Source organism: Candidatus Soleaferrea massiliensis AP7 (assembly GCF_000820765.1).
In the GTDB taxonomy this organism is placed as follows: Bacteria; Bacillota; Clostridia; order Oscillospirales; family Ruminococcaceae; genus Soleaferrea; species Soleaferrea massiliensis.
On record NZ_CCYH01000029.1, the window covers coordinates 230,687 to 288,357 of the forward strand.

Below are 57,671 nucleotides of genomic sequence, written 5' to 3' on the forward strand. Positions count from 1 at the left end.
GGCGGTTATGTGGATCATCCCGCATGGATTGATATAGGTTATCAACATGGTGCGTCACCCACTGAACGAGCTATTCTATAACCAAGCACAAAATGAAAAGGGTCAGATTAATCTGACCCTTTTCCAGTTTAAAATGGAGCATACTCTTCTTGCCCATCATATTTATTAACTCTTACAAATTTGTCTTCGTTCATTCCATACAAATACCCGTTGATCACATCTAAAGTATCACCGCACTTAAGACGAAATGAGATGTTTTCTCCTGTTTCTTGGTCTATATTATAGATAACATCTTCACCTACCCTGCAATAAATGGATTGATCATCATAATTGCACAACTTAACATTACCCGCTTTATTATAATCAATTGTATATATATTTTTTTGATTTTTCCCATTCAGATCAACTCTCCAAATTGCATTCTCAGCCAGATAAAAAATATATTGATCCGTTATCAAATACTGCGGTGCCTTCATAGCGCCCACAACCAGTTTCCGATCATTTGTAAACCGATCAATTTGATATAGTTCCAGCATGTTTGGATTGCCTGTATATGCGCTGGTTTCATAAAAAATCCCTCTTGAGGATGGATAGTTCCAATAATATCCGCTTATCTGTTTTAAATCCAACTGGTCAGCATCCTTGCTGACATTGGCCGAATAATGATACTGTTGGACATCATTTTGGACAATAACATTGCACATTAAATACAGGGTATCCTCTAAACATTTGACACTGTAAAGAATTTGTTCATCTAAACCCGTTGAGATAGAGGTAGGATTTTTTCCATCTTTTTGAATCCTGTACAATTGTTTTCCTTCAATGAAATACAGGTAGGGTCCATGCAGAGCGATAGACCATAGATAAGACCCTTTATCCGATAATTCATAGAGGATATCTGTTTCTCCTCCCTGTAACGGCATTTTACAGATCGCATCGAAAGTACAGTAATAGAGATATTCCCCATCGGTTGCAGTCCTTTCATTGTAAGGATTATAATATGGGTCCACGATATCTGGTATGTCAAAAGAAACGGATTCCGTGGAGCTTTTGTTGTCCTCTAAATTCTGCGAGACAGACGCTTCATCTCCTGTACATCCGGTCATGGTCAGCATACTTAACAGCAGCAGGCAGGATATTGCTTTTTTCATGGTCATCATGCTCCTTTCTATTTATTTCCTGTATTATACTGTATATATTAGCATGAATATGTAAACAGTATATTTCCAAAAGGATGTTCCTGTATATTTTTCATTTATTTTCACCTTGCAGTATTTCTTATCAAAAAAAGAGCACTGATCTTCAGATCAGTGCTCTTTTTTACATATTTTTGTCAATATCAGCTGCGACGCTCTTCTTTCATGCGCTTGCGGTAATCCTTGGTCAGCTTGATCACCACGCCGCTCAGGCCAATCAGTGCAACCAGGTTGGGGATCGCCATCATGCCGTTCAGCGTATCCGCAATATTCCATACCAGATCCAATTTCATTGTGGAACCCACAACGATAAAGAAGATAAAGATGACACGGTAGATGAACAGTACAACCTGATTATCCTTGCTCAGATAGCCGAGACTGCGCTCCCCATAATAGGACCAGCCCAAAATGGTGGACAGCGCGAAGAAGATGATGGCTATGGTGACAATCATGCCGCCGAAACTTCCGAGATGCTGTGTAAATGCCGCCGTGGTCAGCGCGGCGCCGTCCTTGCCGCCGTCCCAAAGGCCGGAAGTCAGAATGACCAGCGCTGTAAAGGTACAGGTGACGATGGTATCGATAAACACCTCGAAAACGCCCCACATGCCCTGTTTGACCGGCTCCCTGGTGTTGGAGGCCGCATGTGCGATCGGCGCGGAGCCAAGACCGGCTTCATTCGAAAAGACGCCGCGCGCAATGCCGTACCGCATGGCGTTCATAATCACGTAACCGCCGACACCGCCTGCGAGTGCCGAAAAGTCAAACGCACCTTCAAAGATCATGCCGAATGCGCTGGGAATATTGCCGATGTTGGTGACGAGCACAATGATACATCCGATCAGATAGAAAATCGCCATAAACGGCACAATGGCAGAGGTCACCTTTCCGATTCTCTTGATGCCGCCGATGATGACCAGGCCTGCGATCACCGCGATCACCACGCCGGTGATATAGGGGGGAATCTGGAAGTTGGACTGCACGGCATCCGCAATGGTGTTCGACTGGGTCATGTTGCCGATACCGAACGAAGCAAGCGTGCACAGAACAGCAAAGATGCAGGCCAGCCATTTCATATGCAGGCCTTTTTCTATGTAATACATCGGACCGCCGATATGCTGGCCCTTCTCATTGGTTTCGCGGAATTTGATGGAAAGCACCACCTCAGCGTACTTGGTCATCATGCCGAAGAATGCGCTGATCCACATCCAGAAGATCGCACCCGGTCCGCCCATGACGATGGCGGTTGCGATACCCGCGATATTTCCGACGCCGATGGTTCCCGCAAGCGCGGTGGAAACCGCCTGGAACGGTGTCAGGTTTTGATCGGACTTGTCTTTTTTCTTTCGTGAGAAAAGCGTTCCAATGGTATTTTTCATAACCGTTCCAAATTTGCTGATCTGGAAGAAGCCCGTGCGGAAGGTCAGATAGACGCCTGTGCCTACCAGCAGCACCAGCATAAACGGACCCCAGATAAAATCATTGAGCACACCGTTCGCCTTTGTTATCATCTCCACAATTTGATTCACGACTTGATTCATGTTCCCTAAATCCTTTCATCTCTTATTGACTGATAGATATACACCGTTTTGCACATGATGTGCAGCCTTTATCAATTATAATAAATTCCTCCAAAAAAAGCAATAAAAAAACACAAAAACGCGCATATTTCTTCTATATAATTCACAAAAAAATGGATAAATCTCGTCCATCCCTTCATACTATGCGGGACAAACGAGATTTATCCATTTTTTCATATCAGAACGACGATCGTCCGTCAGCTGATGTAATCCTCAATCAGGCGGTTGAGCTCCTGGATATCCTTGGCCGCCACGCCCTTCTGGAGGGAATCCTGGTCGTACTGCGGCAGGTTGGAGGTATAGACATTGAATACAATTTCCGGTTTCTGCTGGTTGGATTTGAACACGGCGAGCCGGCCATCGTAATCCTTCAAAACATATTCCACACCGGAAATTTCATTGATATTCTGGCTGTCTGCATGATTTGCGAAATTTAGTCCTATAATGAATGTAACAGAGAGCAGCATGACGGCAAGCAGCACTCCGCAAATCGTAAATTTCATGGTATTGCTTCTCATGTAAAATTCCCCCGTTTTTCAAGGTATAGATAACGTAGGTGGAATATATCCCCTCTTACCTTATATTGCCCCAATCTGTCAGGAGATATACTGTGCTCCCAACGTGAAAATAAATTATATTTAAAAAAAAGCCAATACTTTTGGTACAAACTGTGCTATAATATAATGAATCTTGAAAAGGAGGCGAATTTTTAGTGCGGAAAAAGACAACCTACAGGGATTCCGATTATTCCGACTACGGCGGATTTTCGGGTGGGTCTGACGGTGGCTTTGACGACATCAATTATGGCGGTCCGGATGGTGGTTCCGGCGGCCCCGAGGAGGATCCGCTCCCTGTGAAACCTGCTAAAAAAAGCACTGCTAAGAAAGTTTTCTCCAACATCGGTAAAGGGATTCTGGTCTGTTTTCTGATCGGTATCATCACCGGCTGTATTGTCATATCGGTCTGTTCCATTTATTTGGTCAACTTTATTAAATCAGACGAGCAAATCGATTTGGGAAAGCTCAAGCTTAACTATACAACCATTCTTTACGTAAATAACGCTGAAACCGGGGAACCGCAGGAATACAAGCGGCTCTACAGCTCTGAAAACCGCATTTGGGTGGATATTGACAAAATACCGGAAATCACGCAGAAAGCGGTTATCGCGGCTGAGGATGAGCGCTTTGAACAGCATCACGGCGTCGACTGGAAACGGACGCTCGCCGCCTCTGTGAACCTGATCTTCCCGATCTATGAAACCCAGCAGGGCGGTTCAACCATTACACAGCAGCTGATCAAGAACATCACCGGAGACGACGCAACGAGGCCTGACCGAAAGATCCGGGAGATCTTCCGTGCGCTGGATCTGGAAAAACGCTATTCCAAAGACCAGATCATGGAAGCCTATCTCAACACGATCTTTTTCGCCAACCAGACAAACGGCATTCAGGCCGCGGCAAACCTGTATTTCAATAAAGATGCAAGCGATCTGACGGCCGCGGAAAGCGCCGCTATCATCGCCATCACGCAGGCGCCTACGTACTACAATCCGTTTGAGAATCCGGAGAATAACCGGGAACGTCAGGAATACATTCTGGATAAAATGCATGAGCTGAACTTTTTAGACGATCAGGAGTACAAGGATGCACTTGCCGAAGAAATGGTCTTCAACAAAAAAGGGGCGCAGCAACAGCTGAGCACCACACAAAACTACTTTGTTGACCATGTCATCAACGAGGTCATCAATGACCTTGAAGAAGAGCTTGGCTACAGTGAAAGCTATGCGACCAACCAGGTGTACGGCGGCGGACTGAAGATTTATATGACGATGGACACCCGCGTTCAGGGCATTTTGGAAGAATGCTTTATGGATGAAGATACCTTCCCCGAAATGCGCAACGATGTCCAGCCGCAGGCGGCCATGGCTATCTGTGATCCGAACGGCAAGCTGGTTGCGATTGTCGGCGGCCGGGGTGAGAAGGAAGGCGCAAGGGTGCTGAACCGCGCATCCCAGTCGGTCAGACAGCCCGGATCGGCCATCAAGCCGATTGCAATCTATGACCTTGCCATTGAAAAGAATCTGATCCATTATTCTTCCTTATTGGATGACAATCCGATCATGATGAACGGCCAGCCTTGGCCGGTCAACTACTATGGTAAATACTATGGGCCGATCACCGCTCAGCGCGCACTTGAAATCTCAAACAATACCATCCCCGTCAAACTGGCTCAGCAGCTTGATCCCAGTGTTTGCTTCGACTTCCTGCATGACAAACTCAACATCAAGTCGCTGATTGACAACAAAGTTATAGACGGCTCCGCCTATACCGACAAAACCCTTTCGGGTATGGCATTGGGCGGACTGACTGAAGGACTGACCGTTCTGGAGCTGACAACCGCCTATCAGATATTCTTAAACGGCGGCAACTTCACACCGAGCTATTCCTACACCAAGGTGCTCAACAACGACGGCGACACCCTTTTGGAACCGAACACCGAGCCAACCCGCGTACTGTCCGAAGACACCGCAACGATTATGAACAAATTGCTGCAGAGGGTCACAAATGGCCCGGAAGGAACCGGAGGATACGCGAGCAGACTCAATATGCCGACCGCCGGCAAGACCGGTTCCACCACCGACGACAAAGACCTTTGGTTTGTCGGATTGACGCCTTATTATGTCGGCGCTGTCTGGCTTGGCTATGATAATCCAGAACAAATCTATTATAACACATATCCTACACCAATCATCTGGTACAACGTCATGTCCAGGATTCTGGAGGGGTATGAATACAAGAATTTTGAAGAATTCGGTTCAGTCGCTGTCCGGCAGTATTGTCAGGAAAGCGGCCAGCTGGCTACAGAAAGCTGTCCGGATGTACGAACCGGATATTACCGCTACAGTTATATGCCCGATGAAGAATGTAAAATACATTCCGGAAAGGGTTCTCAAAGCACAAGCGAGTCCAGCAGTTCGGGAACCACCAGCAATTTGGACCCGTCCAGACCGGAACCTCCGGAACCTTCAGATAGCACATCCAGCGAGGAATCTTCATCCTCTGAGACCAGTTCCGACACCTCATCGGATGAAACTTCTTCTTCGGAAAGCTCATCACAGCAGCCCAAGCCGCCAAACGAACATTGATCTGCGGATAATACGACAATTTCATATAAAAAAGCCAGCGTCCTGCCAGACGCTGGCTTTTTATTATGGCTTTAGCGTAACAAAACCACCGGCTATGCCGGTGAGAATGAAAAGCTTTAGTTTTCTAGGATAGAGCGAAGAGAATGACAACAATCATCTCAATCATAGTGAAAAGCTATAGAGATATAACAGCTTTAGCAGTTGCAGTGCGTGTGATGCAAATGACGGTGACTCAGTGCCTCTGAAGAAGCCAGCCGGTATGATGCCCTTCTAGGGCTGGTACATACCACTAGTTCAACTGGTAGTTTTGATTGTAGCTTTAGTGAGAATGAATCCGGCTGTGCCGGTGGAGACACCCTGTCAGCCAAAGCTTCCGGCATGGAGTGAAGCAAATGACAATCACAATGGTTCGCTGGAGTATGAACGGATATCATACATCACTGTTTTAGCAGCCGTGTATGATGAAACAGGCATATTTTCAATATCTTTTAAGAGGTTCGCCGATTTCATATCCCTGTTTAACTTTTAAATTTCAAAAATCACCAGTAAAACCGGCAGTTTTGTTGGTGTAGAAATTCAAACTTTCTGATAGAGGTTATGTCCCGTTACACATTTCGAGTACCATCAACAGCTTGAACGCGCTGTTGCAGCTGGAAATTTTACGAAATCAACTTCTATTGTGCCGCATTGCCATATAAAAACAGCAGCTTTATAAGCTGCTGTTTTTATATGGCATATGCGTATTAAACCAAGCATTTTCCGCCTAATTTTTGTTTACAAGGAATAATCAAAAGAAATGCCATATCGCTTTTTATCCTCTTCTGCGTTTGCGCAGAAGCAAAATTGCAGCTATTACAGCGCACAACGCAAAAATTCCCGCCGCAATCCAAAGGACCCAGATGATAATGGTATTCCTGAGGTTTATCTGGTCAACCGTATCCCTCGCGGCTATGGGAAGCACCTTGCCGTCCGCAAGATTCGCCCGGGTGACCAGCGTGAAATCCGTCTCCTTATCCAAACGGATATCTGTCACAGCGCTGGCAAAGGCATTTTGTGTCTCGACGCTGCCGGATGCTTCCACAACCTCCGAGGCGGGCAGCGTCACTCGCAGGGACGCTTTGCTTGCCTTCATCCCCTGCTGGAAAAACTCCTTCAATACTTTGGGAAATCCTTCTATGTCCGCTGTCTGAAGAAGCCGGTCGGCGTTCAGTTTGGCCTGCATCGCAAAGCCCTGCTCAAATGTTCCATCGGTATGCGTCATGCTGACGCTGGTAAACGGAGTCAGCTTTTCATCGGTCAGCATCGCTTTCAGCTGCTCGAAGGCTTCGGGATAGCTCTGTGTGCCGCGTATCATCTCCATATGGATGACAGCTGTCTTCTTTTTGCTGTCCAAATCTGCCTGTGTCTCATATCCAAGCGTATCCCGGTAATAGTCGACCAGGCTCTGCAGGCTGGCGCGGACAGCGTCGGCGGTCGTGACGTCGGTATCTTCCAGATCCGCTTCCATGTCAATCTTTATGTAGGCGTTGTATGCTTCATCGATACCACAGTCAATCTGCGTCTTCATGCAGCCGGTAAACAGCAGACAGAGCATACCGGCCAATAACATCAATCGGTATTTTTTCATCCTGTTCTCCATTCATCGTTCATCAATCAAAGGTGTAGGTCATCGGATCGGATGCCTGCATCGTCCCATCCGGCAGAATCGCCGTCACGACAAAGGTCCGTGTCCCGTTTGCAAGATTGTCATCCATGCTGGAAACATACATGCCGCTCTGGCTTGAGACACATCCGACATACGCGACGGCACTCGTGCCCGGCAGGACAGTTCTGACAGGGTGCAGCGTGTTGCTGTAATCATCCTCCTGATAGGTGACCAGCGTGTAGGTCGCATCGTCTCCGTAGGCCTTGTTCCAGGTCAGCTCATAATACACGAAGGTGGTATATCCGCTCTCCAGGTCATAGCTTGCCGAACGTCTCTGTATATCGATCTGAATATCCTGCCACTTTGGGAATTGAGGCGGTTCGTCATCCACAAAGCTGTAAAAGTAATCGCTCAGGCCATCCACATCCGACGCCATGGGAATCATGAGATTCTCCTGCACCCGGCTGTTTCGCTTTATGTACTGTTCGGGTGAAGCGCCGTTGAGCTGGTCGCGCACATCGGGATGGTTCCCAACATCGCGGGAATTGGGCGATCCCATCAGCGTCACATAGTCCTCCGCCGCGATTTCCACCAGATACCAATGGTGATTGTCTACATAATACTGGGAATCCGATGTATTGAACTGCACTTTGTCAGGATCCAAACCGCGCAGCTTTGCATACTTCGTTGCCTGAAACTCCTCATCGGTAAAAGCAGCCGGGAACATGTGGTAAAAGGTGAAGTGATGCCCGTATTCGTGGCTCAGGTTGCTTGCCATCGATTTGACCGTGGTGCATCTGTCCCCATCGTACAGCGATATGACGCCCGCTGTGCGGTTCACTTCGACATGAAAATCCTTTGGCAAGGCCGGAAAGTCCAGAGCGTACCGATGGGTCTGATAGGTATTCTGATGCGTCGCAGCGGCGAATTCATCCCGCTGGGGATAAACGATGACCTGGGACAGGGTCATGAACTCTTCGCCGTGCCTGTTCTGCAGCAGCTCATGGTACAGCGCTTCCAGATTCTTTTCATCCCAGGCTTCCGCCTTGCTGATAAAGGCGATGCCTTCCGGCGACCGGTATGTATAGAGCGTATCCTCATCCTGCGCCGCGGTATGATCCCGTTCAAACGCGTCGACCGCCGCTTGATTGACAAACGGTTTATCCCAGGGTTCCCCCACAAAAGCATCCACCGCTTCGATATCTGCAAGCAGCTTTTCTGTCTGCCGCTGCAAAACAGACGGCAGCACGCAGGCACCGGCCAGCGCGAGAACCGCGCAGATTGCTGAAATCAAAGCGGCTGTCAGTATCCGTTTATTATTCTTTCTGCTCAAAAGCGTTCTTCTCCTTTCGGACTTTCTGAAGCCTGCTGAAAAATATGGCTCCGGAAAAACGCCGGCGTCCCGGCATTCCTGATCATGGATTTTATCCATTGAGCGTAAATTTGTCCATATACAGTATTATATACGAAAACATCAGGTCTTTCAATGGATTCGTTCAAACTTTTTTCACAGTCATAAACAATATTGATATAATCATGTTGCATATTGTCGAAAGAAAACAGTCCAACGGCACTTTATTGGAAAACAGCTCCTCCGCACCTGTTCTTAACCGGGGTGAAATTCTGTTTTTTTATACCTTAACAAGCGGTTTTAAAGTCATGCCGTTTCCGAGACAACTGTACTTGATGAGTCTCCATTCATCAGGACGCAAAATTGAAATTTCCAGCAAAACCTTTAAGAATACCCCTTTGGGCTGTAAAGACATGACCGCCGTCCGGTAAACAAAATCTGACCGCCGGTGAGATACCGCGAAGCACAGACACTGTCCAAAATCTTTTGGATACAGCATACATGCCGCGCGCAATACTTCTTTTTGACAAGCAGAAAGTCTGGCGCAGGCCGGGCTCCTCCTATGCCTGCCTGAAAACCGGATGATCATTTCTGCGCCGCGGCATTTTATCTGTTTACTGTTCAGGAACCGCTCAGAACATGCCTTGAACCTATAAAGGCGTTCTCTTTTTATGAGCAAATCATTGATATTTACATCAAGTATCATTTGCTGTAAAAAGAAAGATACAAAAAAAAGAACAAATTACGATCTATACTTGTTGATTTTTTTATGATATAATAGTACACGTCAATCAGGAAAACGGATTTTGAACAATTACCAAACTTCCGCAGGCATAGAAAAAGACAGCTTTGCGGCAGTAACCGAAACCGTTATCATAAAATTTTACAACACGATTGGGAAAATACACTTGGAAAGGAGAAGGCAGGGATTCCGCACACCAGGCTATCTATCGTTACAGATGTTCAAGAGAAAAAAGGAGGATCATGTAAATATGTCCAACAAACATGGTTTACTGAAAAAAGCAGTTTCATTCATCATGGCTGCCGCCATGACGGTTACAAGCTTTGCATCTTTCCCAGCTTCTGTTCTGGCTGTGGGAGGAGACACGTTCGACATCAACCGCGAGGTTTCGCGCCGTTTTACGTCGGAAAGCCTCGTACTGCTCCGGAACAACGAACAGGTTCTTCCGCTGGCTAAGGAGGACAAGGTCGCCGTTTTCGGCTCGACACAGGTCAACACGTTTAAGACCGTTTTTGGATCGGGCAGCACCGAGGGCATCGGCATTGGATTTGTCAACACCTTGGACGCACTGAAGGGCAAGACAACCGTCGACGCCGAACTGGAAAGCATGTACCGTGAATTTGCAAGGACCAATCCGCCGAACTTCGGCATGACCTATATCGACAATGAAATCCTTTCCGAGCGTTCGATCGCGGAAATGACGCTGAACGATGAGGTCGTTTCCGCTGCCGCACAGCGCAACGACAAAGCGGTCATCTTCATCGGACGCACCAACGGCGAGGGTTATGACTGGAAGCTGGAGGACGAGTACCAGCTGCGCGCCGAGGAACAGCTGATGATCGACCTGGTCACCAAGTATTTCGACAAGGTGACCGTGGTGCTGAACACCGCGTCCCCGATCGACATGACCTGGGACAGCGACAAGATCGATTCCATCCTGTGGGTCGGTATCGTCGGCGATCAGGGCGCGAACGCCATCGCCGACGTCATGAGCGGCGAGGTCAACCCGTCGGGCCGCCTGACCCAGACCTGGGCCGCCAAATACACCGACACCCCGACGCATATGAACTATGAGATGACCAACTACCCGGAAGGCCTGCACGGCCCGGAGGTGGAGTATGAGGAAGATATCTACGGCGGATACCACTACTACGATACCTTCAATGTCACACCGAAGTTCCATTTCGGATTCGGCCTGTCCTACACGACCTTTGACACCCAGATCGATTCCGTCACCGCGGACAGCGAAACGGTTACGGTGAAGGCGACGGTTGAGAACACCGGTTCGGTCGCGGGCAAAGAGGTCGTACAGGTTTACTACAGCGCGCCGGACGGCAAGCTGGAGAAAGCGTACCAGCAGCTGGCGGGCTTCGCGAAGACCGATCTTCTGCAGCCGCATCAGAAGCAGACGGTGACTATCTCCTACCGCACGAAGGACATGGCTTCCTATGACGAGGCGCTCGCGCAGTACATCCTGGAGCCGGGCGAATATGTTGTGCGCGCCGGCGATTCCTCCCGTTCGACCCATGTCGGCGCGGTTCTGACGCTGGACGGCACCGCGGTCACCGAGCAGCTCTCCAACCAGATGACCGAAGCCATCCCGCTGGAATGTCTGAGCAAGGAAGGCGCCACACCGTACTCCTATGAAGGCGAAGCGGAAGAAATCGCGGCCGCAGACAGAATTGCGCTCAAAGCCGCCGATTTCGTCACGGAAAACAAGGCAAACACCATCACCGACGAACCGGAAGAGCTTGAAGGAAGCATCGAAGCGCAGTTTCAGGATGCCGTACAGCAGCAGCTGTACATATACGGCACATCCGCCGCCAATGACGCAAAGGACCTGTTTGAGGTTCCGGGCAAGGTCTACTGTGCGGATCTGGGTGTCAATTTCGCTGGCTTCGTCGTGAACGATCCGTCCGGCGATGCTGACGGCTACAAGAGCGTCACGGTACAGAAGGCCGGCACGAAGATGCCGTTCGACATCGACCGCGCCTATGATTATGAACACGAGCTTTCCCTGCGCTACAGGGTGGAATCCGCATCCTCGGTGACACTGCGCGACCAGAATGACAACACGCTGTGCACCTTTAACCTGAACGAGCTGGACCAGTGGGCGACCGCGACGGTTTCCGGCGTCGATCTGAGCGGCGTGACCGCTCTGGAGCTTGTGATCAACAACGACAACGTCAACCTGAACTGGCTGAATCTCCGTTCAGAGTACTTCGCAGGCGTTGTGAAAAGCTCGATTCCTTCCGGCACCTACGGTAAGCCGCTTTTGGTCTCCTTATACAACCGGGACGAAACGGACGCATACGCCATCCGCTACACAACCGACGGCTCTGAGCCGAACGCGCAGAGCGCGCTCTACACCGAACCGATTGAGGTCAGCTCCGATATGACCATCAAGGCGTACGCCATCAAGAGCGGAAGGGCGGACAGCAAGGTCATGACCGCCGACTACGTCATCGACACCGGCGCGGTCACGGAAAAGGCGCCGCAACCGCAGGTCGTCTTCTTGGGCAAGGACGGCGAAAACAACCAGCGCATCAAGCTGAACGCACAGGCCGGTATGAGCGTCTTCTACACGACCGACGGCTCAGAACCGACCATGAACAGCACGCTGTACGCCGCGCCGTTCAGCGCCGCGAAGGGCACAACCGTCAAGGCGATTGCGGTCGGTTCCGGATATCTGACCAGTGACGCCGCCGAAATCCGCGTCGCCGACGTCGGTGCGCCGACCGCGGGCCTGGAGACGCTCGGTACCTATGAAAAGGGCGGCAGCATGACGCTGAGCGCGGACGAAGGACTGGATATCTACTACACCATCTCCAGGAATGGAAGCGAACCGCAGGACCCGACCACCCAGTCCCAGAAATATGATGAGCCGATTGCGTTTGACACGACCGGCAAAACCATCATCAAGGCGATTGCAAGCGACCCGCAGTCCGGCACAAGCGAAACGGCTGTCTTTGTCTACAACATCGTGGATAAGCTGCTGACGCTGGAGGACGTCTACTACGGCAACGCAACCGTAGAGCAGGTCGTCGCGCAGATGACCGTCACCGAGCTGAGCGAAGTGGTCTGCAACTCCGGCTACTCGACCCGTTTCAGAAGCCCGAACGTACGCTATGCGGACGGACCGCTCGGCGTCAAGGTCAGCAACTTTACAAAATGGGCGGCGCCTTCGCTGCTTGCCTGTGCATGGGATGTCAGCCTGTTCGCCGAACAGGGCAACGCCATCGGCAAGGAAATGGTCGAGGACAACATCGACTTCTGGCTGGCTCCTGGCATCAACATCCTGCGCGACCCGCGCTCCGGCCGTAATCCGGAATATTATTCGGAGGACTACCTGCTGACCGGTATCCTGGCTTCCTCTGTCATCCAGAATGTACAGAAGCACAATGTCGGCTGCGTCATCAAGCACTATGTCGGCAACGACCAGGAAACCCACCGCAAGCAGTGCGCAAACGCCATTGTATCCGAACGCGCCATGCGCGAGGTCTATCTGAAAGCCTTTGAAATCGTGGTCGAAACCTCCCAGCCATGGGCGCTGATGACCACCTACTGCGACGTCAACCGCATCGCCACCGCGACCAACTTCGAACTCTGCACCGCGATTCCGCGCGGCGAATGGGGCTTCGAGGGAATCATCATGACCGACTGGGGCTGCTATGCCAACCAGGGCATGATGATGTACGCGGGCAACGATATGGTCATGCCGTCCGGCAGCATGCAGGTCGTCGGCGATGCCGTCCGCAATCCGGATGGCGTTGACAAGAACGACCCGAACTATACCAAGCCGACCACCAAAGCCATGCTGCAGCGGAATGTCGCCAACATCTTCAGCATGATGTCCCGCACCCGCGCTTTCTCCGGCATAGTTGGCCAGCCGCAGAAATACCAGTATGAGGTTCCGGAAACCAAGTGGATGACCACCTCCAAGGAAACCTCTGTCACCAACGTGAACGCGTCCGCTTCGGCAAACGGCGCCGTCACACCGGCTTCCCAGCAGGTTACGGTCGGAAACGACGCGGTCATCACCGTCACACCGGAGAGCGGTTATGTGGTGGACAGCGTTTCCATCGAGCCGAACAGAGAATACATTCTGAACGGCAGTGAACTGACCGTCAAAGCGGTTGAAAACTATACCAACGTACAGGTATCCTTCCGCCAAATCGCGGAGAATCCGGATTTTGACGCGCTGAACGCGCTGATCACATCCGCGGAGAACCGGATGCAGAGCGTTACGGTCGGCGGCAATCCGGGCAACTACCTGCCTTCCTCGATACAGGAGCTGACGGCGGCGGTCGATGCGGCAAAAGCTGCCGCGGGCGACGCGGACGCTTCGGTCATGGATATCGAGCAGGCGATCCTCTCGCTCAAACAGGCGATGAACAACTTCGAAGCGCAGGTCGTCACGCAGATCACCCATGTCGTCACCCGTGAAAGCATCAACAAGATCAAGGCCATCGAGCATGCCGACGCGAGCAAGGTCATCGGCTCCGAGAACTGCAACGACAGTGACGGCGGCAGAAACACCACGGGAACCTATAAAGGCACCTACCTCTCGTATGTCATCGACGTCGCGGACGCGGATGTATACAGCCTGTGCGGACGCATCTCGACCAACGAGGACGGCTGCGGCTTTGAGGTCTACATCGACGGCGAGCTGCAGGGCACCATCGTACAGGAAGCAAAGACCGGAGGCTGGCAGAACTGGCAGACCAGCGACCCGCTGAAGGTCAATCTCGAAGAGGGTCTTCACACCTTGAAGGTCGTCTTCATCAAGAGCAACATCAACGTCAACTACTTCACGCTGGAAACCAGCAACAAGAATGTCACGGTCACGACCGACGGCAACGGAACGGTCGACCAGTCGTTCCAGAAGGTTGAGATGGGCAAGGACGCCACGATTAACGCGATCCCGAACGACGGCTACATCGCCGATTCCGTCGAGATCACGCCGCAGACCGACTACACGCTGCGAAACAACGTGCTGGTTCTGAAACGCATCATGGCGGACACCGAGGTCAAGGTGAACTTCCGCAAGCTGCCGGATGCGCCGGACTTCGCTTCTCTCGGACAGCTGATCGATTCGGCGAACCAGAAGCTCGGCAGCGCGGTCGTTGACGGTTCTGTCGGCAACTACGCACCGTCTACGGCAAAGGCATTCGATCAGGCCATCAAAGCAGCACAGGCCGTTCTGGACAACAGCGAAGCGACCATCATGGACGTCGAGCTCGCCATGTACGACCTGAAAGACGCCATCAAGGCGTTTGACAACGGCAGGCTGACCGCGAAGGCCTTCATCCTCACAAACGACCAGGAGGTCAAGATCAAGGCGACCGACCATCAGAAGACCAGCGACGGTATCGGTTCCGAACCGTGCCAGGATGAGGACGGCGGAAGGAACCCGATCTACACCGACGGCGGAACCTGGCTGGAATACAATCTGGAGGTTCTGGAGGACGGCTGGTTCACCTTCACGCCGAGGGTATCGGTCAATCAGACAGGCGCCGGATTCCGCGTCCTGATCGACGGTGAGAACATCCATTCCTACGGACCGCTGGATTCCACCGGCGGCTGGCAGAACTGGGTTACCTCAGACACCTTCACCGCGAAGCTGACCGAAGGCGCGCACACCATGCGCATCGAGATGTCCCAGAGCGGCATGAATGTCAACTGGTTCAAATGGAGCCCGGTGAAAGCCACATTGTCCTCTGAAACCCTGTCCATCCATGAGGATGAGGGCATCATCTCCGGCATTGACCTGAGAACATCGGCTGCGGATGTGCTCGCACAGCTCAGCAGCAATGTATCGCTCAAGCTGGCCGACGCCGAAGGAAACGAGCTCGCTGCCGACGCGCACGTCACGAGCGCCACGAAGCTCCTGCTCGTTTCGGGCGGCCAGACAATGGCTGAATATGCGCTTTCCGTCAAAGGCGATCTGGGCGCAGGAGACCCGAACCTTGCGGCACTGATCGGCGTCAAGGCCCATATCCTTGGCAAACAGGAATTGACACCGCTCCAAAAATACAGCGCGGATGTGGACGGCAACGGCAGAATCAATGTCCTTGACCTGCTTCACATCAAACTGATGATCCTGAACGGAGATTAATGGATTTGACCTTGGATGGTCAATCCCGCTTTCTGTTCGGCAGCATCCATAAAAGCTTATAGAAAGGTCCCGGCCGCAGTTTTTCTTCGGCCGGGACCTTTTTTATGGGTTCATTCAGACTGCTTTATGGGCTAAAGAAGCGAAAAGACTTTATCATTTCCTCTGCTGATCTCAAAAGAGGATGAAGCGATCGCCTATATACAAAATGATGGTACTATGTTCTATCCAATATTGGTGTACAAATATTCCCATGGTAAAATCATAGTCCTTATGGTATCATTACTTCTAGGAAGATCCCAATTATGCGGTGTGATAACAGAATCTATGAAACTTCTGAAATGGCACATACCGCTCATAAGCCAACATCGAACCGCACAGAATGTCATGAAACTTTACATCATATCCTCTATGATATACTCATGCGGAAAGGAGCGAGACAATGGATTGGATTACAGGTATACAGCGGGCAGTGGATTACGTGGAAGCTCATATAACGGAACCCATCGACTATGAAGAGGCGGCAAAACGGGCTTATTCGTCCAGTTTTCATTTCCAGAGGGTTTTCAGTATCCTCTGCGGCTTTACATTGGGCCACTATATTCGGATGCGGCGGCTCTCTCTTGCCGGGAACGAGCTTGCGTCGTCGGATATCCGGGTCATTGACGCCGCGCTCAAATACGGGTACGATACGCCCGAAAGCTTCAGCCGTGCTTTTACACGGTTTCATGGGGTATCCCCTTTGCAGGCAAAGCAGGCAGGCGCATCGCTCAAATCCTTTTCTCCGCTTTCCGTAAAACTGGTTTTACATGGAGGAACTACGATGAATTACAGAATTGAAACCAAGGACGCGTTTCAAATCATCTGCAGAAAAAAGCAGATTTCCGGCAATGAGGAGATGACACAGGAGGTCATAGCACCCTTTTGGCAGGAATGCATCTCAGACGGCACCATCCAGGCACTGTGCAAATACATTCCAGCGAATGATATTTTCTCCGACTGCATCGTTGGAGCAAGCTTCGGCAGGGATGCCGGTGATCCAGAATTCCCCTACGCCATCGGCGCTCATTACAATGGTATGCCTGTCACCGACGCCGGTCTGACAGTGGAGGAGATCCCCGCACATACCTATGCGGTATTTCCCTGCGTCGGCAGGATGCCGCAGGCGATTCAGGCTCTTTATCAGCAGATCTGCAGCGAGTTTTTCCCTTCCAGCGAGTATCAGCCCTGCGGCGGAACAGATTTTGAAGCCTATCCGTCAGCAGATGTGAGTGATCCCAACTATGCCTGTGAAATCTGGGTCGCGGTGGAGAAGAAATAGCCGAAACCTAAGGTTTTGTCATCGTCAAGCCGAAAAGAAAAGACGGCTGACAGCACGCACAAGACTAAAAGAAAACAACCATTGTAATCTAACCTCAGAAGGTTCAGATTGCAATGGTTGTTTCAGCTATGAAATAACTGCAAAAAATCCTGTGCCGGCATGGATACAGCGGTGGACAAAAAGAAAGAGCCGAAACGCAAATCGTATCCAAACCCAAACTTGGGTTTGCGTTGCAAAAAAGATACCCGTCTAAACGCGGAGACAAAACAAATGGCCCCTCAACTTCGTGAGAGGCACAATGTGTATGCAGGCTTAGCCTGCTGGTGCCGATAGTGGGACTCGAACCCACACGGTGGTTGCCACTGGAACCTAAATCCAGCGCGTCTGCCAATTCCGCCATATCGGCATGAGATTTACCATTGCCATAATTCATAAAATCGATGCAACCGCCAATTTTATTCCATCTGCATAACATTTAAATGTTATCATATAAGTACCGGCTTTGTCAAGTCTCTGTTCGGCTCATAGAAAACATAAATTTCATGAGAAGCAGTTCATCGCTTCCGTTTATCTTATACCTCAACAGATCGAAATATCTGCATGCCTGAACCGCTCCCCAATGATATCGATACGCGCTGTTTTTGTCTATGTTTCATCCTGCAAGCCTAAGCCCTCCTGCAACTATCGGTTAAGAACCACCATTTTGAGGTTTTCCATGATGTGCAGCGCCTCTTCATGGCAGACGGCATCACTTCCCGCGACACAGCGTGCATCGATCTGAATCGCCGCTTCCGGCAGCGCGGCCTGACACAACACGGCATTGACGAGGACACATACATGGCTGACAACACCGGCAAGCTCCACCGCATCGTACTGCTCTCTGCGAAGCAGCTCAAACAGGTCAGCCGATCCGAAGGTATGCTTGCTCAGGATTCGATCGGACGGTTGTCTCAGCTTTTCTATGTTTCCATACAGCTGCCATGCCCAGTTCTCATCGGCGTCTGCGGATGGATGGCCGGCGGTTGCATTTTCAAAGAAGGTATCCATGGTAAAGATGACGTCATAGCCGCCTTCATGATACCAGTTTAATTTTTCGCACAGCGCGGGTTCTATCTGCCTGGCCTGAGCAAAGCCAAGCGGACCGTCCACAAAATTGTTTTGATAATCCACTATGATCAAAAGTCTTTTCACACCGTATCCCTCTTTCTTCTTATCTTCTGTTAGGATACGCCGTTTTGGACAGAACAATTCCCCAGGAAACCGGATATTTCAGTTCCGGCCTTCTGGGGAATTCTTTTCATTTAAACAAACCACCAAAGAATGGCATTGACCAAGCAAAGCCCAATAAAGATCAGCATGCCGGGATTGGCAATCAGCAGTGCGGACATATCCGCGCCATAGGTGGGAATCTCTGGTTCCCGAAAATGGATTCGTTTGCGTGCCGAAACTGCCAGGACGATACCCGCTATAAGGGCTCCGAGCACCAGAACGGATACCAGGAGGGTAACCGGCGGAATCGCCAGTCCTGCCAGCAGAGGAAGACCGGACCCAAGCAGATTGACGGACATGTGCAGAAGGATCGCATACAGGATGGTTCCGGTTCGAAGCGTGACAAACGCAAAGATCATGCCCAATACAAAGGCATACAGCATCTGTGAAAGATTGCCGTGGAACAATCCAAAGATAAAGCCCGATGCAAAAATGCAGAATTTCTCACCATAGGGACGCAGTTTACGAATCAATACGCCGCGGAAAACGAATTCCTCCAAAATTGGCGCGATGACCACCGCAAATAGAAATATGATCAAAACGTTGCTGTTTTGAAGACTGTCCAGCGGATTGGTGGGTTCATGGCCAACGGCGTTGGATATCAAGCCGCTCAGAAACAGTGTGATATAGTTGCTCAGATACATCATGGACATGCTGATTATCAGGAGCGGTACAAACTCTCCCAAACGCAGCTTCTTTCTGTATGCCGGCTCAAAGTCCGGCAGCTTTCTCATCACCAGCAGGAACAATGGGATTCCGACAAGATACTGCGATACCGCCGACAGCAGGTAGGAAAACCAATCAGCTCCCAGCAGCCCGGGCGCGAACGCGCGGACCAGCAACAGGATCAGGATCTGAACGGCATAGGTTGACAGCACCATGGTGCAGAGCGCCAAGCCGATTCTCGAAAAGTTCTTGCGGAGCGTCTTCTGCTGAAGGCGCACCTGATTCATATCAATGATCATACAGCACCCCGCACTACTTGATCAGGAAGAAGTATGCGAGCACGATGATGCCCAATACAATCCTGTAATATCCAAACGGTTTGAAATCGTGTTTCTTGATAAAGTTCATCAGGAACTTGATTGCAAAGATCGAAACGACAAACGCCACTACCATGCCGATGAGCAGCAGCAGCCATTCTGTGCCGGAGAAAGCGAGGCCATGCTTGAGAATCTTAAGTCCGCTTGCGCCGAACATGACCGGGATTGCCAGGAAGAACGAGAATTCCGCCGCCACGCTGCGGGAGCATCCGAGCAGGATGGCGCCCAGGATCGTCGAGCCGGACCGGGATGTGCCCGGCACCAGGGCGAGCACCTGAAAAACGCCGATCAGCAGCGCCGTTTTATAGCTCATATCGGTGAAGCCGGTGATGGCGGGTTTCTTTTTGCGGCTTTCCAGGATGATAAACGCAATGCCGTATACAATCAGCGCAATGGCAACCGTGACGGAGTTCATCAGCAGCGCATCGATCTGCTCCTCGAACAGAAGGCCGATGACCGCGGCCGGGATGACCGCCACCAGGACCTTGCCCCAGAGGGAAAGTGTATCCCGTTTCTGGACCGCCGTTTTCTTCGGGGAGAACGGGTTCAGCTTGTGGAAATACAGGCACAGCACCGCAAGAATCGATCCAAACTGGATCACCACGAGGAACATATTGAAAAATTCCTGCGAGGTGTTCATCTTGACAAACTCGTTTGCCAGAATCATATGTCCGGTGCTGCTGATTGGGAGCCATTCGGTGATTCCTTGAATAATGCCCAAAAATGCGGCCTTTAACATCTCTAAAAATTCCATGTTGATCTCCTTTTTCTCGTAGTTCCGATGTTCTTTCAAGCGGATCGCTGTATGCCGCGAACCTCCTGAAAGAACATCGGGCATGTCTGACGGTTCTAAAGCGCTCTGCAACCGCGGTATCAGCCTGCGTTGCGACGCAGAGGCCCCATCATCCTTCCCTGTTCATTACCCTACTATCCTTATTGTCCCTGTGCTTAGATTATGATGCTTTCGGCGGAACCTATACAAAGTTCCTCAAAACCGGAGATGATCCCATCATTCCACAGCCTTGCTTTGGCGCTTTCCCGCCGCCTAAGCACCCACAGAATCAAAATTCCTCATAAGCCGCTGTTTGACCCGGCGGCATTCAGCGGAGATGCTGTCCACCACCCATCATGACGCAGCGTATGGGGAGCTTGTGAGGAACTGTGATCCGGCAAGCGGAATCCGCCGGGTCTGAGCCTTCCAAAAAGCTGTGGCCAGAACCAGCATCAGGCTTCCTGAGGCTCATCCTCAAGCAATCGTTTGCACCGCGCCAGCACCGCAGCCTGCTCCTTGGTGATCTGCGGATAATCCGGATGCAGTTTTTCTATGCGTTCTGTCAGGATCTGTGCCACAATGGCGCGGGCATACCATTTTTTATTCGCCGGGATGACATACCATGGAGCCTGCTCGCTGGCGGTCGCAGAGATGGTCTTCTCATAAACCCGCTGATAATCGGACCAGTACTGCCGTTCCTGAATATCGGCCTGGTCGAATTTCCAGTTCTTCGACTTGTTGCCGATCCTTGCAAGAAGGCGCTTCTTCTGTTCCTGCTTGGAGATGTGCAGAAACAGCTTAATCGGGATGATCCGGTTCTGAAGCAGATAGCGCTCGTACTGGTTGATCTGTTCGAGCCGCTGGTTCCAGAATGTCTCGTCGGCCCTGCCGGACGGCAGAAGCGCCGGATTAATCATGCCGCTGTGCACACGGGTTACCAGAACATCCTCATAATAGGAGCGGTTGAACACGCCGATCTCTCCCAGCTTCGGCAGCTGCTCGCTGACACGCCACAGATAATCGTGCTGCAGCTCCTCGGTGCTGGGCTTTTTAAAGCTGACCACCCGCACGCCCTGCGGATTGACGCCGGAAAAGACATGCTTGACAACGCCGTCCTTGCCGGCCGTATCCATCGCCTGCAGGATGACCAGCACCGAAAAGCCTGCCTGCGCGTACATTTTATCCTGCAGCTCGGCCAGAAGGAAGCGGCATGCTTCCAGCCGCTTCTCCGCTTCTTCCCGATCCCGAAACAGGGATATATCGGAAGGGTCGCAGTCCGACAGCCTGCATGTTGATGTCACAAGGTATTTGGAAGTTTCCATCTGCCATACCTCCATTTCCGGGAGGTTCTCCCCTCCCACCGATTTTTATCAAGCATGGTCATCCATGCGGATATCGATGATTTCCGAAGCGACGAAACCGCTCTTTCCCCTTGGCGGATTGTCCTTCGGCTTTGCATTAGGCGGTTGACATCGCTTTTACACGACATACCAAAGACAACAGGACGGCGTCATATCGGGCCGATTCTCAGCCGGCCCGCAGCCTATCCAGATACACCGCAGCCTTTACTGCGCTCCCGCCGGCTTGGGCAGACGGAAATACCGGGCGGTCAGGTCGTGGATTTTTTCGGCCAGGCCGTCATTCAAATCCTCTTTTTTTACCCGCCAGCGCCAGTTCTTCCCGACGGTGGACGGCTCGTTCATGCGGGATTCGACCCCCAGGCCAAGATAGTCCTGCATCTGCGCGACCGAAAGCTCGCTGACGCTTGCGCAGATGGCGCGAATCATCCCCCAGTTTGCGCCCTCCTCCTCGGACAGGCAGAGGTACTTGTTCACAAACGCGCGGTCCTCCGGAAGGATATCCTCATACCACGCGCTGACCGGCAGGTTGTCGTGCGTGCCGGTGTAGACGACGCAGTGCTGGATGTAGTGATGCGGCAGATAGACGCTGTCCTCCCTGGAATCAAAGGCAAATTCCAGCACCTTCATGCCGGGATAGCCGGTATCGGTCAGCAGCCGGCGGACGCGGTTGGTCAGATAGCCGAGGTCTTCGGCAATGATGTCCACCTCGCCCAGCTCCTGCTTCAGGATCTCAAAGAATTTGAGCCCCGGCCCGTCGCGCCATTCGCCGTTGGTGGCGGTTTCCTCGCCATACGGAATGACCCAATAGCTGTCAAACCCGCGGAAATGGTCGATGCGCACCTTGTCATACAGCTTCATGATGCCGCGCAGGCGGTTCATCCAGAACTGGAAGCCGTCGCGCTCGAGGTACTCCCAATTGTAGATCGGGTTCCCCCAAAGCTGTCCGGTCGCGCTGAAGCCATCCGGCGGCACACCTGCGACCAGCGTCGGCCGTTTATGCCCGTCAAACAGGAACGCTTCGCTGAACGTCCAGCTGTCCGCGCTGTCCGCCGCGACATAAAACGGAATGTCCCCGATGATCCGGATACCGTTTTGATGCGCATACGCGCGCAGCGCGTTCCACTGCTTAAAGAACAGGTACTGGATGAACACCCAGTAGTTGATCTCATATTCCAGCTCCCGCCGGTACTGTTCCATCGCCTGCGGCCGGCGCAGCTTGATGTCCTCGTCCCAGTCCTGCCAGGGCAGCTCGTTAAACCGCTGCTTCAAGGCCATAAACAGCGCATAGTCCTCGATCCAGTAGGCATGCTCCTGCCGGAACGCATCCACTTCGGGACGCAGGCGGTTGTAGCCGCTGACATAGGCCTTTTTCAGCACCTTGAAGCGGGAGCGGAAGATCTTCGCATAGTCTATCGACTCCGGGTTATCCCCCCAGTCGAAGTCTTCGTAATCCCCTTCCAGAAGCAGGCCGTCCTCGCGCAGGAGGTCGAAATCGATGAAGTACGGATTGCCCGCAAAGGTGGAGAAGGACTGATATGGACTGTCCGCATAGGAGGTCGGTCCGACCGGAAGGATCTGCCAGTACTGCTGTCCGCTCTTCTTCAGAAAATCAACAAATTCGAACGCCTCCCGGCCCATCGTACCGATTCCATATTTGGATGGGAGGGAGGATATATGTAACAGAATGCCGCTTGCTCTCATAAATCATGGTACCTTTCCCGGCGCTTCCGCGAAAAAAGCATACGGCGGCCATTCCCGCACAGCGCCGCGCCTTTGCGTCCGCAAAGCCCTGCACTGACAGAAACATCCGCCGGGTCCCCCCGCTCTTTGCCAGAAGCCCTCAATGTATTCTCAAAAAAGGCGGCGCCGTACAAGGTTTGCCGCAGCCGCCAATACTTTCTACATCTTATCATATTTTCAGGGAAAAAACCACTCTTTTTTTCTATTAATACCGCAGCTGCATGAATTTTTTGCGGCAGAGCGTCATGATGCTCTCCCATTTGACCTCTCCCTTTAAAAAACTCCGCACCTGCTCCCCGAACAGCTGCAGCCACTGATTGGGAACCGCACGGCAGAAAAGCGGCGTGGACACGCCGGAGGTGTATGCCGCACGAATTTGGCGGCTCAGGCTGTCGCTCTGCGCTGCCGATTCCTCCACAAACGGATTGATCCATTTCATCGAATCGAGGTAAACTCTCCCCTCCTGCGAGGTGTACAGCCAATTGAAGAACTGCCCCGCCCCGCTCAGATTCTCCTGCGACGCGTTCTGGTTGAACGCCCAGTACATGGAGATCCCGGTGACAAGGGGATTGTCCTCCTGATTCAGGAACGGCGTGGGCAGCAGCGTATAATCCTCCTGCAGCCCGCTCTTCCTGAGCGCTGAAACGGTCTGCGCGTCCGCAGGCATGATGGCAGCCTTCCCGGTGAGCAGATAATCCTCAAGCACCTTGCCGGCATCCAGCTTGGTCTGCGCGCCCTTGTTCTGATAATAGACCGAAAAATCGCTGAGGGTGCTGACCATCTTTCTGGCCGGTTCGGTCGTTTCGGGTTCCAGTACGACCTCTTTGGCCTTCCACATGGCAGAGAGGTCCCCGTCGAACTCCTCCTGGAACAGCGTGTTGCCGAAAAAATTCGCCAAAAACAGCGGGGCGGACGCCGGCAGAGCACAGCATGACGCCAGAGACGGATATTTTTCCCGGAGTTCTCCCCCGGTGATCTTTTTATCCAGTTCCTTGAGCGCCTGATGAAACCCGTCATACCGCAGCATCTTCGCGGTGTCCAAGCCCGCTTCCGTCAGTATCTCCTTGTTTGCCAGCAGCCCAAAGCTCTCCACATAGGCCGGAATGCCATAGACCCGCCCGTCTTTTGTAACGGGCTGCAGCGCGTTGTCATCCGCCAGATATACCCAATTCTGCAGCGAAAGCTCCGCCAGGTATTTCTCATAATCGGCCATTCCCTGCTGTCCGCCGATACAGAATACCGTCAGGTCATCGCCGTTCGTCAGCCTTTTCAGGAGCTGCGCGTCGTAATCCTGCCCGCTTTCCAGCGTCAGGATGTGAACCGAAACGTCTTTGTACTGCTGCATAAATGCGGCGGCGGCTTTCTCAAGCTCCCTGCCGGTTTCAGCGTCGCACGGGAGGATGTTGACCGTCGCGCGGCGTGTATCCACCAGCGACGCGTTGGAGCGGCTTTCTTCCGATGCGCCGCTTCCCACACGCCGTACGGTGCATCCGCAGCAGAGGCACAGGGAAAGCGCCAGCAAAAGGGCGGCGCATTTCTTCAAAAAAATAACCAACAGTCTATCTCACACCTTTTCAAAAGAATGTACAGATATACTATTGGTTGTTTTCCGGTTGATTAATCAGTATGGCAATCGATCGGCTCTGTCTCTGAAGCGTATCTTCCAGATGCCATGGCTGCTGCAATAGAGAAACCGTAACACACATCAGGTCGTCTTGTCCTTCCAAATTCTGCGCGCACAGTCAGGGCACACCCCGGTGATCTCCAGGCTGTGGCCGGTCACGGTGTAGCCGGTCTGTTCCTCCAGCTGGCTGCACAGCTGCTCAATCGGACAGCTGTCAATCCGAACGGATCCGTCACAGACAGAGCATCGCAGCAGATGACAGTGCGGATGATGGTTGAACTGGTAGCAGGCCTTTCCATCGCCGTTTATGGTTTTGATCAGGATGCCCTTCTCGGTCAGCACGCCGAGCGTCCGGTAGATGGTGGACAGATTCACCTTTACATCGGGCGGAGAGGCCTTCAAAATCTCCTCCGCTGTCAGAGGCTTATGCGTAAATTCCAGGACCGACAGAATGAACCGCCGCTGTTTGGTGGCCTTCAGTTCCGCCTGTTCCAAAAGGTCTTCCGACAAATCAATGCACCCCCAATACCTGCAGGATGGTTCCAATCAATACGCCGGCCAGATAGACCGCCGCCATGATGCCAAGGTTTTCTTTTATATTGCGGTTGGTTTTAAAGAGCACGACAAAGCCGACGCCGACGCTGGTGGTAAGTCCGGCAATGATCGCCCCAAAGCTGATGCTGCCGGCCAGATACAGCTCTGTCAGCACCACCGAAGCCGCACAGTTTGGAATCAGTCCGATGATACCGGCTATGGCTGGCTGGAATATGCTATCCGACATCAGAACCATCGACAGCCGCTCTTCTCCAAGCCAGGCCATGACGATGTTCATCAGCAGTGTTACAATCAAAATAAACACAAAGATGTTCACGGTGTGCTGCAGCGCTCCACGGAAAATCCCGCCTTTGTGGCGATGATGCGCACATCCGCAATGGATGTCCTGTGGTTCTGAATGTGCGTGTCCGCCGGTCTGCGTGCCGTCCTCCTGAACTGTATGGCCCGCATCCATGCCATGATCATGCCCGCCGCAGGTGCATGTCCCATGATGGTGATGAGCAGCATGCGTTTCGTCTCCGAGGGCATACTGCTCTTTTTTATGAAGATGTTCATCTTCGGATACAGGATGCCCTTCTTCATGAAAATGTTCTTTTACAGACTGACCGGTGCACGCGTTTCCCTGCGAGTGCGTAGACGCTTTCATACGTACATCCGTACGCTTCTCCCGATCCGCTGCTGCATGTGCCGCTCTGCCGCCGCTGTTTTTTCCTCGGTAACTGCGGGAGAAAAACAGGTTGGCGGCGACGCCGAGCACAACCGCGATCAGCACCTTGGTCAAAATGATTTTCCACATGGACATAAAGCTTCCCGGATTTGCGAGCAGCACCGGGATGGCTTCATCCGATGTGGAAATCAGCACCGCCAAAAACGTACCGATTGGAATCAGACGGTCGGCATACAGATTCGCAGCCATGACCGAAAATCCGCACTGCGGAAAACAGCCCAGCAGCGCGCCGCCGATTGGTCCGGTTTTACCCGACCTGGTCAGAATCCGCGTGATGACGCTGGACGAGCGATGCTCTACATATTCAATGATCAGATACGCCAAAAAAAGGAATGGCAGCATCTTCACAGAATCTATCAACGTTTCCAGAATAATATCCCACATGGTTGTACCTCCTAAATGCAAATGCGAATCATTTGCATTTAATAGTATAACCGTTATCCCACCCTTTGTCAATCTTTTCTTTGAAAAAAGAGGTGCTGCCGGTGAAAAAATTCTTTTTTCAGGCAGAAAACTACATGCATACAGTGTTTCTGTCTCGGACCATCCAATCCAGGGAATCTGACTGGTTTCCAAACAAAATGCCTGCGGTACAGTTTCAGAAGTTATGACAGAAACGGGTGGATTGACATTTCTACACGTTCCTATCAGCATAGAAAAAGGAATTTGTTTGCTTTTGATGGACAAACCCGATCATCTGATGGAAACTGTCAATAAAACGCGCAAAATTGCATCAGAACATTGGTGGTATTTCTCATGTAAAAGCATTATAATGAAAGCAAATCACATGATAGAGGAGAATACAGAATGAGTCTAGGAAATAATTTGTTTCACGCAAGAAAAAACAAGGGATTATCGCAAGAAATGGTCGCTGAAAAATTAGGTGTGAGCAGACAAACCATTTCAAAGTGGGAAACAGATGAAACGTTGCCCGATATCCAGCAGTCAAAAAAGCTTGCGGTTTTGTATGGTTTATCGTTAGATGAACTGATCGAATTTGACATTGATATCAAGGAGATTCAGGAAATCATTGAGAAGACAAACGATGAGGTCACTGAAAAAATAAACTGGACAAAGGCGTGGAGTAAAAAATACCCGATCCTTGCCCAATATCAAAATGAAGTTGAGGTATCCTATTATGCGTCGGAGCTGTGCAGCCTGCTAAGTGATTTTGAAAAAAATATGGATATGATGATTTAAACGCCCTTCTTGTTCTTAAAGACATTCTGGCAGTTGTTTGGAAAAACAAAAAGAAAAAGCAGCGTTAAATTCTCGTTTATTGGACCGATTGAACCGCACCTCATCGGGAGGAAGTGTGGCGGCAGGTGAGACAAGAGTTTTCCAGCCTTTATTTTTGGGCACCCGCCTGACATAATCATGCTGTTACAGGTTATGTAATTTCATTGCAAGATTTGATAAAACGGTTATTTGATACGGTTTTACAGGTCATATACAGAACGATTCTACACCTTACAATCTTTAAAACCGTTATCCATTCTGATGTGCTGATTTTTTGAAATGATAAAGAGTTCGTATCGAAACACATGTCTTTTAAATGTTTTATATCCAGCTTTTATGATTGATCCTGCCGTCATACACAAACATTTTGAAAACCATATATAAAAAGGGAAAAAGCCGTCTTTCAAGGCAGACGGCTTTTTCCCTTTTTCGGAGTTATTTTTTTATGATTTCTTTGGGGCATTTCGGCTGATAAATGATGAATGGCATGCAGGCACTGTTTCCAGATACTTTAGCCATTTTCTCGCCGACAGACTTAACCGCTTTTGCAACTACCTTTTTCATGGTTGACATCTCCTTTGCAATTTTGTTCTATTCTTACTCCGATTCCACATCCGCTTCACCGGAACGATGGCTCCTGTAAAGCTTATATACAATCGGAAGGGTAAGACAACAAGCCACTGTACTGACAATGACCATTACATTGGAAAAATCCTTGTTATGGCTAGATAACAGAAAGGAACATACAAACAGGCAGGTTAAAAATACAATCGACAGAATTTTGCATCGCAATATCAGTCCCCGATTGACGATAGGTCTTTCAATCGTGTCGCCTGGAGCATATTTGAGCAGAATCAGAAGATCCGCTGCAAATAAAACGACATATGCCCAAATTGGAAGCTTAGGTAAAATCATTGCCAAACCAATAGAGGTGTACATAGTGATAACATAACTGAGAATACAGACTACCCGCAACGGAGCATGCGCTCCATTTGCAAACGCTCGGATGACAGTATAAGAAAGAATCGTAACCAACATAACCGGCAGTACTCTCAAGATCCAAGCAGACAGCAGTACAATGCCGAACATCAGTATTTCCTGCAAAATCAACTCGACACCATATGTAACGACTTCCGGGTTTGTTTGGCCGCTTTCGTCTCCCCGAGTCGCATAATTTCCCATTTTCTCGGCCAGCTTATGTATCATGGTTTATCAACCCCTATGCATTTATTATAAGCAACTTTTTGTCGGATTGCAACAACATTCATCTTCTAAAAAACGCAATTTTCGACATCTGAGTGCAAATATTTTACAGCTTGTGTCAGAAATTCTCCATTGGTCATTTTGACACACGATCCGAAAACCTGTTGGTATAACGGTGTATCCTGCGAAACGATGCTGCTGATGGCATGACGGATGCCGCGTTCCACGCTGAGCGAATTGCCTTCATCCAGCAGCTTGGATACAATCGGGTACAGGTTCTTGGTGATCAGGTGCAGCAGCTTTTCATCCTGATAGGCTTCGATCAGTGCCTGTCTCAAATACCGGTAGCTTTTGGTACGGGTAGGTAGCTTCAGTTCGCACAGGAAGCTCTCCACCATCTTTTCGGTGTTGACCGACATGGGCTGCGCGGTATCAAGTCCGGCGTTTTTCGTAAGCAGCACCATATTCAGTTTGTCCAGTATCATTTTGGCGCTGACCGGCTTGATCAGATAATAGTCGATATTCAATTGTGCCAGCGTTTGAATGATGCTGTCTGTTCCGAGTCCTGACACGATAAAAATGACCGGATTGTAATCCGGAATTTTGGTGCGGATATAATCCACGATATAGGTTCCGTCGTAATGCGGCATAATGATATCCAGAATGACGATGTCCGGACGCAGCTCCTGCAGCTTGATCAGAGTATCCCGGCCATCTACCGTTTTCGCCACGATTTTGTAGTTTTCAAACATGATGATCTGCCGTGCGAGCGTCTCCAGCCAGGACGCATTGTCATCCGCCAACAGTATTGTATATTCTTTCATGAAGACCAACCTTTATAATTCTCTTTTTGGTAAATTGTACCTCATCTCATCGCAAATGTCAACGCTTCATGTCAAAAGTTCTCAAATTTTCTGGTTCAGCGCCCAAAAGCGCCTTTCTGCCGCTGTGTACGGCCTGTCCTGGTATGCAACAAGACGGACTGTTTCTGAATATACTGTATCAGGGCGGACTGGGTATTCCCCTTTGCTTCCGCTTTATAACCAACAAACGCAATGGAGGTCTGAAACGTGAAAATATACAAAAATCCAAATTTCTGCTCGTCGGACTGCGGATGCAACCAAAATCCACAGTGTCCGCCGGTGTGCCCACCGTGCCCGCCGCCATATCCGCCGTGTCCGCCGCCCTGTCCGCCGTGTCCTAACCCGGGAACAGGCGCCACCGGACCGACCGGCGCTACTGGGCCAACTGGCGCTACTGGACCGACTGGCGCTACTGGTATGACCGGTGCGACCGGTACGACTGGTGCGACGGGCATAACCGGTGCGACCGGTACGACGGGTGCAACAGGCATAACCGGTGCAACTGGAAATACCGGACCAACCGGTGCGACGGGCACAACCGGCCCTACCGGACCGACCGGCGCTACAGGCCAGGGAATCTCGGTATTGGGAACCTTTGCAACCCTTGCAGAACTGCTGGCTGCACATCCAACAGGAACAGCCGGAGACGCCTACCTCGTTGGCGGAAGTCTCTATGTTTGGAATCCTGCAGTAAACACATGGGGAAATACCGGTGTTGTACAGGGTCCAACTGGAGCCACCGGTGTGACAGGTGCTACTGGTCCGACCGGCGCCGCGGGAGCTACAGGCGTGACCGGAGCCACAGGACCGACCGGAGCCACAGGACCGACCGGAGCCACAGGCCCAACTGGAGCCACAGGTGCTACCGGCACAACACCAGTGGTTGCTGTTGCCGGCACGGTAACGGGGGATCCTGGCAGTCAGGCTGGTGTCAACGAGACATTTACGCCCGACGGAGTTCAGCTTCTCTTTACCATTCCCGCAGGTCCTACCGGACCACAGGGAACAGCCGGTACCACTGGCGCCACTGGCGCTACCGGCGCTACCGGAACTTTTGCCGGAGGAACACTGTTTACCGTAAATGGAACCGCTGGAACGGCAGATTTGGCTTATGGAGATGCTTTTAATTTCCTGTCGACAGACGGCAGTATTGCCGTCAATGTAACGCAGGGATCTGCAAACGTTGATTTGAGCGTTGTCGGCGGTGCTGTGACCGGACCGACTGGTGCTACCGGCGCCACCGGTCCAACTGGACCGACCGGTGCTGATGGCGCCATCGGAGCGGCCGGCGCTACCGGACCAACTGGACCAACTGGTGCTACCGGTCCGACCGGGCCAACTGGCGCTGATGGCACAGCGGGTGTCGCCGGACCAACTGGACCGACCGGTGCTACAGGAGAAACGGGACAGCAGGGAATTCAAGGCATCCAGGGTATTCAGGGTGTCACCGGCGCTACCGGTCCGCAGGGCGTTACGGGACCGCAGGGCGCTGATGGTACCGGTGTCAATATTCTCGGTTCTTATGATACGCTCGGAGATCTGCAGACCGCACATCCGACCGGAACAACCGGCGACGCTTATCTGGTAGGTGATGTATTATATGTGTGGTCTGCAACCGGAAATCAATGGGTTGCAGCCGGAACCATCCGCGGCCCGCAGGGTATTCAGGGTATTCAGGGAATACAAGGCGACCAGGGACCAACCGGAGCTACCGGCCCGCAGGGCATAACCGGTGCTACTGGAGCTGCCGGACCAACAGGTCCAACCGGCGCTGCGGGTGACGTTGGCGCAACTGGTGCCACCGGTCCGACTGGTGCAGACGGCGCTGCGGGTGCTGCGGGCGCCACTGGTCCAACTGGTGCGACAGGCGCAACCGGTGCTACCGGTGCAACGGGTGCAACTGGTACAACCGCAACTGTAAACAGCATGAGCGCGCTGAACACTTCCGGCTCTACAATCGCCGTCATTCTCGCCGGCACCTCTGTTCCGCTTCCAAACCAGCAAAACCTGGACAGTTTTACAGTCAATGCTGCGAATACCACCTTTACCGTACCTGTGACCGGAACCTACCTTGTTTCCTATTCCATCAGCCTGACGGCGGCACTTCTGCTCTCTTCGCGCGTTCTTCTGAACGGTGCGGCCCTGCCAGGAACCACCGTCTCACCGGTCGCATCGGTCAGCTCTCTCTCGGCAACCCGTATTGTCAATCTCAATGCGGGAGACACACTGCAGCTGCAGCTGTTCGGACTTCTTGGCGCCGCTGTTCTGCAGGGCGGAACCGGAGCCAGCTTAAATGTAATTCGTCTTGCATAGCCGAATTCTCTATTTGCTTGCATGCTCAACCGCCTGCAGATGCATCTGTCGGTTTTGATTCTTCATCACCGTACAGCGAGCCCACACAGAAAAGCGGCAAGTGGATGCATGAATCTTCTATACCTCAACAGCATTTGTGCGGCGCTGAAAAAAAACTGCCTGTCCGCTTCCACATGTGTACGCATAACGGGATCCGGATTTCTACGGGTAAAACATGCGCATCCATGCTTTGCCCATATATCGCACAGTATTGGTATAGAACATCTTTCATTTCATCCCAGCAAGGTTTGCCATCCTCAAAGTAAGGAGCGGCTTCCATAAATGGAAGCCGCTCCTGTTCGTTATATCCGTTTTTCTTCATGACAGAATGCCAATCATCTGGAAAGCTTGTCAATTACACGGATGAGTTCTTCTACTTTTGCTGTGGCGGCATCCTCATCCCCGCTTTGCATTGCATCGGAGACACAGCCGAGCATATGCGCACGGATAACCTCCTTGTTTGCCCGGTTGAGGATCGCTTCGGCGGCCATGATCTGATTGGAGATATCAATGCAGTACTGGTCCTCCTCCATCATGCGCAGGATGCCGTCAATCTGGCCGCGTGCCGTCTTCAGCAGACGTCCGATCTGTGCTTTATCCGCTCTCATATGCATCGTTCTCCTTTACTGAATGGATACCACTTCATAGCCCGCATCGGTGACCGCTTTGCTGAGCATCTCATCGGAAACCGGGCCGCTCAGGACCGCCACCGCACACTTTTCTTCCAAATTGACCACGGCTTTTACGCCTTCCAGTTCATTGAGCGCCTTTTCAACCCTTCCGCTGCAGTGCGCGCACATCATACCTTCAATCATAATCTTCTTTTCCACGGATGTTTCCTCCTTGTATTCTTCATTTGACTCGGGACCGCCTGCTGCAGCTTTGCCGGATACCGCCCGGTATTTCGGCCGGAACCATTTCAGCCGCAGCGCATTGGACACCACGCAGACTGAGCTCAAGCTCATGGCGGCGGCGGCAAACATCGGATTCAGCTTCCAGCCGAGCAGACCGTACAGCACGCCGGCGGCCAGCGGGATACCGATCGCATTGTAGAAAAACGCCCAGAACAGGTTCTGCTTGATGTTCCGGATGACGGCGCGGCTGAGCTGTACGGCGTTCACCGCATCCATCAGGTCGCTTTTCATCAGCACGATGTCGGCCGATTCGACCGCGATATCGGTTCCCGCGCCGATCGCGATGCCGACATCGGCCCTGGTCAGCGCCGGCGCGTCGTTGATGCCGTCCCCGATCATGGCGACACAGCGGCCCTGTTGCTGCAGTTCCCGAACCTTCTGCTCCTTATCCTGTGGCAGAACCTCCGCGACCACCTCGTCGATGCCGAGCTGCGAGGCGATGGCCCGCGCCGTGCGGCGGTTGTCCCCGGTTAGCATGACAGCCCGGATGCCCATGGTTTTCAGGTGCGCCACCGCTTCGCGGCTGGTCGGCTTGATCACATCGGCCAGCGCAATCATGCCCAGAAGCTCCCCATTCTCACTGATGAAGAGCGGCGTTTTTCCCGCGTCGGCCAGCTGTGCCCCCAGCTGTTCAAATTCGCCCAGCCTGACGCGCGCATGCTTCATCATGCGCAGGTTGCCGGCCAGCACCTGTCTGCCATCCACGCTGCCCGCAACGCCTTCGCCCGCCCTCGACACAAAGCCGTCCGCCGAACCCGGTTCAATGCCGCGTTCGGTACAGTACCGCACGACCGCTTCGGCCAGCGGATGCTCGGACATCCTCTCCAGCGACATCGCCGCGCGCAGCAGCCGCGCTTCCTCTATGCCTGAAACCGGCGTAAGGTCGGTCACGCTGGGCCTGCCTTCCGTGACGGTGCCGGTTTTGTCCAACACAACCGCATCGATCTTATGCGCTGTCTCAAGGCTCTCCGCCGATTTGATCAGGATGCCGTTCTGCGCGCCCTTGCCGGTTCCGACCATGATGGCCGTTGGGGTCGCAAGCCCCAGCGCGCAGGGGCAGGAGATCACCAGCACGGAGATTGCGATGTTCAGCGCAAAGTAGAAGTCATAGCCGAGCAGAAGCCACACGATCATGGCAACCACGGCTATGGAAATCACCACTGGAACAAAGACCGCACTGACCTTGTCGGCCAGCTTTGCAATCGGCGCTTTGGAGCTTGCCGCCTCTTCGACCAGCTTGACGATCTTCGAAAGGGTGGTGTTCTCGCCGACCTGTGTCGCCTTCATCTGGAAATAGCCGGCCTTGTTGATCGTCCCGCCGATGAGCGGATCGCCAAAATCCTTTTCGACCGGGATGCTTTCACCGGTCAGCGCCGATTCGTCCACCGTGCCGGTTCCCTTGAGAACGATGCCGTCTACAGGGATATTCTGCCCCGCCTTGATGAGCAGGATGTCGTCCACCACAACCGATTCGACCGGGACCACCTGTTCGGCGCCGTCGCGCAGCACGGTGGCCTCCTTCGGCGTCAGATCCAGCAGCTTGGCAATGGCCTCAGAGGTCTTTCCCTTCGAGCGGGCCTCCAGATATTTGCCCAGCGTGATCAAGGTCAGGATCATCGCCGCCGATTCGAAGTAGAGGTCCATCAGGTAGTGGCTGACCAGCTGTGGCTGCCCGTGTCCCAGCCCATATCCGATGCTGTAGATGGCGAAGATGCCATAGGCAACCGACGCCGCGGAACCGATTGCAATCAGGGAATCCATATTTGGCGCGCCCTTCGCCAGCGACCGGAACCCGTTGATGTAGTACTTCCGGTTGATGAACATGATCGGCAGCACCAGTAAAAACTGTGTGAACGCATAGGCCACCGCGTTTTCCTCGCCGTGCAGAAAGCCCGGTATCGGGAATCCGAGCATATGCCCCATAGATATGTAGAACAGCGGAATCAGAAACACGAAGGAGACAATCAGCCGGATTTTCATGCTGCGCTGTTCCTGCCGCACCGGGTCACCTTTCTGCGCGTCCCGGCTCTTCTTCCCGGCCTTCCCCTGTTCGCTTGCGCCGTAGCCGCAGTTCTGAACCGCCGCGATGACGCCGTCGCTGTCAAGCTGAGATTCGTCATAGTCCACCATCATGCGGTTTCCGAGCAGGCTCACCTGAACCTGCTGGACTCCCGGCACCTTCCCGACACTCTTTTCAATATGCGCGCTGCAGGCACTGCAGGTCATGCCCGTGACGTCAAAGGTCTGTTTCATTGCACCATCTCCCATACCCCGTAAGGGTGTCTTTGCCTGTATTATACCAGATGCTTCCTGTCATGTCAACCACAATTTTGACTAATATAGTATGTTTTATAATCTGCATAAGCAACAGCACTGGTCATCTTGTTTATTTATAGAAAACCGCCTGATTCCAATGCTCCATCAAGGCAGCATCCTGTTTGTTTTATTGGTTCTACGGAAATCTGTCAGAGCCGGGATGCTGAAATGGGGACTGCACCGCATATGCGGTGCAGTCCCCATTGTTGCAATAATTTTATGATGGAGTTGATCTAATCGTCATTCAGGATCATGAATTTCACAGTCACGAGGTCAAAGATGTTGATCATGCCGTCTTCATGGACATCGGCCGCATACTGCTGCGCCTTTGTGAACGACATTCGTCCCAGAATGCAGGATTTCATCGAAAGAAGGTCGGTCACGCCGAGCCTTCCGTCTCCATCCACGTCGCCCAAAACCGCGATCTCCGCTTCTTTCAGAAGCTGGTTTTCATAATAGAGCTGCACGCTGCATCCAGTCGAGACAAGCGCGTCATCTGCAAGAAGAGCGCCCGAAGCGTCGGCAATCCGCAGGTCGGACGGATCGTTCAGGAACTTCGTCCTAAGCTCACCGGCCGTCTGTCCTGCCGCGACGCCGGTTAGGATGCCATCCTTAATGATGCCTTCGGTCGGTTCGATTTCAGCGCCGTACGGGTCCGCATAGGACAGCTCGTTGAAATCATACCACAGCTGTACATGCTCGTCGTCCGCTTTGATGCTCTGCGCCTGGAATTCATCCTGCGTGAGTGCCTTATCGTAGAGACGGAAGTTGTAGAACAGATGATCGTTGCGGTGGTCGTCCACCTCCGCATTGTCGAATTCGCCGAGTCCAACTGAAAAGTCATGCGGCGTCTCATCAATTTCACTGACACCGGCAGTCGTCCAGACCTGATTCTTGAGATACAGGCGCAGCTCGTCCCTGTCGGCATCGAAGACCGCCGCCACACGCAGCCACTCATGGCTTTCCTCGCCCATGATGGTGTAGCTTGTGACGCCCTTCCATCCGTTGTGATGCACATAGAAATTCAGCCTGTAACCGCCGCCTGCCGGTTCATACCGGAAGCCGAGCGACTTGTCGCCATTGCCCGCAATGTAGCTGAAGCCGCTGCCGTTGCCGGGCCGGAAGGTGGCTTCGATCGTGAAGCTGTTGTCCGAACCGGTCAGGATGCCGTTGATCTTTTCCTTTGCGCCGCCGACATCCACCGGGAACCAGCCTTTCAGGGCAAGACCCTTGTCATCGTCTTTGATCATCCTAATATCCTTTTTATCCGTCAGCTCGGTGATGTCGATATCGTACCGGTTCCGGCTCTTATCCTGAATGGATACCTGCGCCTTTTCGTCCTGGATGCGCTGTGCAAGCGCAGTCATACCGGACAGCTTTTGCACCAGCTCGGGCGCAACGTACTGCTTGGCGTCTTTGGACAGGCTATCGTACCGCGCCTGCAGGTCCGCAAGGCTGCCGGCCTGGTCAGGCCGGGTCACAACGGTATCTTCGATTTCCCGGGAAATCCGCTGTGCGGCCGCCTTTGCAAGCTGCGCTTCGATGTCCCCGGTGTTTTCCGGGATGGACAAAATCGTCTGTGACGTCGATCTGTCCGCGCCGGACAATGTATTGACAAACAGGTTGTAGAACGCGGCGGAGGACCAGCCAAAGTTGCTTGCGTTCAGCCTTCCGCCGGTCTCCGGGTTGTAGTTTTCATTGATCGGCTCGTCGCCCAGCAGCCCCTTCGCATTGTCGAACAGACGGTATGCCGCCTGCTGAGCCTGCTCATCCAGGCCGTAGTTGTGCAGCGCCTCGACGGCGAACATTGCCTGATCCATCCAGACCGGGCCGCGCCAGTACCCGGTCGGGCTGTATTTCGGATTGTCCCGCGACGCGGTCGGGAACGGCATCGGCGTATAAAATTTGTTTTCGTCCAGCATGTTGCCGACGACGGCCTGCGCCTGCGCGGGCATTGCCATGCGCGCCCACAGCGGGATCCATCCTTCGGTTCCCTTTCCGCGGTTGGTCAGCAGCTTTTTAACCGAACCGTCCTCGTTGGTCTGCAGGTCATAATAGTAGCCGGTATCCAGGTCAAACATCTTCGAATTGACATAATCACGCACATACCGCGCTTCATCTTCGTATCTTTCCGCATCCTTGGTCTTGTCAAGCATCTCCGCCATCGACTTCAGATAGCACTTCTCAGCGTACAGGTAGGCGTTCAAATCCACCGACTCCTGGTTCAGGCTGTAGCCGACGGTGTTTCCATCGTCGTCCTTCACACGGTAGACCTCGATGCCGGTATCGTCCGGGCCGTAGCCTTCGCGGTCGAAACGGGTGGCGTTGTCCATACCGCTTTCCCACGCCGCCGCCTGCAGAATCATACCGGTGTTGAAGAGCGCTTCCCCGTTCTCATCGTACTGGATGTTGCCTTGGCTGTCGTACTGGTAATGATCGTGATGCACCATGGCGCCGTATTCCGCGATGCCGTTGTGGTCGATGTCGCGGTTGTTGTACCACCACTGATGATAGGCCACAAGCTTCGGATACATCTCGGCGATGAAATCCCTGTCCCCAGTCTGCTCATAGTAGTTGTATACCGCCCACGCGGCGAGCGGGGGCTTCGAATCGCGGTCGTTTCCAATGCCGTAATATCCGACCAGATCGCAGATTGTACCGGCATCGTACGGATATTTCGGATCGTCCGGCTGAATCTGGAAGACAAACTGTGTGCGAAGCTCCTCCTTGGCCAGTTCCGGGTTGAAACGGGACGTTGCAACCGCGTGCTTCCAGGAATCCCATGCCCAGAACGACGTCGTTCCGTCTCCAAACGGCTGAATACCGCCCGATGGCAGCTGACCGGCGCCGCTCCGCCAGTTGTTCATCAGCGTGATAACTGACTTGACCGCCGCGTTTTTATACGCCTGGCCGACATCCGCATCCTTGATTTGAGAGAGGTACCCCTCCCAGCGCGCAAGGTTCTGTGCAAAATACGGCTCGCAGTCGGTGAGCATCTCATCCGTCCTCAGCTTTTCTGCGTCCGACTCCGCGTTGGTGAAGGTGTAGCTCTGGGTCTGGCAGATGGTCTCGGTAGTATCCGCGCCGACTGTCAGGTCGAACGCCGCTTCATAGGAAGCGCCGCTGACCGATGCAGACACCGCACGGTCGAACCGAATGGCATACCGCGTCTGATCCCACAACGTGTATGAAACGCCGTTTTCGGCCGCTTCGGCATTTCCTCTATAGGAACTGCCAACCTGCTTGAGCTTCAGCGAAAGCGGGCTGGCCGTCTTGTTCTCGATTTCTGTCCGGATCAGCGCTGTGCGGTCGCTTGCATAGATCAACGTCATATGCAGCGCAAAGTCATCCAGCTCGTAGGACTGCTCCAGCCGGCCCGGATAGGACTTCGCCGTCAGCACGCTTTTTGCAAGGTCGTATGTCTGTCCATTCTGATCGGCGATTACCCACCTGCCGATGCTGCCGGCCAACTGGGTGAAGCTGGTATATCCGCCGTCGAGGATGGCAAACGGGCCGGCGAAGCCGCCGAATTTGCCTGTATCGTCGCCGGAATGCAGCTTGAAGCCAAACCAGACGCCGTTGTCAGAAAATTTATTGTCCACTGTATTGAGGATATTGGCATAGTCTGCCGCCGCCGTCTTTCCAGTCGGCGTTCCCCAGACGCGGAACTCCCGGATCGAGCTTCCGGAGCTTGCCTTTCCCTCTTCAAGCGACTGCATGCGGATATAGCGTCCCTGTCCGCTGACGCGCAGGGATTCCGGATCCCGTTTTCCGTTGTCGGGAATCGGGTCGTAGCGTCCGTTGTTGTTGCGGCAGACGGTGCGGAAGGTCTTGTTGTCATCCGATACCTGGATTTCATATTTTTTAGCCCATGCGCCGGTGGAACTGAACTGCGACTCGCCTTCCCACAGGATTTCGATTTTGCTCAAATCGTAGACGGCGCCGAGGTCGACCGTCAGCCAGGCATGGTTCATCTGTTCTGAAGTCATCCCCCGCCATTCATTGGCCCAGCGGGTTTCCTCATTGCCGTCGATCGCAAGGCCGGCGGTGCGGTGTGTGCCATCGTTTTCCACCTGTTCGCTGTTCGCCCACGCGGCGATCGGCTGAATCTGTTCTGTTTCCTTTTTTTCGTCAGCGCTGACAATCGGGATACTGGACAGCAATATGCCTGCCGTCAGAAGCATTGCCAATACCTTTTTCCCTTTTGCTTTTTTTCCTCTCACTCTGTAGAATACCTCCTCTACGGTTCCGGGGGCTTACGCCCGTTTCTTCTTCGATCAATCATCATTCAAACCGGGACGCGTGCTGCATTTTGAACGCAGCAGGAACCATTTCCGTGTTTTCATTTCATGAACATGCTTTGCGTTCATCGCACATCCGTCTTGATGCTGACATCAGGGGTAGCGCGCGTTTTTAAGCCTTGCAAGGGACCTTTTCCGACGCTCTGTAAACGCTGAGCCTTGTCAAGGGACGGATACATTCTCACATCGTTATGAACACATTTTCCGCCCTTCCGATGGATTTTTTCATCCGGCGCAGCAGATGATGTTTTTTCTGGTCAGGACATTTCTCCCGCTTTCCTATAACGCCCTTCAGATTGGATACACCGCCTTTCTCGACCAAGTTTCTACGCGGCAACTTGCACATTTTTTCGATTTGGAAATCACAAAAATTATAACATTGTTTTTTCTTAGCGTCAATCAAACTATATCTTTTATATGAATTTTTATGATATGTTCCAGTTTTTCACGCATTTATTCGTTCATAAAACCCATCTAAATTTGAATGCTTTGTGAATCAAATTGACTGCCGCATGCTATGGTTTCTGCATATCCATCATGATGGGGAAACGTCTGACGATATGCAAAATGAAACCCATCATACTTCTGCGGAGTTCAAGGTCCGTCAAAATGAAACCGATCATTTTCCTGTGCAGTGCGGGATCGATCACACGAAATCTGCAATTGCGCAAAATGAGACGCATCCTAAAGGTCGGACGGCATGGTGTTGCCGCATAACCTTCTGGATGCGTCTTCATTCGAACCATCGGTACCTGCCAAAAGCGGACCTATCCAATCGATCGTTTCATCCGTTTGTCCTGTGAGAACCCTGCTGTGTCTCCCTATTGCGCTGCAGCCCTCCATAGCGCCGCAGGCAGGCTGCCGAGATGAATACCATGATGAACTCCGCGAGCGGGACAGCCAGCCAAACCCCGGTTACGCCCCAAATTCCCGGCAGCAGAAGCAACCCCGCCAGGACAAGGCCCAGCGTCCGCAAACATGACAGCACCGCGGACACCCTGCCGTTGGACAGGGCGGTCAGCATCGCCGAAGCATAGATGTTGAATCCGCAGAACAGGAAGCTGAAAGAAAAGATGGAAAAACCCTTTGCCGCGATGCGGTACACTTCGGAGCTTTTTTCCGCAAACAGTGCGGTGATCTGCGGGCCTCCCAGCCACGACACGAGGAAAACCAGCATGGAAATCGCCGCGATAAACCGCATGCTGATGCGAAACACCGTTCTTTGCCGCTCTGCATTGCCGCCGCCGTGGTTGTATCCTATAACAGGCGCTACGCCGATTCCATATCCCAGAAAGAGCGTATTCAGCAGAAACTGTGAATAGATCATAATCGTGACGGCCGCTACGCCGTCTTCGCCGAGCAGCCTCATCATGTTAAGGTTGAACAGGAAGGCCGTGACGGCGGCCGCAAGCTGTCCCACCATCTCCGATGAGCCGTTGGCACAGCTCTCCAGCAGCATCCTGAGATTCCAGCGCGGCTGCACGATGCAAAGCGTCCCCCTGCTTTTTGAGAAGAACAGGATTCCCGCCGCGGCCGGAATCAAATAGCTGATGCCGGTGCCGAGGGCGGCCCCGCGGATGCCCATCTGTAAAGGGACCATGAACAGGTAATCCAGCAAGATATTCGCCGTCCCGGCCAGAAAGCTCCATCCAAAGCCCAGCGCGGGCCTTCCCGCTGTCACAAACAGGTTCTGGAACAGCCCCTGCAGGATATTCGCCGGCAGGAACAGCAGCAGGATGCCCAGGTATTCCTTGCAGTAGGGAAACAGCGTATCGTCCGCCCCGAGGAAACCGATGAGCCGGTCGATCCACAGAAATCCGCATACCGTCAGCAGCACCCCCAAAGCCAGCCCCGCCAACAGCAGCAGCGTAAAATCCTGTTTTGCTTCGAGCCGCCTTCTCTGCCCCAGCTTGCGGGAGATGACGGCGTTCCCGCCGGCGGCCAGCATGGCGGACAGTCCCACCGTCAGATTGATGACCGGGCAGACAATGTTGAGCGACGCGAGCGCGTCGGTGTTCACAAAACGCGCGACAAACATGGTGTCCGCGACGGTGTACAGGCCCATAAAGAGCATCATCAGGATAGAGGGAGCCGCAAACCGCAGCAGTGAGGCGGCCCTGAAATCCTGTGACAGCGCATTGTCTGGGACAGCGGCTGCCCCCTTCCGCTCACCCATCGCCTTCACCCTGCCGCCCGATCCGGCGCGAGCGCTTTCTCACATGGAAAAGGATCGGCCGGCGCATGTCCCCCGTGCGGGCCGCGTACAGCAGTCTCCCATCGTGCTGCGTATGACAGGTTTCGCTGGCCGCGTCGGGGATGATAATCTCGTCAAATTGAATCCCCTTGGACATCCTCAGAGACGCGGCCGGTATCCCATCTGCAAACCGGGTGCTTGCGGGCGCGATCAGATGGACAGCCTGTTCCCCGGACAACAGGCTGCAAAGCTTTCGGGCATCACGCTCCGTTCTTGTGAGGATGCCAAGGGAGGCAGGTTCGTTCCGCCGGGACATATCGATTCGGGGCCGAATCCCCCCGACGGGCTTATCCCCTGCGCTGACCGCAAACGCGCCGGTTTGGCCGAGCTGCTTTAACACCAGTTCGTTCTGGAACATTTCATGCGGACCGATCTCCCCGCGGTTCTGCGCCATGCAGCGTTTGGCATCCATATACGCCCGGTCCATTCGGTCGACGCTTTCGTTTGCCTTCTTCCAGGCGTCCTTCAATCTGTCATTGATTATGGCAAGGCGGGCAATCTCATCCGGGAACGGAATGGCGGCATTCCCGCTGGAAACGGGCGCGCCGCGCATCCCGCTTTCCTGACATGGTTCCCTCAGCATCTGTGCGCATCCCCCTGCAGGATAAACCGCTGTGTGGGATATCCGAATTCAACCAGCAGCTCGGCTTCCGCGAAGCCCAGCTCCATGACCGCTCTGCGGTGTCCGGTATCGGCCTTATCCCCCGCCCGGTATGTCGTAATGCTGATCTCCCGCTTCTTCGTCAGCTCTTCCCTGATCTTTGCGATAAACGCTTTGGGAATTCCCGCGTTTCGGTAAAGCGGATGCGTCCCCATAAACTCGATGCTTCCGGTCCTGCACGAAAAAATCAGGACCCCAATTGCGGTGCGGCCATCCTTCAGGATAAACGCCTCCCGCTTATCGATACGGTCCTTCAGGACTTCGACGTACTCCTCCTCATACAGATGCGGAAAGCCGTCGATCACCAGCCGGACCAGCTCCATCCAGCAGGGGATGTCCGCCTGTGTCGCCGCCGTGATATCCCGCGCACACAGTTCCATATTTTGATGCATGCCACAGCTCCTTTCGAAATCGAATTTCAATTGCAGCGGGTAGAATTTTTCATTCTCCCGGTACCTGTTGGGAGGCTGCTTGTACATGGCTGTAAAAACATTCGTGAACGCCTGCTGGCTCTCATACCCCGCAGCCAGCGCAATATCCAGGATGGGCCTGTCGGAGAACACCAGCCATTTCGCGGCTTCGGTCAGCCTTCTGCGCTGGATATAATCATAGAGCGTCATCCCCACCGTATGGCGGAACATGCGGTGAAGGTGGTATTTGGAATAATGAACCGCATCCGCAACGGTCCCGAGATCCAGCTTTTCAGCCAGATGCGCTTCTATATAACCGATTGCCGACCTGATCTGTTCCATGCTGTTGTTGGACATTCACGTTCCCCCCTATTGAATCCATTATATCAGGAGCGTACAGCAGAGTTTTCATCATTCTTGCTGTTTTTCATACCGGTTTACTGCGGCTGAGGATACAGAAACAGCAATGGGTCAAAATTATAAACAAAATCCATAGCCGCCCCCAACCGCGCGGAGAACACTGTCGTGTTAATTTTCCCAGTCTCCCGCAGCTTTTCAGGCGGTTCGCTTCCTCATCTGATAAACTGCGCTTTTCTGAAACTGATGCCACAAACCGGCTGACCCGTCGTACAGCTTGCCGACCAGCTCCGGGGTTCTAACTCCTGTACATCTTGTTTTGTCGCCAGCCCTTTGTATTCAAACCCCGGCTCTATGCTTGAATCGCCTTTTTCGGCGCATCGTTTGTTCAGGATGTACGAAGCGGAACGGCTGCGTCATATTCGTCTTCATCACCTCATTGATGTGCTTGTACTTGTTATCTCCCCACTCCGTATGACCGCCATAATCTTCAGTTCCGCATCAAACAGTTCACCCCTCACATTTCAGCCCCTCTTATAGCCTGATGCGGTAAATCGTATTTAGAAGTCTACTACGCGGGCTCCAATATGTCAATCAAAAGCCTTCATATAAATATATCCAAAAAATCATTTCCTTCTTTGGCGGCGGCTCCGAACCGCTGGGCCGTGAGATGGAACAAGCCTACAGAGACAGGCTCACCGCGAATTTACACGCACAGAAAAATCGAATCAGCAATATTATGTGGTCTTTGAGAAGTGAAACAGCCGAAATCCCTGACAAAATGTTTGCAAAATCCATTCAGGATATGATTAACCATCGCGTCGAAATCTTCAACGAGCTGAATTTCACCAATACCAGTAAATATGAGATATCATGGACACTGATGCAGGACGGTGAGGCGATCGATACCGGTATCATTTCACCGGACGTCGCACCGGGTGAGCGCAAGACCGTCACCATCCCGTTCGTGATGCCGGAAACGCTGGCCAAAGACGGCGAATACTATTTAAACTTCTCTGTAAAAACCAAAGAGGCGGAAGACTTCTTGCCGGCAGGCTATGAAATCGCTCATGAACAGGTCCGGGTGCCTGCGGAGGTATCCCACATCGCGCCGGTCGACAGCAGCCAAACCGGAAATGTAAGCTATACAACCGACGGCGATGCCGTTACCGTATCCGGCGACCGTTTCAGCTTTGCATTTGATAAGAAAACAGGCGCAATCTCTTCCTATCAGTATGATGGAAACACCATCCTGACAAAAGGCCCTGTTCCAAACTATTGGCGCGCAGGAAATGACAACGATGTTGATTCCAACGGCAACCCAAGATCCAACAGTATCGATACCAAATGGAAAAATGCCAATAAAGGCATGACCGTCACAAGTGCTGTCAATGAAAAAGACAACACCGTGGTGATTACCGCAACAATGATCCTGCCAAACGCCAACAATTCGAAGCAGGTCATGGAATACACGGTTTACGGCACCGGTGAAATCAAGGTAAAAGCCGATTTAGAACCGGCAGCGGGACTGAACGGCATGCTGAAATACGGCGCGCAGCTGACAATGCCAAAGGGCTATGAAAAGATTACCTGGTATGGCAGAGGCGCTGCAGAAACCTATCAGGACCGCAAGCTGGGCGCACCTGTCGGCATATATGAGACGACGGTATCCGATTCCTATTTCTCGTTCATCCGTCCGCAGGATACAGGAAACCGCACGGATGTCCGCTATATCGCATTGGAAGACGCACAGAATCCGATCGGCCTGATGGTGGTCAGCGAAGACGTCATGGAAGCAAGCGCACTCCATTTCACCGTCGATGAGCTGAGCGGAAAGCGTCATACCTATCAGCTTCCGCAGACAGACCACACCATACTCAATATCGATCATCAGTCCAGAGGAACCGGCGGCGCGAGCTGCGGACCGGAAACCAGACCCGAGTACCAGATGCCCGGCAATCAAAACTACAGTTATACATACACGCTGATTCCTTATGAAACAGATAAGACTACAACCAGCGACATGACTGCTGTCAGCAAAGTATGGCGGGATGCAGAATCGATCCGCACAGAGGACATCAACAAGCGGGAAGCGGCAGCGACCGACAGGCTGATCGATGAAATTGGTATCCTCCTGTCCTACAGCCAGAAAAAGGACATTGAAGCTGCCCGTAAGGCTTATGACAAGCTGTCCAGCGCACAACAGGAATTGGTAACCTCTTTGGAAACGCTGGTGAAAGCCGAAGCGGAAATTGAATCCTTCAAAGGAGCAAAAGCTTATGTGAAGGATCAAAGCGGCAACTTCTCCGACGCGGAGATCACAGAGACCGCAAAAATCTTCAACGATCCGACCTCTCCGACCGGCTACGCCATGAAAGGCTACGTAGAAGTACCGGATGTAAATCTCGTCAACGCAAATCTGTCCGGCAGAGACAAGAGCTTTACTGTCGAAGTATGGGTCAATCCTTCTGAATTGACGGATGGCAATACGTTCATCGCCAAGGGCGACCATCAATTGAGCCTGAAGACCAACAAAGGCGGTATTGAATTCTTCATTTATGACAATGGCTGGAGAGTCGTCAATCCAACCAACATCGCCGGCTGGTCTGCCAATCAGTGGCACCATATTGTGGGCACCTATGACGGCAGCAGCCTCAGCCTGTATGTTAACGGCGTCTTAGCGGGACGGGAAACTTATAACAATATCAACATCAACGGCACGTCTATCCCTCTGGGAATCGGCGCCGCGGTGGATAATTCTCAGTACAGAATGCGGGGACGCATGGGTGCTGCGAATATCTTTAAGAAAGCATTGACTGCCGATGAAATTGCTGCGCGTTTCACAGCATACAACGATCAGACGCCTCTCTCCATTGGAGCAGATCATGCCGACACCTTGTTATGGTATGCATTCAGCGATGCCTACGCTGTGAAAGCACCGGCCGCTGAGCTATCCTCTATTGAAGTGATTCCTCCAGCAAAGACCGAATATCAAATCGGCGAGGCGTTTGATGCAACCGGTATGACCGTCACTGCCAAATACAGCGATGGCACCGAAGCTCTGTTAGGTGCAGACGCGTACACACTGACTGGTTTTGACGCTTCCTCTGCGGGTGAAAAGGTCATAACCGTATCTTATCAGGAAGGTGCCGTCACCAAGACAGCAACATTCAACATTACCGTTATTGGAGAAAATCCATCTGGAACACTTGAAAGCGATGTGTACGATATCGACGTTCAGAACGGATTGGTTCGTGATGTGTCTATCTCCACCACACTTGAAGCATTTGTACAGAACTTCAAAAACCCGGAACGTTCTATCACCGTACTCAATCGTGATGGCAACGAGGTACAGACAGGCCAGCTGATTGGTACCGGATATATCGTACAGCTCACGGGCAAAGACGGTGAAATTCTGCAGCAGATCTTGGTTGTTATCATGGGAGACAGCAACGGCGATGGCAACATGAATATTTACGATTTGTTGACCACAAAGATGCAGATTCTGGGACAAATTGATTTTGACATAGCGCAGCAAACCGCGGCAGATATGAACCATGATGGACGCATCAACATTTTTGACCTGCTCTACGCGAAGCTGGAAATCTTAAACCAAGGGGTATAACGTTAAACTGGTTTTTAATTACATGCATGTAATTAAAAAGATTGTGTAAAGCAGTCGACGAAAAAGTTAAACCACCAGTTCGACTGGCGATATATACCAGCCTTAAAAGAAATTCCTGCTTGTTTCTCAAGAGACACTGAAAAACTGTCATTGCATCACTGGCAGGTAACCTATGAACGGCACATTTTTCAGCGCTCGTTCTCTATCCGCAGCAAAAAAACTGCCATTTTCTCCGCTCTGCTGCGAAAAAGCGAATAAGCTATAAGCATTTTCATCCGCATCGGCATAGCCGGTGGTTTCTTTCACGCTAAAGCATAAAAGAAACCTCTGTTAAACCCGCCAGGTTTGACGGAGGTTTCTTTATTTGATATGTCTCCTCATGAAAAACATATCATTTCCGAAATATCTTGATGTGCAACAAACTGCTATATCAAGTAAATGATGTGAAAGAAGATGATTAAATTCTGCTCCGCGGAATCCACATCACAATGTCTTATGAGATGGGCATCTATATCACGTCATTCGCGTTAACTGGATCTGGTTATGTATCAGGGTCAAGCTGGTCTCGAACAAGATACTTCTGCTGGATTAAACCTGTATAAAGAAGATGGTCTGCATGATAAGGGGCGCTATTCGAAAGTGAATGCATTTAAATTGATAATCGGAATAAAAAGCTACTTGCTTTTTACACAATCTCAAAAAAGAAAATCCCAGCAGTCACAAGGAAAACTTTTTTATTGGTTTCTTTGACTGCTGGGATTTTGTTATAATCACGAAAACATGATAAAAACATCCAGTTCAAAATGGGTGTTTTTTGATATTTATATACAAATTATACACTATACTAATAAATTAATTCACTATTGTTATTTTTATGTATAAATAGTATTGATTATATTTCATGAAATTGGTATAATAAACATTACCAAATTTATTCACAGAAGGAGGAATCAAAGATTATATACCAAATATATGTTTTCATATGTTGGTATTTATCTGAAATGAGAAAAAAGATCAAATGAAAGAGAGGAAAGAAAATGAAATTTTTTAAAAGGACTTTAAGCGCTGTTATGGCAGCCGCAATCGCATTGACTCCTGTTTCCTGGGGCGCCTTCAGCGGTATGACCGCTTTAGCAACGGATTCTGAAGCAGCCCATATTGTCCAAATCCAGGACGACGGCACACGGAATGTGGATTTTAATGACAACTGGCAGTTCTGTCTCGCAACCAGGACACCGGAACTGGCAGGCGGAAATGGAGGAGCCGGTTTCAGAGATCACGGACTGAAGGATCCGGACGGGTTTGCAACGGCGGACATCATCAAGCCGGATTATGATGACAGCAGCTGGAGAACAGTAACTGTTCCGCATGATTTCAGCATCGAGGGTACCAAGGTTTCCAACGGAAGCAACTCACAGGCTTACATGCAGGGCGGTCTTGGATGGTATCGCAAAACATTTGTCATCCCGGAGTCCATGCAGTCGGAAAACAAACGGATCACCATCGATTTTGAGGGCGTCTATCAAAATTCCATCGTGTATTTAAACGGCAAGGAAATTGGCAATTATCCAAACGGCTATACCGGATTTGCTTACGACCTCACGGATTATCTGAATTACGGAGAGGATTATCCAAACGTTTTGGTGGTAAAGGTTCAGAATATGTCTCCATCCGGACGCTGGTACACCGGCAGCGGCATTGTGCGCCCGGTCCATCTGGTGATCACCGACCCGGTTCGCTTTACCAGAAACGGCATCAGCCTTGCGACACCAACTTTAAAGGAAACCTATGAACAAAATCAATCCGCGAAGCTGGAAGTAAACGCGAATGTATTTTCGAACGGAACCAACGGTACGATCTCCCTGAAAACATCCGTGATCGATGCACAGGGAAAGGTGGTTGCACAGAAAGAATCCGATGATCCCATCGAAACCAACCCCAACACCCTGGTTACCTTATCCAGCAGTGTGGATGTTCCCAACGTAAACCTGTGGTTCCCGTGGAACATCGGCGACCCATATCTTTACACTGTCAAAACGGAATTGTATTACAATCCAAACGGCGGTGAAGGCGTGGAGCTCGTCGATACAATCGAGACGCCATTCGGCTTCCGCTGGTTTGAAATGCAGGCCGCGGATGTGGAAGACCCGAACGCAGGCGGTTTGTACGTCAATGATGTCTATACCAAGATTCGCGGCGTAGACCTCCACCATGATTCCGGCGCGCTCGGCGCGGTCAGCTATAAAGACGCTTATGAACGCCAGTTCGATAAGCTGCATTCCATGGGCGTAAACGCGTACCGCACCTCCCACTGTCCCCCATCCAAACAGGTCATCGAGGTCTGCAGTGAAAAGGGCTTCATCGTCATGGAGGAAGCATACGACGGATGGGGCAAAGCGAAGGCCTCCTATGATTTCGGAAACTTCTTCCTTGAATCCGTTCCGGAAGGCTGGTCCGGACTGCTCGCAAACGGATTTTTGGCGCCGCCGACCCCCGCAACAAATTATACCGGCGCGGAATACACCTGGAGCGACTGGGTGATCCGTGAAATGGTATCCCGCGATAAAAATGAAGCGAGCGTCATGATGTGGTCTGTCGGCAATGAAATCCGCGGATGCGGAAGCCGGCCTTCCTGGTATGACGGAAGCAAATATGACGATCTCGGTGTCGGCGTCGGCGCAGGCACCATCAATGAATACACCGAAGCGGTCCGTCTCACCCGCGAAATCAAAACAATCGATACCAACAGGCTTGTCGCGATGGGCGGCGACCAGGAAAGGAATCCACCGGCCTTTAACTCCAGCCCTTGGGGATATATCAACCGTTATCTGGACGGCTACGGACTCAACTACAACACCGCGGCATCCGTAGATGTGCTGATGGAACGATATCCCACCACCTTCTTCTTCGAATCGGAATCTTCTTCCCAGACCTCCTCCCGCGGCGTCTATCTGGATCCGACCATCCTGAACACCGGCATCAACCAGACGCCGGGCAGACGCGGCGGCTCCAACTATGACAATGACTTTGCATCCTGGACCATGTCCAACGAATACGGCCTGAAAAAAGACCGCGACCGCAAGGCGTTTTCCGGACAGTTTATCTGGTCGGGCTTTGACTATCTCGGCGAGCCGACCCCGTACAGCGTTTATCCGGTCGGCGCGTCCTCCTTCGGATGCATCGACACCGCCGGCTTCCCGAAGGACTCCTATTACCTCTACCGCAGCCAGTGGACGGACGCGGAGACCAACCCGATGGTACATCTCCTCCCGACAAACTGGAACGACTGGCGTGAAGGCGAGATTGTCGACGTGTGGGTAAATTCCAATGTGCAGACAGCAGAGCTGTTCCTCAACGGCAAATCGCTTGGAACAAAAAGCTTTGATGTGAAAACGACCGCATACGGCATGGATTATTTTGAAACGTCAGAAAAGTTCCCGGATGACAAGACATGGAAGGACGACGCCAATCCAGGCGGCTACACCAGCCCGAACGCCATCATCAAGAAGGCGAGCGGAGACAGTGAAATCGCCGAAGGAAGCAATTTCGGCAGACTGCATCTGACCTGGAAGGTACCGTATGAGCCGGGCACACTGGAAGTAAAGGCCTATACCGATCCGAGCAAAAAGACACTGGTCGCCACGGATTCTGTCACGACCTCCGGCATGGCCTACACCGTGGAAACCGAAGCTACCAAACAGGTCATCAAAGCGGACGGCACCAGCTTATCCTATGTGGAATGCTCCGTTGTGGATGAAAACGGCAACTTTGTGCCGAACGCAAACAACCTGTTCAAATTTGATGTGACCGGCGGCGCGATTGTCGGCGTCGACAACGGCCAGCAGGAGAGCAATGAGCTGTACAAATGGGAGCACGTCGAGCGCAATTCCCATTCCGAAAGAAGCGCGTACATGGGCAAGGTGCTTGTGATCCTCCAGTCCAATAAGGACGAAGTGGGCGATATCAGCCTGACCATCAGCTCCGAAGGCTTAAAGCCCGCACAGATTAAAATTGCGGCGACCACTACGGGCGAAGGCGAAGCGCCGAAGCAGAACGATTCCCATTCTGTGATCACTTCTATTGACAGAACACAGGTCACCGTTCCAAAGGGAACCGTTCCGACCCTTCCGGGCATTGTTTCCGTAAACTGCAGCGATTCCGTGCTCGGCCGTTATTCTGTCAACAAACAGGTCGTCTGGGATGCCGTTTCCGCTGACGCCGTTTCCAGCACCGGCACCGTTACAGTAAAGGGAACGGTCGCCGGCACCGATCTGCAGGCAGCCGCCTACATCTATGTGGTGGATGGCGAGCAAAAAGCCGACATTGCCCGCAATACGGAGCTTGGAAAGAACAACCAGACCTTCCGCTTCTCCGACGTTGCACCGGACAGCCCGCTCAGAAACGGCGCGCTTGCAACCGCAACCTTTACCGGCGCGACCTCGGCCTATCCAAACAATATGCTCAACGGCACGGATGAAACATGGAGCAACAAGTACAGCCGCGGCGCATCCGTGCTGCTGCCGTCCTTTAACCAGTCAAGACCCTATGAATTCGTGGAGTTCTTCTGGGATGGAACCCGGGTATTCGATCAAATCCAGCTCAGCTTTATCACCGACAACACGCAGGCGATTCCTGAAACACTGAACGTTCAGTACTGGAACGGCTGCGCCTGGATCAACGCGCAGAACCAGAGCGTGACCAAGGCGGCGGCGTCCAACGAGCCGACCGTCATCGACTTCGCTCCGGTCACCGCGGCCAGAGTACGCGTAGGCCTTGAAAACGCGACCCCGTACACCTCCACCGGTAATATGACCATCTCCAACGCAAGCATTATGGGCTGGAACCTCGAAGGCCCGGACGCTCCAAGTGAAAGGGAACTCCTGCAGGATGAAATAGAAGGTGTGAAGGCTGTCTATGACGCGGGGCAGCAGAATTATACCGACGACAGCTGGAATGCCTTTAAAGGCGCCTACGAGTCCGCAGTCGGCATCCTGAACGCACCGGAATCCACCGACGCGAATTACATCAGCGCAAGAGAAGCGCTGGCCGCCGCTTATGCAGATCTTGCGGAAAAGCCTCCTGTCACGGTTGACACCGTCGCCGACGCATTGGTGATTGATCCCCCGGCCCCCGGCGCGGCACAGCTTGCCATGCCGGAAGTGCCGGAAGGCTTCGATGTCGCCATCTCGGCATCCAGCCGCCCGGATATCATCGATTTGACCGGCAAGATCATGCCTAAGAAGATCGATGTCGCGGTGGATGTCACCTTTGTTGTCACCAAGTCGGGCGAACAAGCCTACAAAACCATTCAAATTGTTGTTCCGGCAGCACCAGTCGTTGAAAATCCTCTGTATACGGATATTCTGACATACATGATCCAGCTTGGCGACAGATGTGAAGCGGAAACGGATTTCACCGACGTCATTCAGTCTGCCGTCGACTACTTTAACAACGCGCTGCGCACCGCGAAAGAGGTCATGCTCAAAGCGGAAATGACGCCGCCGCAGACAACGCAGGCTGAAATTGATCAGGCACAGTTGGATCTGCTTGAATCTATGCGGTATCTGGAATTCAAAGGAAACAAGAGGGATTTGAACAAGGCGATCGCCATAGCGGACGGCATTGACCTGAACGATTATCTTGCAGTCGGACAGGACGCATTCAAAAAAGCATATGCGGAAGCTAAAAAAATCCAGGCCGATCCGAATGCGCTGAATGAATCCATCATCCCGGCGTGGAATGCGCTTATGGAGTCCATGTCCTATCTGAAACTCAAGCCAAATAAGGACGCACTGGACGATTTGATTAAGGCTGCTTCCAAATATGATCTGAGCCTGTATACCAAAGCCAGCGCGGCGAATTTTGTTCTGGCCCTTGACAACGCCAAAGCGGTGATGGAAAATGATCAGGCGACACAGCCTCAGGTAGATGAAGCGCAAAAGTCTCTGAAAAATGCAATGGATGCATTGGTTCCTGTCAGTGACGGTCCTGATGAAAGTACCGACACAAGCTCTGATGTAAGTTCAGACACCAGCTCTGACACGAGTTCCAATACAAGCTCTGACACCAGCTCAGGTACAAGCTCCAGCACACACTCCACGCCGAAAAAAGACAATGTAGGAACCGGGGATAAATTCCCAATGGCACTGTTCATCCTGATAAGCGCAATCGGCGGGCTGGGCGTCGTGTGCTTCAAGAAAAAAAGAGCACGCTGATTGATCCAGAGGAATATTGGATATTATGCGCTTTGAAAAGAATACCAAATAACAGATTGGAAACTTCCCGAACATAGAGAGAACCCCCTTTGGCATAGCCGGAGGGGGTTCAAGCTTTTGACACTTTATGGACAGGAGCGTCCCAGGCAAAATAAGATGCCGGTACTGAAAAACCTGAATATTCTGTTCATGGAATTTCGATCGGCCGTATTGCTGTCACACATATTTACCGGGGCAAAACAATTGTTTTGCCCCGGTAAATATGTTACAATACCATAAGTATACTGTACAACGTTCAGAAACGATTGATTTCTGCGCCGAGGAGAGATATCAACAAAATTGGAGATGCAAATGTTATGACAGACGATGGAACCATCTCAAGATTTGACAGGGCCAGTCACTATTATCAAACCGACTCGATTCCATACAGAAAAATTTCCGCCGACAGGGTCTCACAGCTCGTCGAACCCGCCTCCAACGATGTCATACTTGATATGGGCTGCGGAACAGGAACCCAACTGATCGAATTGGCGGGAAGGATCAAAAGAGGGATCGGAATTGATCTAAGCTCCGGAATGGTTCAGAGAGCCAATGATCTGTTGAAAAAATCCAAATGTTCCAATCTGGAATTTCATGTCGGAGATTTTTTGACCCCGGAAAGAACTGTTTCTCTTGATAAAATGAAAATCAACAAGATTATCAGCAACTATGCTTTACATCATTTAAGTCTGGCCGATAAAAAAAGAGCACTTGAAAAGATGCTTCGTATAACCGGCGATCATCTGGAGATGATTGTAATCGGTGATCTGATGTTCTTTGACGATCCCCGAAACTATACCGGCCAGTACGATCAAATCGGCTACGGTCCGGGAACCGATCTGCCGTCCTATGCCGATGAATTGGCCGATCTGTTTGACAGGAGCTGTTTTTCCGTCACATTGGACAGCATCCATCCTCTGGTCGGTGTATTAAAGGCGGTCAGAAAATTTTGAACCAACCGCAGCGCCATCCATCTGAGGCCATTTCTCAGCCTGTTTACGATGTCCGCAAACACCATGACCGAAGCAGCGCAACTTGATGGCAGAATGAATCCAGGCAAGCTGGAATCCCCCGGCAACGATGGTCAACCGCTTTTAAAAATGCTGAAAACACGCATGTTTAACGTAATGGGAGATGATAAACCTGAAAATCTATGTGGACGCGGACGCCTGCCCGGTTAAAGAACTGGTTGTGAAAGCGGCCAGAAGGAGGAAACTTCCGGTCGTGATGATCTGCGACACCGCGCATCGGATTCATGACGGGTACAGCACGGTCATCACGGTCGAAAAGGGCCGGGACAGCGCGGACCTCAAGCTTGCAAACCTGCTGACGGCCGGCGATGTGGTGGTCACGCAGGACTTTGGCGTTGCGGCGCTGGCGCTTGGCAAGCGGGCCGGCGCGATCAATCAAAATGGGCTTGTCTTTACACCAGATAACATTGACCGGCTGCTGTTCGAGCGGCATCTTGGACAGAAGGTACGGCGCGGCGGCGGGAAAACCGCATCCTCCCCCAAACGCACCAGAACCGATAACCAGGCGTTTGAACGCGCTTTTGACGCGCTGTTAGATTCCTGTATGCATGGAACGGACTGACCGCCCTCTTTCCCTATCCGCTCCGGTTTCAAAAGCGCACAAAAGATACCGCTCATGGATGGACACCGTGCGGCCTTTTTGTCGAACAGAAGGCCTGTAAGTGCCTGTTCTTCATCGATCCTGTCTGATACAGCAGAATATGCGCCGGATTTCAGGTAAACCGGAAAGAGGTATTCCAGTGATCACACGGCATCTTTCAAGAACATGCCTTCGGCAGTGCGGGCGCATCCGACCTGAGCCGGACATGGCGAAAACCGGACGGCTGCGGTTCCGGCTTTTTTATATTTTTTGATGTACCATTGGGTGCTTCAATATATGCGGACTGATAGCTGTCCGTTACGGGTAAGTTTTGAATATCGAAATAAGGGATGAATTACAACCATGGTAAAAAGACAGACTGTCGACAAAATGCGGCTGCTGCTCAGCGGCGCAGCGATTTTGGTGTTCGGCATCCTCCTGCTGTGGCGGCCCAAGGAAATTCTGGGCCTGCTGATCAATATTGTCGCGCTGGTCATGGTGATCAGCGGCACTTCACAATTTATCGGAATCTTTACCAAAAACGACCGCACCATCGGCAAGAAGACCAATATCGGCAGCGCGCTGTTCAGCTTCGCTTTAGGCGTCGTGCTGCTTCTGATCGCCGATGTTTTCCGGGAAATACCGTTCATCATTTTCCCGTATCTGGTCGCCGCCTACACGCTTTTCAACGGGCTGGTTAAGATCGTGAATTACCTGCTGTTCCGCAAAAATCAGGTCAAAAATCGGATCAACGATCTGCTGGACTGTTTATTGTTTCTGACCTTTACAGTGCTGATGCTCTTCTCCCCTCTCTTCAAGGAGGAAATCATCTATATCATCATCGGCATTTATTTCATCCTGTTTGGATGCAACTACATCATCGACTTTATCCGGGAAATCATTCCCGGTACCTATAAAAGCCGGCTGAAACGCAAGGTGCGCATCTCTCTGCCGGTGTTCCTGGCCGCCTTCATCCCGCAGCGGATGCTGTCCAAGGTCAACGACTACCTGACCGAGCATCCGCATGCGGGTAAGACGCTTGAAGAGTTTGAGGGATGCAAATCTGAAGAGGAACCGAATCTTGAGGTCTATGTCCATGTGACCGAAACAGGCGGCGGCGCAATGGGGCATGTCGACGTCGGTTTTAAGGGAAAGGTCATCTCTTATGGAAACTACGATGAAAGCTCCGCAACCTGGGCCTACGGCAAAGGCGACGGCGTCATGCTCTTTACCGAGCGGGAGAAATATCTGCCGTTCTGTGTCTCCCACAGCGGGGATACCATCTTCAGCTTCGGCCTGAAGCTGAGCGATGATCAGATTGACCGTGTACATAAACGCATCTCCGAAATCATGATGGAGACCATCCCGTGGGACTCCCCGTATGACGCCGACAAAAAGGCCGGCAAAGACGCCGGGAAGATCCAATACAAGGACTATGCAAGCTGTCTGGCGCAGGTGTCCGATACGGAGTTTTACAAGTTTAAACGCGGCAGATGGAAATCCTATTTTGTGCTGAGCACCAACTGCGTGCTGCTCGCCGACAACATCCTGAGCAGCGCGGGAACCGATATTTTAAAGATGAACGGCATTGTCACGCCGGGCGTGTACTACGACTATCTGGAGCATGAATTCGAACGTACCGACGGCGTCGTGATCACGCGCGCCATTTTCCGCCCGGAAAAGAAGGAGGCCGATGCGCCGTCTCCTCCGGAGTTCGGCAAGGGCAAGGGGAAAAAGAAGGGCAGATAGCCATCGGCTGAACCAGTCAGATTTCCAGCTGTCTTTCCGCATCACCGCAACGGCTTTTGCGAATGGGGATACTATCTTCCCTTCAACGGATGTATCCGGTAAAGACGGAACTGGAATTTATGTACCCGGATTTATCCTTATGCGTACTTTCAAAGCACACGTATTAAACTGACAATCATCTTTTTCCGGGCTTCAGGCTTGCCTCATATGGCGAAAGGCCTGTTTGTTTTCAGTCTTTTTCCTCAAATGATGAGGATCCAGCATAAAACACTCCTTTTTTCTGCATCCAGCCGGCATCAAGGGGTTGTATTTGTAAAAATGCCGCGTTACAATAGAGTATAACAAAGCTGAGAAATGAGGGATTTCCAATGAGCAATACGAATGAATCCATGGCAAAACGCATTAAGAAAACCATGGAAAACCTGCAGAAGAACAATATTTATGCCTGTTATATCCCCACAAAAGAGGATGTCGTCACGCAGGTGGCGGAATTTCTGAACGAAGGAGATACCGTCTCGGTCGGCGGATCGGAGAGCCTGTTTGTCTGCGGCGTGATCGATTACCTGCGCGAAGGCGGCTATCATTTTCTGGACCGCTATCAGGACGGTCTGACGCGCGAAGAGATTGAACAGATCTACCGGGATGCCTTTTCAGCTGACGCATATCTGTGCAGCAGCAACGCGGTCACCGAAAACGGCGAGCTGTATAATGTGGACGGCAACAGCAACCGCACCGCAGCCATCCTGTACGGGCCAAAATCCGTGATTATGGTCGTCGGCGTCAACAAGCTTGTAAAGGATCTTGCCGAAGCGGCAGAGCGCGTCAAAACCACTGCCGCGCCGCTGAACACCCAGCGCCTGGACTGCGATACCTATTGCAGAGCGCAGGGCAGGTGCATTGCGCTGACCCGTGGGGAATCGGAGATCACGGCCGGATGCAGCTCCGACCAGCGCATCTGCTGCAACTATGTGATCAGCGCCAAACAGCGGCATAAGAACCGCATCAAGGTCATTCTGGTTGGGGAACCTCTGGGATATTGATGTTTCGGCTCTCCCCTGTCGAATGGGGAGAGCTTTTTACATCCGCTGTGATGGTTTCGTGGACCGGCCGAAGCATCGTTGCTTCAGCTGAAGCATTGTTTTGCCGGAATCCGAATATCTCGGTTAAACCGTGCCGCAGCACAGCCAAAGACCTGCAACGGAATATGTTGTGGGGTGCGGCCGCAGATGAAGGCGCTCCTATTGGGCGTCCGTCTCCCCGCATCCGTACAAAGTCCACTCCGTATCAAGACAGCCATGATGCCATTTGGAATGCCGCCGGTTTGTGAAACCGATACCAATTACTGTATGGTGAAAGGACGTCTGCATGGAACATTACAA

Annotated in this window: 35 protein-coding genes and 1 tRNA gene (2 of these 36 running past the window's edge); 13 read left to right on the top strand and 23 right to left on the bottom strand. The window is 52.0% G+C overall.

Annotated elements, in window-relative coordinates; translation table 11 throughout:
* Positions 1-81 carry the 3' portion of a glycoside hydrolase domain-containing protein gene (locus BN348_RS07600; protein WP_197068306.1) on the top strand. The gene continues 2,151 nt to the left of window position 1, outside the view, so only the last 81 of its 2,232 coding nucleotides appear in the window; its start codon lies beyond the left edge, outside the window; its stop codon occupies positions 79-81.
* 47 nt (positions 82-128) lie between these two features.
* Here BN348_RS07600 and BN348_RS07605 read toward each other — a convergent pair whose 3' ends face one another.
* From BN348_RS07605 to BN348_RS07615, 3 genes are all read right to left on the bottom strand, one after another.
* Positions 129-1,151 (bottom strand): hypothetical protein, encoded by a 1,023-nt coding sequence (locus tag BN348_RS07605; protein ID WP_156136452.1) that lies wholly within the window; start codon positions 1,149-1,151, stop codon positions 129-131.
* A gap of 188 nt (positions 1,152-1,339) precedes the next feature.
* Positions 1,340-2,734, bottom strand: a complete 1,395-nt coding sequence (locus BN348_RS07610) for an alanine/glycine:cation symporter family protein (RefSeq protein WP_197068307.1) — start codon at positions 2,732-2,734, stop codon at positions 1,340-1,342.
* Between the two features lie 236 nt (positions 2,735-2,970).
* A complete protein-coding gene (locus BN348_RS07615; protein WP_197068308.1) occupies positions 2,971-3,276 on the bottom strand; it encodes a BofC C-terminal domain-containing protein in 306 nt (101 codons plus the stop codon).
* 209 nt (positions 3,277-3,485) lie between these two features.
* Here BN348_RS07615 and BN348_RS07620 point away from each other — a divergent pair, with 209 nt between their 5' ends.
* Entirely contained in the window at positions 3,486-5,918 is a 2,433-nt protein-coding gene (locus tag BN348_RS07620; protein ID WP_052446801.1) for a transglycosylase domain-containing protein, read from the top strand.
* Positions 5,919-6,729: 811 nt separating this feature from the next.
* On the opposite strand, the gene BN348_RS07625 is transcribed toward BN348_RS07620, so the two are convergent.
* Together BN348_RS07625 and BN348_RS07630 are read right to left on the bottom strand one after the other, a co-directional pair.
* The gene (locus BN348_RS07625; RefSeq protein WP_156136453.1) at positions 6,730-7,545 is read right to left on the bottom strand and encodes a hypothetical protein; all 816 of its coding nucleotides are present in this window, start codon (positions 7,543-7,545) and stop codon (positions 6,730-6,732) included.
* Between the two features lie 22 nt (positions 7,546-7,567).
* On the bottom strand, positions 7,568-8,896 hold the full coding sequence (locus BN348_RS07630; RefSeq protein WP_040197243.1) for a hypothetical protein: 1,329 nt from the start codon (positions 8,894-8,896) through the stop codon (positions 7,568-7,570).
* Between the two features lie 1,010 nt (positions 8,897-9,906).
* Between BN348_RS07630 and BN348_RS13175 the strand changes: the two genes are divergently transcribed.
* Together BN348_RS13175 and BN348_RS07640 are read left to right on the top strand one after the other, a co-directional pair.
* Positions 9,907-15,774: a chitobiase/beta-hexosaminidase C-terminal domain-containing protein gene (locus BN348_RS13175; protein ID WP_052446802.1), complete on the top strand. Its 5,868-nt coding sequence runs from the start codon at positions 9,907-9,909 to the stop codon at positions 15,772-15,774.
* Between the two features lie 439 nt (positions 15,775-16,213).
* Positions 16,214-17,092 (top strand): AraC family transcriptional regulator, encoded by an 879-nt coding sequence (locus BN348_RS07640; RefSeq protein WP_040197244.1) that lies wholly within the window; start codon positions 16,214-16,216, stop codon positions 17,090-17,092.
* A 321-nt stretch (positions 17,093-17,413) separates the two neighbouring features.
* On the opposite strand, the gene BN348_RS07645 is transcribed toward BN348_RS07640, so the two are convergent.
* The 9 genes from BN348_RS07645 to BN348_RS13180 form a co-directional block, all read right to left on the bottom strand.
* A tRNA-Leu gene (locus BN348_RS07645) sits at positions 17,414-17,498 on the bottom strand.
* 275 nt (positions 17,499-17,773) lie between these two features.
* Positions 17,774-18,283 carry a cysteine hydrolase family protein gene (locus BN348_RS07650; RefSeq protein ID WP_040197245.1) on the bottom strand — a complete coding sequence of 170 codons (510 nt, stop codon included), beginning with the start codon at positions 18,281-18,283 and terminating at the stop codon, positions 17,774-17,776.
* Positions 18,284-18,393: 110 nt separating this feature from the next.
* Positions 18,394-19,326, bottom strand: coding sequence for a CPBP family intramembrane glutamic endopeptidase (locus BN348_RS07655; protein WP_040197247.1), 933 nt, complete (start codon positions 19,324-19,326; stop codon positions 18,394-18,396).
* A 13-nt stretch (positions 19,327-19,339) separates the two neighbouring features.
* Positions 19,340-20,158, bottom strand: coding sequence for an undecaprenyl-diphosphate phosphatase (locus BN348_RS07660; RefSeq protein ID WP_040197285.1), 819 nt, complete (start codon positions 20,156-20,158; stop codon positions 19,340-19,342).
* A 470-nt stretch (positions 20,159-20,628) separates the two neighbouring features.
* The gene (locus BN348_RS07665; protein ID WP_040197286.1) at positions 20,629-21,498 is read right to left on the bottom strand and encodes a polyphosphate kinase 2 family protein; all 870 of its coding nucleotides are present in this window, start codon (positions 21,496-21,498) and stop codon (positions 20,629-20,631) included.
* A 243-nt stretch (positions 21,499-21,741) separates the two neighbouring features.
* Positions 21,742-23,238: a 4-alpha-glucanotransferase gene (gene malQ, locus BN348_RS07670; RefSeq protein ID WP_040197248.1), complete on the bottom strand. Its 1,497-nt coding sequence runs from the start codon at positions 23,236-23,238 to the stop codon at positions 21,742-21,744.
* 244 nt (positions 23,239-23,482) lie between these two features.
* Positions 23,483-24,832: an ABC transporter substrate-binding protein gene (locus BN348_RS07675; protein ID WP_040197249.1), complete on the bottom strand. Its 1,350-nt coding sequence runs from the start codon at positions 24,830-24,832 to the stop codon at positions 23,483-23,485.
* Between the two features lie 150 nt (positions 24,833-24,982).
* Positions 24,983-25,411 (bottom strand): Fur family transcriptional regulator, encoded by a 429-nt coding sequence (locus BN348_RS07680; RefSeq protein WP_052446804.1) that lies wholly within the window; start codon positions 25,409-25,411, stop codon positions 24,983-24,985.
* A gap of 1 nt (position 25,412) precedes the next feature.
* Complete coding sequence (locus tag BN348_RS13180; RefSeq protein ID WP_082020856.1) at positions 25,413-26,870, bottom strand: putative manganese transporter; 1,458 nt, start codon at positions 26,868-26,870, stop codon at positions 25,413-25,415.
* A gap of 120 nt (positions 26,871-26,990) precedes the next feature.
* Here BN348_RS13180 and BN348_RS07695 point away from each other — a divergent pair, with 120 nt between their 5' ends.
* Positions 26,991-27,383 carry a helix-turn-helix transcriptional regulator gene (locus BN348_RS07695; RefSeq protein ID WP_320408670.1) on the top strand — a complete coding sequence of 131 codons (393 nt, stop codon included), beginning with the start codon at positions 26,991-26,993 and terminating at the stop codon, positions 27,381-27,383.
* A 474-nt stretch (positions 27,384-27,857) separates the two neighbouring features.
* Here BN348_RS07695 and BN348_RS13595 read toward each other — a convergent pair whose 3' ends face one another.
* The 3 genes from BN348_RS13595 to BN348_RS07705 all read right to left on the bottom strand — a co-directional run bounded on the left by BN348_RS13595 (position 27,858) and on the right by BN348_RS07705 (position 29,449).
* Positions 27,858-27,986 carry a cyclic lactone autoinducer peptide gene (locus BN348_RS13595; protein WP_156136455.1) on the bottom strand — a complete coding sequence of 43 codons (129 nt, stop codon included), beginning with the start codon at positions 27,984-27,986 and terminating at the stop codon, positions 27,858-27,860.
* A 33-nt stretch (positions 27,987-28,019) separates the two neighbouring features.
* On the bottom strand, positions 28,020-28,628 hold the full coding sequence (locus BN348_RS07700) for an accessory gene regulator ArgB-like protein (RefSeq protein ID WP_040197250.1): 609 nt from the start codon (positions 28,626-28,628) through the stop codon (positions 28,020-28,022).
* Positions 28,629-28,693: 65 nt separating this feature from the next.
* Positions 28,694-29,449, bottom strand: a complete 756-nt coding sequence (locus BN348_RS07705) for a response regulator (RefSeq protein WP_040197251.1) — start codon at positions 29,447-29,449, stop codon at positions 28,694-28,696.
* A 1,143-nt stretch (positions 29,450-30,592) separates the two neighbouring features.
* On the opposite strand from BN348_RS07705, the gene BN348_RS14315 reads away from it, so the two are divergent.
* Complete coding sequence (locus BN348_RS14315) at positions 30,593-31,801, top strand: BclA C-terminal domain-containing protein (RefSeq protein WP_278247746.1); 1,209 nt, start codon at positions 30,593-30,595, stop codon at positions 31,799-31,801.
* Between the two features lie 374 nt (positions 31,802-32,175).
* Here BN348_RS14315 and BN348_RS07715 read toward each other — a convergent pair whose 3' ends face one another.
* The 6 genes from BN348_RS07715 to BN348_RS07740 form a co-directional block, all read right to left on the bottom strand.
* Positions 32,176-32,448, bottom strand: coding sequence for a metal-sensing transcriptional repressor (locus BN348_RS07715; protein WP_040197252.1), 273 nt, complete (start codon positions 32,446-32,448; stop codon positions 32,176-32,178).
* 15 nt (positions 32,449-32,463) lie between these two features.
* Positions 32,464-35,007, bottom strand: a complete 2,544-nt coding sequence (locus tag BN348_RS07720; RefSeq protein WP_040197253.1) for a heavy metal translocating P-type ATPase — start codon at positions 35,005-35,007, stop codon at positions 32,464-32,466.
* Between the two features lie 296 nt (positions 35,008-35,303).
* On the bottom strand, positions 35,304-39,293 hold the full coding sequence (locus BN348_RS13190) for an MGH1-like glycoside hydrolase domain-containing protein (RefSeq protein ID WP_156136456.1): 3,990 nt from the start codon (positions 39,291-39,293) through the stop codon (positions 35,304-35,306).
* A gap of 862 nt (positions 39,294-40,155) precedes the next feature.
* A complete protein-coding gene (locus BN348_RS07730) occupies positions 40,156-41,547 on the bottom strand; it encodes an MATE family efflux transporter (protein WP_052446809.1) in 1,392 nt (463 codons plus the stop codon).
* On the bottom strand, positions 41,540-42,208 hold the full coding sequence (locus BN348_RS07735) for a hypothetical protein (protein ID WP_040197254.1): 669 nt from the start codon (positions 42,206-42,208) through the stop codon (positions 41,540-41,542). Before BN348_RS07735 ends, BN348_RS07730 begins: the two co-directional genes overlap by 8 nt.
* Positions 42,202-43,053 carry a helix-turn-helix domain-containing protein gene (locus BN348_RS07740; protein WP_040197255.1) on the bottom strand — a complete coding sequence of 284 codons (852 nt, stop codon included), beginning with the start codon at positions 43,051-43,053 and terminating at the stop codon, positions 42,202-42,204. Before BN348_RS07740 ends, BN348_RS07735 begins: the two co-directional genes overlap by 7 nt.
* Positions 43,054-43,858: 805 nt before the next feature.
* Between BN348_RS07740 and BN348_RS07745 the strand changes: the two genes are divergently transcribed.
* From BN348_RS07745 to BN348_RS07775, 7 genes are all read left to right on the top strand, one after another.
* Entirely contained in the window at positions 43,859-46,678 is a 2,820-nt protein-coding gene (locus tag BN348_RS07745; protein ID WP_197068310.1) for a beta-galactosidase small subunit-related protein, read from the top strand.
* A 1,037-nt stretch (positions 46,679-47,715) separates the two neighbouring features.
* Positions 47,716-52,893 (top strand): glycoside hydrolase family 2 TIM barrel-domain containing protein, encoded by a 5,178-nt coding sequence (locus tag BN348_RS13195; protein ID WP_082020859.1) that lies wholly within the window; start codon positions 47,716-47,718, stop codon positions 52,891-52,893.
* 305 nt (positions 52,894-53,198) lie between these two features.
* Entirely contained in the window at positions 53,199-53,885 is a 687-nt protein-coding gene (locus BN348_RS07755; RefSeq protein WP_156136458.1) for a class I SAM-dependent methyltransferase, read from the top strand.
* Positions 53,886-54,075: 190 nt separating this feature from the next.
* Positions 54,076-54,525: a YaiI/YqxD family protein gene (locus tag BN348_RS07760; RefSeq protein ID WP_040197296.1), complete on the top strand. Its 450-nt coding sequence runs from the start codon at positions 54,076-54,078 to the stop codon at positions 54,523-54,525.
* Positions 54,526-54,906: 381 nt separating this feature from the next.
* A complete protein-coding gene (locus tag BN348_RS07765; RefSeq protein ID WP_040197257.1) occupies positions 54,907-56,292 on the top strand; it encodes an HdeD family acid-resistance protein in 1,386 nt (461 codons plus the stop codon).
* 368 nt (positions 56,293-56,660) lie between these two features.
* On the top strand, positions 56,661-57,332 hold the full coding sequence (locus tag BN348_RS07770) for a lactate utilization protein (protein WP_040197259.1): 672 nt from the start codon (positions 56,661-56,663) through the stop codon (positions 57,330-57,332).
* Between the two features lie 325 nt (positions 57,333-57,657).
* Positions 57,658-57,671, top strand: the 5' end (the start) of a protein-coding gene (locus BN348_RS07775) for a M48 family metallopeptidase (protein ID WP_052446812.1). Its footprint extends 667 nt past the window's final position; the window shows 14 of its 681 coding nt (coding positions 1-14); its start codon is at positions 57,658-57,660; the stop codon falls past the right edge of the window.

Bases quoted from the DNA above. Each gene is read 5' to 3' on its own strand.
- BN348_RS07730 (WP_052446809.1), bottom strand. From the start codon at position 41,547: ATGGGTGAGCGGAAGGGGGCAGCCGCTGTCCCAGACAATGCGCTGTCA.
- BN348_RS07715 (WP_040197252.1), bottom strand. From the start codon at position 32,448: ATGAGAGCGGATAAAGCACAGATCGGACGTCTGCTGAAGACGGCACGC.
- malQ (WP_040197248.1), bottom strand. From the start codon at position 23,238: ATGAGAGCAAGCGGCATTCTGTTACATATATCCTCCCTCCCATCCAAA.
- BN348_RS07705 (WP_040197251.1), bottom strand. From the start codon at position 29,449: ATGAAAGAATATACAATACTGTTGGCGGATGACAATGCGTCCTGGCTG.
- BN348_RS07740 (WP_040197255.1), bottom strand. From the start codon at position 43,053: ATGTCCAACAACAGCATGGAACAGATCAGGTCGGCAATCGGTTATATA.
- BN348_RS07735 (WP_040197254.1), bottom strand. From the start codon at position 42,208: ATGCTGAGGGAACCATGTCAGGAAAGCGGGATGCGCGGCGCGCCCGTT.
- BN348_RS07720 (WP_040197253.1), bottom strand. From the start codon at position 35,007: ATGAAACAGACCTTTGACGTCACGGGCATGACCTGCAGTGCCTGCAGC.
- BN348_RS07655 (WP_040197247.1), bottom strand. From the start codon at position 19,326: ATGATCATTGATATGAATCAGGTGCGCCTTCAGCAGAAGACGCTCCGC.
- BN348_RS13175 (WP_052446802.1), top strand. From the start codon at position 9,907: ATGTCCAACAAACATGGTTTACTGAAAAAAGCAGTTTCATTCATCATG.
- BN348_RS07605 (WP_156136452.1), bottom strand. From the start codon at position 1,151: ATGAAAAAAGCAATATCCTGCCTGCTGCTGTTAAGTATGCTGACCATG.
- BN348_RS07660 (WP_040197285.1), bottom strand. From the start codon at position 20,158: ATGGAATTTTTAGAGATGTTAAAGGCCGCATTTTTGGGCATTATTCAA.
- BN348_RS07765 (WP_040197257.1), top strand. From the start codon at position 54,907: ATGGTAAAAAGACAGACTGTCGACAAAATGCGGCTGCTGCTCAGCGGC.
- BN348_RS07610 (WP_197068307.1), bottom strand. From the start codon at position 2,734: ATGAATCAAGTCGTGAATCAAATTGTGGAGATGATAACAAAGGCGAAC.
- BN348_RS07665 (WP_040197286.1), bottom strand. From the start codon at position 21,498: ATGGAAACTTCCAAATACCTTGTGACATCAACATGCAGGCTGTCGGAC.
- BN348_RS07695 (WP_320408670.1), top strand. From the start codon at position 26,991: ATGAGTCTAGGAAATAATTTGTTTCACGCAAGAAAAAACAAGGGATTA.
- BN348_RS07615 (WP_197068308.1), bottom strand. From the start codon at position 3,276: ATGAAATTTACGATTTGCGGAGTGCTGCTTGCCGTCATGCTGCTCTCT.
- BN348_RS13195 (WP_082020859.1), top strand. From the start codon at position 47,716: ATGAAATTTTTTAAAAGGACTTTAAGCGCTGTTATGGCAGCCGCAATC.
- BN348_RS07700 (WP_040197250.1), bottom strand. From the start codon at position 28,628: ATGATACATAAGCTGGCCGAGAAAATGGGAAATTATGCGACTCGGGGA.
- BN348_RS07640 (WP_040197244.1), top strand. From the start codon at position 16,214: ATGGATTGGATTACAGGTATACAGCGGGCAGTGGATTACGTGGAAGCT.
- BN348_RS07745 (WP_197068310.1), top strand. From the start codon at position 43,859: ATGATTAACCATCGCGTCGAAATCTTCAACGAGCTGAATTTCACCAAT.
- BN348_RS07770 (WP_040197259.1), top strand. From the start codon at position 56,661: ATGAGCAATACGAATGAATCCATGGCAAAACGCATTAAGAAAACCATG.
- BN348_RS07625 (WP_156136453.1), bottom strand. From the start codon at position 7,545: ATGAAAAAATACCGATTGATGTTATTGGCCGGTATGCTCTGTCTGCTG.
- BN348_RS13595 (WP_156136455.1), bottom strand. From the start codon at position 27,986: ATGAAAAAGGTAGTTGCAAAAGCGGTTAAGTCTGTCGGCGAGAAAATG.